The following is a 57671-nucleotide window of genomic DNA, read 5'->3' on the forward strand; positions in this document are numbered from 1 at the left end:
TACAGGTAACTTTTCGGATGTTTTTACCCAACCAACTTTCTCAATCAAAACTTGTTTTTCTTTTACTTTTAACTTGACATTATCATTGTAAAAAGAGAGGTTTGCTTTCCTTCTGCTTTTGAATCGTGGTTTATCAGCCAGTCCCTTGAAAAATCGCTTATATGCTTCACAAGCATCTTTAATCGCTTGTTTGGCTATATTATTTGAAACATCGTACAACCAAGCATATTCTTCAGTCTGCTTTAATACAGTTAATTCTTTCCGTAAAAAACCGTCTGATATGAACTTTCCGCCATTCTTGTAATTCTCTTCTTGCTTCGCCAGTGTCCAATTATAAGCCCATCTTGCCGTACCAACAGATTTCCAAAGTTGCAATTCTTGTTCTTTATTCGGCTTGATTCTCACTTTCTTCGCAAGCATCATTTTCCAGCAACCCCTTAACCATCTTCTTAGCTTATTTCCCCTTGAAGATGGCAATTAGTTTGTTCTATCCTACCTGCCTTTTTTGCAAAATCACCAATTGAATATACTTTCATATTTTTCATCCCATGAAACTACTTTACCCCGGCGACAATTTTTCATCTACAAATATTTTATCACTAATTATATATTTTTGTAGATATACACTAACTGTTTCTTCCCTTCTTTCACTTCTGCTACCTTGCATACATTTAATCATAATACAGTGAAATCAAAAATAAAATAAAAACAGTGAATCTTTTACTGAAAGGAGCAAGCATATGATTCAAATTGTAACTGTTCGTAGCGGTGATAGCGTATATAGCTTGGCATCAAAGTATGGATCAACACCTGATGAAATAGTAAAGGACAATGGATTAAATCCAGCTGAAACACTCGTTGTTGGTCAGGCACTTATCGTTAATACGAAAGGGAATAATTATTATGTACAGCCTGGTGACAGCCTATATCGAATTTCTCAAACATATAATGTCCCCCTCGCTAGTTTAGCTAAAGTTAATAATTTATCTTTAAAATCTATTCTCCATGTCGGACAACAATTATACGTACCAAAAGGTACAAAACGAGCTGTAGAATCCATCGCTTATTTACAGCCTTCCACTATACCGATTAAAGAGAGTTTAGTTAATGCTACACGTGCCATCAATCCATTCTTAACATACTTAGCTTATTTTAGTTTTGAGGCAAAAAGAGATGGCACATTAAAAGAACCTACTGAAACAGCTAAAATCGCTAATATTGCAACGCAAGGTAAAACAATCCCTATGCTCGTTATTACAAATATTGAAAATGGTAATTTCAGTGCCGATCTAACATCGGTTATTTTACGCGACGCAACGATTCAAAACAAATTTATTACTAACATTTTGCAAACAGCTGAGAAATATGGCATGCGAGACATTCATTTCGATTTCGAGAGTGTAGCACCTGAAGACCGCGAAGCGTATAATCGTTTTTTACGAAATGTAAAAACACGCTTACCTAGCGGGTACACATTGAGCACAACTCTCGTACCGAAAACAAGTTCAAATCAAAAGGGAAAATTTTTCGAAGCTCACGATTATAAAGCGCAAGGGCAGATTGTTGATTTCGTCGTCATTATGACATATGACTGGGGATGGCAGGGCGGGCCACCGATGGCGATTTCTCCTATCGGTCCGGTGAAAGAAGTACTTCAATATGCAAAATCTCAAATGCCTCCCCAAAAAATTATGATGGGGCAAAATTTATACGGGTTTGATTGGAAGCTTCCATTTAAACAAGGAAATCCACCCGCAAAAGCAATTAGCTCTGTCGCAGCTGTTGCACTAGCTCGTAAATATAATGTTCCTATTCGTTATGATTTCACAGCCCAAGCTCCTCATTTTAATTATTTTGATGAAAATGGTGTTCAACACGAAGTTTGGTTTGAAGATTCACGGTCTGTTCAAAGCAAATTCAATTTAATGAAAGAACAAGGTATAGGCGGTATTAGTTACTGGAAGATTGGCTTACCATTCCCGCAAAATTGGCGTTTACTCGTTGAAAATTTTACGATTACGAAAAAGGGCTGACATAAGTCAGCCCTTTTTGACTATTAAAAATCCGTCACAAAAAGAAGAATGACAACATTCTCCCTTTTTTAACCGTTATCAACAATCGGTTGTTTGCCTGTTTGGTCTTGCATTTGCTTTCCTTTATTGCCACCAGCTTTTTTTGATTGTGTTCCAATATGATTCGGTGCAAAGTCTTTTGAATTCTTTTTCGGATTACCCATTACTATCGCCTCCTTAACACTAGTATCGTACTAGTGTTAAGAATTATTCAGCTTGCTTAAAAAGTTTCATTTCATAACGTTTTTCAATGCGCTCTTCAATGCGATCAATTGCATCACGATCACTTAATAATTGTTGTTTATTTTCTTTCACAAGTTCGTCAAATGATTTACGGCGACTTCTTCTCATGCTGTTCACCCTCTCTCCTTCGCATTCTTACTATACATAGTATGAGCAAATGAAAAACTCTTTAATCAGATTTGTAAGAAAATTTTATGTTTTAGTACTCCTAAAAAAACTCCGTGTACAACTTCTTGTACACGGAGTTTTTTATACCATTATATTTAAATATTCTTTTAGCTTTTCATCTGCATTCATTTCACTTTGTTTATACTCACTTAGCGCTTGCAGTACGAAATCATACTGTCCTAAAATATAACTTTCTAATTTCAGGACATCCTCTAAGCTATTAAGCATAATTCTCGTATTACCAACTTCACTTTTTAACGCGGGTTCACAATTTAAACTCGTACATATTTCTTTCACATCATCTTCTAATATCTCTGTTAATACATATTTCTTTCTCCCTCTTACTTTTATTCTCATAACTGGGTAAAAAGCTTTTATGTCTACATAGCTTCCTACATTCATACAACGAATCCATTCGATATCACGTTTATTTCGTACAAGTATCTTTTTTACTGCTTCATATACTGCTGTTTCATCAAGTACTTCCGTATTCGATTTCCTGTTTGTTTCTTCTTCAATAGATGCACATTTTTGATAAACAACTGCACACGTAATACAATCATCAAATGCATTATGAGAACTTAAACGAATTCCAAGCATTCGCTTTAACGTTTCAAGTTTATGATTTGGCGCGTGCTTCATATATTTCTTTGCTAAAAACACAGTATCAATCACTTTATTTTTAGGTTCCGGTAACCCAAGCATATTTACATTACTTTTCAAAAAGCGCATATCAAAAGATGCATTATGAGCGACAATTACATTTGTATGTAAAAATGCTAAAAATAAAGGTAATACTTCTTCAATCGTCGGTGCATCTGAAACACGATAATTTGTAATACCTGTTAAACTCGTTATTCGGTCCGGAATTGAACGCTCTGGATTCACATAGGAAACAAATTGATCTACTAGTTCATGATTACGATATTTCACCGCTGCAACTTGAATAATTTTATCATTATAAGGGTTAAATCCTGTTGTTTCAAAATCAATTACAACATAATCTAACGGTAAGGATACATTCCCCACTCCATACACTCCTTTATCTCTAAACGTTTATATTTCTTACATCATATCATGAAGTTATTACTACTTGAAAAAGAAAAGGCAGAAATGGGAACTCTCCACCTCTACCTTTTCACCATTATTTTAATTTAGCAACCCTTTTCTCCATCTCTTTTTGCGTCATCGGTCCAATGAACTTATCTTGAATGACACCTTTCGTATCTATAAAATACGAAGTTGGAATCGTAATTACTTTATACGCTGTTGTCACATCAATGTTCTTGTCCAATAAAATAGGAAAAGTAATTCCTTTTTCCTTAGCAAAATTGCTTACCTTTTCTACTCCCCCACCCTTTTCTGAAGGCGTATAATTTATTGCTAAAATTTCTACGTTTTCTTTATGTTCTTTATAGAAAGCTTCCATATCAGGCATTTCTTGCTGGCAAGGTCCACACCACGTTGCCCAAAAGTTTAAAATTACTTTCTTTCCTTTTAAATCCGATAACTTTACATTCGTTCCATCTAACTTCGTTAATGCAAAGTCTGGTGCACTCTTCCCTATTTCAATACCATTACTTGCAATCATCTCTTTCATAGCAGCTTCACTTTTTTCTTGCTCCCCTTGTACCGCCTGGTCTTTTTTACCAAACTGTTCATAAGCTGCATATCCCGCTAAACAAAGTAACACTACAATAATCGTAAGCTTCCGCCACATTTTATATCACCCTAACGTATTTATCTTCTTATTAACCTAATTACCCAAATACTATATACCTTATTTTAGCTTATACGGACAAGCTTGGAAATATTCACAGTCAAAATAATTAGAATATTCTTATTTAAAGTGCAATTTTTTCCTTTTTATCATATAATTAGAAAAACAAATGAAGTGCCGCTTATCTTCTTATCGACCCATTCACCTTTTTACTTTCTTATATAATCTTTAACAAAAGGGGGATCGTTTATGAATTCATTCGAAAAAATAACATTATATATTCTTAGTTTTCTTTTATACCCAATCGGTATTATTACATGGATCATTTCACTCTTTAGTAAAGATCTTGAAAAAAAGAAAATAGGGCGTATTTGTCTCTACGTCTCTCTAATCTCATTCGTCCTTTTTGTAATCCTCGGAATTGCCACTTTCCTTATGACCGCTACTTTTAACGTTGATCTGAATCACTCGGAATCTATCGAGTATCAAATAGATGACGCTGAATAAAGATAAGAGCGGTACTCTTATCTTTATTCACATCACTTGCAAAACGAATGACTATTTATTAATTTTTCAGGACTTCCACATGCAACAATACTTCCTTCTCTCATTATGACAACACGATCTGCTAGTATCGCTTTCTCTACATCATGTGTTGCCACAATTCGTGTTACATCTCTTCCTAATCCTTCTATCATATTCCAAACAGTTTCTTGATTGCTCGAATCTAATCCCGCAGTCGGTTCATCTAAAATAATAAGATTCGGATTTGAAACAATGGCACGTAATAATGCAAGACGTTTCCTTTCCCCTCCCGAAAACTCTTCTCCGCTTTTATGTAGTACAGTTTCAATCCCTTCTGATAAATCTCTAATAATCGATTTCACATTTACAAGTTCAATATTTTTTTCTAATTGATTTTCTAAATACTCTTCTCCGAAATGCACATTCTCTTTTACTGTGGTCCGAAAGAAACGAGGTTCTTGCCACACTGTAGCCATACGAGCCTCATTACCATAATAAACAATGCTACCGTTAGATGGTTTATACAAACCTGTCATTAATTTTAAAATCGTCGTCTTTCCTGCACCACTTTCTCCCACAATCATAACGAGTTCACCAGGATTAATTTGCAAATCAATGTTTTTTATCCTACATTTCTCTTCATCACTCTCCTGAAATGAAACATTCGTTACCGTCATCCCCATCGCTCTTTCTACATGACTATTTGCCACTCGTTTATCTAAAAAGAAGAAAACTCTACTTGCCGAAGCAACTGCAACTTGTGTCATCATTAATAAATCTCCCACATAGCGGACAGGGAAAAAGAGCATCTCTATTGTAGCTAACACTGCAACAAGTGAACCAACTTCCATTTCGCCCTGCATTATTTTTTGCGCACCTATAATGAGAACAACGATATATGCTCCTGTTTCAATCACTGTTCCAACTACTCCAATGCAATGTTGCATCATCGTCTTCTTTACTTCTGCTTTATAAGATTTTACTGTCACTCCTTTAAATAAGCCAATTGCCCAGCTCTCTTTTTGCAAACTACGTAAATCTTGTGCTCCTTTTACAAACTGTGACACCATCTCTACAACACTTGATTGATTCTTTTGAGCAATGCTTGCAATGTTTCTTACCTTTTTTCCCGCCAACATCGGAACCGTTGCACTTAAAAATAAAAACGGAGTTACCCACAATATGAACTGCATATCTATATGTTGTAGTGCTATGAGTGCACCAATAAATTGGGCAATAGCGTGTATATATTCTATTAATATGGATCCATATAATCTGACCCAGTTCGGAATATCAGACACGACTAATGTCTCTAACTCTCCTCCCTTAATCTTCTCACTCTCTTCAAACGGTAATGAGAAGAAATGACGCAATACCTCTATACGCTTCTCTCGTAATATTTGCTGACTCGCTTTTGAACTTACATAATCAAATGAAAGATTGTTCACCCACATCAACAAGCGGCTAGCTGCAAACAAAGTAATGTAAAGATACGCCTCCTTTAACTCTCGTTGAATAAGGTTATCTACAATTAATCCCATGAATAGTGGACGAGATAAATTTAAAATAGCAGCAAAGCATCCACTACATACAGCTGCTATTACTAATAATTTTTCTTTCTGTAACGGTAACAATATTCTTTTATATTCTTTCATGATGTTCCCTCCATTTTTATAGTAAAAAGAAAGGGATGAAACCAAATGGTTTCATCCCTTTCCATAAAATAAGGAAGCTAACAGTTGTTAGCTTCCTTATCGTTCATTTCAATTATTTAGTTCGACACTTTTGACTCTTCGATTTTCTCACGAAGAACCATTTGTAGGATACCACCGTGACGGTAGTAGTCAATTTCAACTTCACTATCGAAACGAGCTACTACTTCAAATTGTTTTTCGTTGCCATCTGCATCAGTTGCAACTACTTTTACAAGATCACGTGGTCTAACTGTTTTGTCAATTTGAATTTCAAATGACTCGTTACCAACAAGACCTAACGTTTCAGCGCTATCGCCATCTTTAAATTGAAGTGGTAATACACCCATTAATACTAGGTTACTACGGTGAATACGTTCGAAGCTTTCTGCGATTACTGCTTTAATACCTAATAAGTTTGTACCTTTCGCAGCCCAGTCACGAGAACTTCCCATACCGTAATCTTTACCAGCAACAACTAGAAGACCTGTGCCATCTTCTTTATATTTCATAGCAGCATCATAGATTGATGTTACTTCACCAGTTGGCCAATATGTTGTGTATCCGCCTTCTGTTCCTGGTGCGATTTGGTTTTTAATACGGATGTTCGCGAATGTACCACGCATCATAACTTCGTGGTTACCACGACGAGAACCGTAAGAGTTAAAGTCAACAGGTTGTACGCCGTTTTCTAATAAGTAGCGTCCTGCTGGTGTATGCTTACCAATTGAACCTGCTGGTGAAATATGGTCTGTCGTTACAGAGTCTCCAAATTTACCAACTATGCGTAAATCTGATAACGTTTCAACTTCACCTGGCTCTTTAGATAATCCTTCAAAGAACGGTGGGTTTTGAATATAAGTTGAATCATTATCCCAAGTATATAAAGCTTCATTTGAAGTTTGGATTTCATTCCAGCGCTCATTGCTGTTAAATACTTGTGCATATTCTTTCTTGAACAGTTCAGATGTAACAACGTTTTGAACTACATCTTCAATTTCTTTAGCTGATGGCCAAATGTCCTTGAAGTAAACAGCATTGCCATTTGCATCTTTACCGATTGCATCATTTTTCAGGTCAATATCAACAGTACCTGCAAGTGCATATGCCACAACAAGTGGTGGTGATGCTAAGTAGTTTGCTTTTACAAGTGGATGAATACGACCTTCAAAGTTACGGTTACCAGATAAAACAGATGTTACTAATAAATCGTTTGCTGCGATTGCTTCTTCTAATTCCTCTGCTAACGGACCAGAGTTACCGATACAAGTCGTACAACCGTAACCAACTGTTTGGAAACCTAATTGATCTAAATATGTCGTTAAACCTGATTTATCTAAGTACTCAGTAACAACTTTAGATCCTGGTGCTAATGATGTTTTTACGTACTCAGGTACTACAAGCCCTTTTTCAATTGCTTTCTTCGCAACTAAACCTGCCCCAATTAATACGTATGGGTTTGATGTATTTGTACAGCTTGTAATTGCAGCGATTGCAATTGCACCTGTTTTCATCGTTACTTCTTTATCTTCTAATGTAACCTTCACTTCTTTATCGAACTCTTGCTCATTAAATCCAAGTCCTTGTGTTCCAACTGGTGCTACAACAGCTTTATGGAACGCATCTTTCATATCTGAAAGTGGAATTAAATCTTGTGGGCGTTTCGGTCCAGAAAGGTTAGATTCGATTGTATTTAAATCAATTTCAACAAGATCAGTGTAAATTGGATCTTTGCTGTCTGCTGTATAGAATAAACCATTTGCTTTACAGTATTCTTCAACAATGCGAATTTGCTCTTCATCTCTACCTGTTAAACGTAAGTATTCTAATGAAATATCGTCAATTGGGAAGAATCCACAAGTTGCACCGTATTCTGGTGCCATGTTTGAAATTGTTGCACGGTCAGCTAAAGGCATGCTCTTTAGTCCATTACCGAAGAACTCAACGAATTTACCAACTACACCTTTTTGACGTAATACTTGTGTTACTTTTAATGCAACGTCAGTTGCTGTAGTACCACTTGGAAGTGTACCAGTTAATTTCACACCGATTACTTCAGGTACTGGGAAGTATGAAGGCTGTCCAAGCATTCCTGCTTCCGCTTCAATACCACCAACGCCCCATCCAAGAACGCCGATACCGTTAATCATTGTTGTATGTGAGTCTGTTCCAACTAATGAATCTGGGTATGCAACTAAGTCACCTTCAGCATTTTTCACAGCATGAACAACTGGTGCTAAATATTCAAGGTTTACTTGGTGTACAATACCTGTAGCTGGTGGCACTGCGCGATAGTTATCAAATGATTTTTGTGCCCAGCTTAAAAATTTATAACGTTCTTCATTACGTTTAAACTCTAAGTCCATGTTGAATGCAAGCGCGTCTGCCGTACCCGCTCTATCAACCTGTACAGAGTGGTCAATTACAAGGTCTACAGTAATTTCTGGATTAATTTTATCAGGATCCCCGCCCATATCTGCCATTGCTTTACGAAGCGAAGCCAAATCTACAACAGCTGGAACACCAGTGAAATCTTGTAAAATTACACGAGATGGTTTAAATGGAACATCGATATCTTGCACATCTTTCGTTCCCCATTTCGCTAAATTTGTAACATGTTCTTCTGTAATTACACGTCCGTCTACTTGACGAAGTACTGATTCAAGTAAAACTTTCACGGAATATGGTAATTGAGATACGTTGCCAACCCCTGTATTTTCAAGCGCTTTCAAATCATAATAATGATACGTTTTTCCATCTACTTCAAAAGTTGCACGTGATTGAAATGGATTATGTTTGACCATTATGTTTCCCCCCTGTTAAACGTGGCTAAGTTGTCTGAATATAAAATGTAGACAAACTTTTCAATACCTTACGATAATATCTTATTACAACTTTCTAAATAAGTAAATAATAAGAAACTTATAGATTATCATAAGTTTTCTTTATGTTTCTAAATTTGAATAGTGTTCACGCTCCTTATGAATACTATTACCATAAAGTAAAGTGCTCTATTAGTGCTTTACTTACAGTTCATACATACTATGAACTGCTCATCATTCAACATACAAAAAATATTATAGAGGTGAAATAAAATGGGTAAAAGAAAAGCAAATCATACTATTTCAGGAATGAATGCAGCATCTGCACAAGGACAAGCAACTGGTTACAATGAAGAATTTGCAAACGAACCTTTAACTCCAGCAGAGCGACAAAATAATAAAAAACGTAAAAAGAACCAGTAACGAAAAATCCCAAAAGGCATATTTTCCTTTTGGGATTTTTTCTAATGTTTATAACGTAGTAATTCCGAAACCGTTACAAATCGATATCCTTGTTTTTTCAGCTCAGGTAAAATTTTTGCTAGCGCTGCTACTGTTTGACTACGATCATTTCCTCCATCATGTAATAATACAATATCTCCACTTTTAGCATTTTTCACTACATGATTTACAATGGATTCAACCCCTGGATTCGCCCAATCACGTGGATCTTGATGCCACGACCATAGAACAGTTTGATAACCAGCTTCTTTCGCTGTTTTAAATACAGCATCGTTAATATATCCGCCAGGCGGACGGAATAGTAAAGGTTCTTTCACCCATTTTTTAAAAAATTTCTTTCCATCTAAAATATCATTTTCTAATTTTTCATCTGATGAATTACTCGCATACAAATGGTTCATCGTATGATTTCCAATTTCATGTCCCTCTTTTAACACTTGTTTCACTAAATATGGATTACGCTGAACTCGAAATCCAATCATAAAAAAAGTCGCTTCTGCTTTATATTGACGTAATAAATGTAAAATTTGTGTTGTATAAGTCGGATCTGGTCCATCATCAAATGTAATGGCAATAATCTTTTCATTATTAGGTACTTCCCATGTTACATAGCCAGTTGGTTCTAGCTCTTTTCTGAGCAACATTTTCGCTTCCACTTTTTCCACTTGAAATATATGTACTGCGCATAATAAAGAAAAAACCACTAAAAAAATTTTCTGTTTTAGCATAATGTTCATTAAAGTAGGAGGTTGTCGAATACACAACAACCTCATTTACTTTTCTAATTGATCTACATTTCGCATAATGTTTTGGAGATTATTTTCGTATTGCTCAAGTTGTGGACGTTGTGTTTCTGAAGCTACTTCTAACGCATTTTGAATCTGTTCATACGCTTCCTGAACCTCTTGGCGTAATTCTTTTAGATCATGACCGTAGTTTGGATCATTTTTCACAATGTTGTTAAATGCATGTTCTGCTTGTGTAACTCCTTGCTGCGCTGCTTGAAAAGCTTGTTGTTTATCTTTATGATATGGCATTATATAATCCCCTTTCCATAATAGTTAGTCCCATTTATCTTTACCTTTTTTTCTAAAAACATTCTCGTATAAATTTGCAAACTTCTCTCATTCTAAAGATAAAGAGGAGGTGTCACATACAATGGGAAAAAACAATCGTGAAGCGAAAGAAAAAAAGGGACAACCTGAACCATTAAGCGGATCTCATAAAGTAAAAAACCGTAACCATTCACGCCAAAAAAATCATGCACATCATGATATGTAAAACAAAAGGCTCACACTAGCTACCTTTGCCACATACAATGTTTATATTTTTCCATTTATTCTTCACCCCTACTTCATTCATGCATAACATAGTATGAATTGAGATTTTACGGAGGGTGTCTTACATGGGCAAGAAAAAGAAGGATTGTCTTTTTCATGTTGATGGTTTCGAAGAATGGATGGATCAATTTTGTTCTGATTCTTGTAGTAACTTTAGTTTCCCAAATCAAATTCATATTGATCTTTGCGAAACTGAACAAGAGTACATTTTGGAAACAGATGTACCAAATGTATCCGAACAAAATGTAGTTATTAAAAAGATGGAGACAGGCCTAAATATTTGCATACTTCATAATAATAGTTCTTTGCAACGGATCATTCCTTTACCCGCTACTATTATTTATAAGAAGATGCTAGCCTGCTTAGAGAATGGATATTTAGCCATTCATATTTCCAAAAATGAAGTTGCTAATAAACATGAAAAAAAAGTTCTTTTTCAAATTGAGAATTAAAATAAAGTAAAGCTTTAATCAATGGGAGTTTTACTGCCCGCAAATGCGGGATAAATACAAAAATAAGCCCCAGTCATCTGCTGGGGCTTATTTTATTTCGCATGTAATTCTAAATTACAATTTCTATCATATCTTTTTTTCAATAAACCTTTTGTAACTACAAGTACAGGAAATGCTACAGTTGAAAATATAGCTAGTGCTGAAAATACTACAAACCCATTTTGATACCCGTAGTAATCGAGAAGCACTCCCCCAAACCATGGACCAATTACTGCTCCAATCCCTGAAAATCCCATTGCTCCAAAATATGTTCCTTTTAAATGTGAAACAGCTATATCATCAATAAATACATCTGTCATGGAAAACATTAAAACTTCTCCAATTGTAAAAATAATTGTGCAGACAGCAGCACCTAGCGTAGATTCTACTATTCCAAATCCAAACAATCCTCCGCTCACAAATAAAGTTCCCACCATAATTGATGTTAACGGTGTATACTTTTTACATATTTGAATAACAGGGTATTGAATTACGACTACAACAATCGCATTTAAAGCTAATATATACGAAAACAATGTCACTCCATCCTGAAATATATGTGCATTTGCAAAATATTGAGATACTGTTGTCGTTAAGTGTGAAAAGCCACAATTACTCAAAATAATACCGACTAAAGCAACTAAAAATACGACATCCTTTCGCAATATACGAACTGCATTTAACATTGTGACAGGCTTTTCTGTATTTACTTTCTTTTTTTCAATTGGATACTTTTTAAATTGGAACGCTAATATAGCTGTATATAGAATGTATACTCCAGCTGCTACTAAAAAAGGAATTGTAGATTTTGCACTTCCAATCTGTAACCCGACAAGTGGGCCAATCGCTACTCCAACATTTATTGCACCGTAACGCAAATTATATACGAGTAAACGATACTCTGGTTTCGTTAAATCTGATAATAATGCTCTTGACGTCGGCTCAAAAAAAGATCGACATAATCCATTTAAAGCATTTAATAAAAAGAAACTTAAAACATGATTTGCAAATGAAAAACCTATAAATACAAACACCCAAACGATCATGGACCATATTATAATCATGTTTCGGCCGAATCGATCCGATAAATTCCCTCCGATAAAACTAGCAAACACTCCAACAAGTGCACTCGTTCCGATAATAGCACCCGTCATTCCAGCCGATACGCCTTTAACAGTCGTTAAATAAATTGCTAAAAAAGGAATACTCATTGACGTGGCGAACCTCGCAAATAAAGTACCTATTATAATTGTCATTCCAAGCGGATGAATCTGTTGTAACTTCCCCTTCATCTCTAACCTACTCTCCCTTTTCCTACAAAAAAAAGAAAGCAAAGGATCTGCTTTCTTTTCCCTTTTTATACTTGAGATGTTTGTACCCGAGCTGTTCTCGTTATGTCCATATCAATTCCATATGTAAACTGTAATTCCTTACAAACATCTTTAATTAAAATCGCGACATTATACGTTTCATTAAATTGTAAAACTATGCTTTCTACTTCTTCGTATGTATACTTATATTCTCCTGTAATGACACTTTTTAAATCAAAGCATTCATTTATACAAAGTTGTACAAGCAGCTGGTCATATTTCTCTATTACATCTTCTTTCTTCCACAGTAACTCTTTTACATATAACCGATCAAACTTTACACTTTCTCGATTACAATCCGTTAAAATCCGGGTCATTTCATTTAATTCTCGATACAATTCAGAAATATTTTTGCTTAAACTAAGAAGTTTATCTACGCCGTTTTCATATAACATATTCATTCCACCCCCGCATTTTCTTTTTCTTATTATAGCAAGAAAATTCTAAAAATAGTTTCTTTCTTCTGAAATATTAGGAAACTAATTTCAATTGCTTTACAATGAAACTAGTGAACGCGAAAGGGGAAAGAAAATTGGAGCAAAAATTATATTACACTGACGCTTATAAGCAAGACTTTACTACAAAAGTTATAAAGCAAGATTATGATAAAGACGGTAACTTATACGTCGTTTTAAACGAGACCGCATTTTATCCGACAGGTGGCGGACAACCGCATGATACTGGCACATTAAATGATATCGATGTAATCAATGTAGAAGAGGTACATGGAGAAATTCTTCACTTCATTGTAGAAAAATTACATACAGAAGAAGTAGAAGGTAAAATCAATTGGGAGCGCCGTTTTGATCATATGCAGCAACATGCGGCTCAGCACATTTTATCTGCTGCTTTTTGGGACCATTTTAACATACCTACGATTGGATTCCATCTCGGAAAAGAAACGGTAACAATTGATTTAGAAACAGAAAATCTTCATGCGGAAACGGTTGAAAAAGCAGTACACATTGCAAACAAAATTGTATTTGAAAACCATCCAATCCGCCCCCTGTGGATGAACTTAGAAGAAGCAAAAGCATTACCCCTTCGTAAAGAACCGACTTTATCAGAAAATATACGTGTTGTAATTATCGAAAATTACGACTACAACGGCTGTGGCGGAACGCATCCGAAACGTACAGGTGAAGTAGGGCCTATACAAGTGCTTAGCTGGGAACGCAATAAAGGTGGCATACGATTAACGTTTATCGCTGGCTGGCGCACACTAAAGTTAATGGGGCATCAGCAACAAATTATAAAGGATGTTTCTAAACAATTAAACAGTAGCGAGAGTGATATTCCAGAAAAAGTAGCACAACTTCTTACTTCTCAAAAAGAAAATGAAAAAGCAATACAAACAATGAATGAAAAATTATTATTTGCAGAGGCAAATGAACTACTTCAACAGCCTACGGAAATACATGCCGGCATACTTATTTCTAAAGTATTTACAAATCGTTCTATGCAAGAAATCGCAAAGCTTTCTGCCATTATTACAGAACAACAAGAGCATGCCATTACATATTTCGTTATTGAAAATGAGGACAAACTACAATGCATCCTCGCTTGTGGAAAAACAGTCACGCTCGATATGAATGCTCTTTTAAAAGAGGCACTTCCTACAATTGAGGGAAAAGGTGGCGGAAATAAAAAGAGTGCGCGCGGCGGCGGAAAAGCGCTTATGACTGGGGACAAGTTTTTAAATCAGCTTGTTTCTTCTTTACAGTCGGCAGTATAAAACATGTTTATGAAGGATAGCTAACTGCTATCCTTCAACTATATTTACAAGCCTATATTTTGTTTCAAGCCTTGATAACTCCCTGCACTTGCAAAACCTTCACTTATAAGAGTTATAAAAGTTTCCGAAAAACCATATTGACTTAAATCTTTAATCGGTACCATTTGCACATCTTGAATTGGATTATGATCAAACTCATTAGAAGGTAGCGTAATTTCACCTTCAATCCTTTCAAGCAGAAACGTAATATGTAATAAAGATGGACTAGCATCTGGTTTATCACAAACATAGAGTAGCTTCTTAATTTTAACTTCTAATCCTGTTTCTTCTCTCATTTCTCGAATCATCGCTTCTTCTAACGTTTCACCATTCTCTACCCTTCCCCCAGGTAAAGACCAATTACGATTAGCAACTTTTTGCTTTACTAGCAATACTCTTTCATCTTCAATTAAAATTCCCGTAACACGAACTTGCATTACACTTTCCATATGTAATCTCCTCTTCCCGTTATATTTACAAATTAATCCTTCCACAAAAAGAACATATGTTTTATAATTAAAGAAAATTATGGAAGAAAGAAGTTGTTACATCTATGCGTCCACCTTTAACAAAGTCTATATCACTTGAAGATTTCCAAAACTTTTATTGGTTAAAAGCAGAACTCCAAACATTTTGTCGTGAGCATGGTTTGCCAGCTAGTGGCTCTAAGATTGAAATAACCGAGCGTATCTCACATTATTTACATACTGGTAAAATATTAAAAAACAGCTCTCGTCAAAAGGTGAGTAAAGCTTCCCTCTCTTATAAAGAACTTTCTCTTCAAACAATTATTACTAACAATCACCGCTGCAGCGAAGAAGTTCGTGCTTTTTTCAAAGAAAAAATCGGAACAAACTTCCGCTTTACAGTAGCTCTTCAAAAGTTTTTTAAAGAGAATGTCGGAAAAACATATGAAGACGCGCTAACGTTTTGGTATGAAGAAAGCGAACGAAAAAAAGATCCTACATACAAAACAACTATTAGCGCGCAGTTTGAATACAATCGTTTCACTCGCGATTTTTTCGAAGATCCAAATAATAAAGGAAAATCAAAAGCTGATGCTATCGCTGCTTGGAATGAAATCAAAGCAAAGCCTGGTAGTAATGCTTATGTTCCTCAAAAAGTAGAAAACTAGTTCCTTGCTAGTCTTCTACTTTCTCAAATATTAGCGCAAGCCCTATTCCACCACCAATTCCTAACGTCGCAATTCCATACTTCATATGCTCTCTTTTCGCTTGATAAAACAAACGTGTCACAAGCATAGCTCCAGATGCACCGTACGGATGACCGAGCGCAATTGCACCACCATTTACATTTAATTTTTCGAAAGGAATTTGTAACTCCTTTGCACAAGCAACAACCTTTGAAGCAAATGCTTCATTTATTTCAAAATAATCAATGTCCTCTACTTTCATATTCATTTCGTTTAATAATTTGTTCACCGCAAATATCGGACCCGTCCCGGGAAGATTTGGATCCACTCCAACTACAGCACTACGAACGAAACGAAGAACAGGCTTGTATCCTAATTTTCGGGCTTGCCCCTCTTCCATTACAAGAACGGCACATGCCCCATCATTTACACCGCACGAATTGCCTGCCGTTACTGTACCATTTTGTAAAAATGCAGGCTTTGTTCTTTTAATCATTCTTTCATACTTCATTTCTCGTTTTATAGCTTCGTCTAAGGATCCATTAAACGAAAATATTTCATCTTGTAAATATCCATTTTCTAATGCTTGCAGTGTCCGTTTATAACTAAGACAAGCATACTCGTCCTGCATTTCTCGCGTTATATTATAACGCTCTGCAACATATTCAGCCGCTACTCCCATATTAGGATCTCCAATTGTTTCTGGTGAAAATCGCGCTCTATTTTGAAAAGGTGATGTACTTGTACTCTCTACTCCTCCTGCAATATAACAATTACCTGCCCCGCCTTGAATGAAATGACACGCGGTGCGAATCGCTTCCAATCCGGCACCACATTGCCGGTCAATCGTTACACCAGGAATATGATAGCCAAGTCCTGCTTCTAAAGCAGATAATCTCGCAACATTCCCTCCCGGCCCAACAACATTCCCTAATATAACATCGTCTATTTCTCTCTCAATTCCTTTACTTAAAAACGTAAGAAGCGGCGTTACTAATTGCTGAACTTCATAATCTTTAAACATCCCATTCTTCTTACCAATAGGTGTCCTTTTTGCTTCTACAATAACCGCTCTATTCATATATCTTCTCCCGGTGTTTAATCATATTTTTTGCTGCAATACGAGCGATTTTCCCGCTATCTGTATACGGTATTTCATCTACAAAATGCCATTCTTTCGGTATTTTAAACGAGGATAATCGTTGTAAGCAAAAACTTTTTAATTGTTGCCTCGTAGCACTTCCTTTTACGATGGCGACAGGTTTTTCACCCCAGTAACTATCTTTCACACCAATTACAACTATTTCATCAACAGCTGGGTGTTCATGTAATACACTTTCTATTTCTTCTGGAAAAATATTAATTCCTCCAAATAAAATCATGTTCTTCTCTCTACCCACTATGTATATAAAGCCTTCTTCATCTTCATAACCTACATCTCGCACTGTCATCCAGCCATCCGTAGTCAACTCTGGAACTAAAACCTTATCCAATATGTAGCCCATAAAAAACTGATCACTTTTCACATAAACAGTTCCTATCTCGCCTTTCTGTACTCCTTCTCCTGCTTCGTTACGTATTCGAACTTGAACATTGTGACAAGGTTTTCCTACTGAATTTGGCCTTCTATCGCTCTCTTCATCAACAAGTGCTGTTACAAAACTTAGTTCCGATGCACCGTAAAATTCATATTTTTGCGCATAAGGAAATATACTCTTTATTTTTTCTTTCGCTTCAGCTTCCCATTTCGCTCCTGACGAAATAATTTTCATCCCATTTTCTATTACTCTCTTTTCTTTATATAAAGATTCTAGCATTGTCGGAACTGTATACATGACCGAAATATTTTCTGTTTCTAACTTTTCCAGTACTTGATCTGGAATAAACTTTCTCATAATATGCACCGTTTGCCCTACATATAATGCACTTATTGCGCCGTATAAAAAAAGAGAATGAACGAGCGTCCCAGCTATGAAAATAGAATCTTCTTTTTTCATATGAAAGTCATGTATATTGCAATCAAAACTATGAACCCACGATTGTTGTGCACGTAAAAATGCTTTTGCCTTTCCAGTCGATCCTGATGTAAATCCCATATAAAACGGAGCATGTTGTACATCTTTTACAGGGGCATATGCAGGCAGAGAGTTCTCTATCATTCTTTTCCACTCATCAATTTCAATTACTCTTCCTTCTTTATCCGGTAAATCCTTTACCTTATATCGCTCTGTCACAATCATAGCCGGATTACTGATCGCAATTCTTTCTTTGAGCTCATCCTGTTTCCACTTTATATCTAACGGCACACAAACCCATCCGGCCATAGCAGCACCAGCAAATAGTTGTAAAAACTCCATACTATTTTCTAATACAATTGCTATCGTTTTATTCTGCGATTCTTTTTCATTCAACCAGTTTGCTACTTTACATACTGACTCAAACCATTCTTTAAATGTTAATACTCGATCATTTTCCTTTATTGCTATTTTATTTGTTTGTAAAGAGGCATACTTTTTATATTTTTTTGTAATCCCCATTTGAGACGTCCTTTCTTTACAAAATAATAAAAAGAAACACGCAATGAACGTGTTTCTTCTCTTTCTTATCCCGCATTTGTATATTTCCCACTCTTGAGAGCAGGCGTAATAATATGTTTCAATGAACGATGTAATTTTGTTACAAGAATTGCTGATATAATCGCTTTTATGCAATCACCTGGTAAAAATACGGCACTTACTTTCATCGTCTGCCATATAGAAACATCCATAAAGAAAGCTTGTACAATAATACCAAATACATAAACTACGAAAATACCACCAATTATATTAATACATAATACCTTTATTATAGAAACTTCACGTAAACGCTCAATTAAATAACCAATGACAAACGCTCCAACGATATAACCAAGTAAATATCCTGCACTTGGCCCAACAAATACGCCTGGACCACCGCGTCCACCAGCAAGTAATGGTGCTCCAACTCCAACTATAAGTAAGAAAATAAGCTGACTTAACGCACCAAGACGTGATCCTAACAATCCACCAGCAAGCATAACACCGAGTGATTGTAATGTAATCGGAACTGGTGTAATAGCAAGAGCAATTGGGGGTATTAATCCTAACACTCCCATAATAGAACTAAATAAAGCGACGAAAACTAAGTTTTTTGTATTCATATTTGCTTCTCCTATTTGTAAACTTAAAATGATTTTTAGGTAACATATTATAGGAGTTATATTATCTTTCTATTTAGTCTTTGTCAACTTATTTCAAATATAGGTTTACAAATATTTTTTCAATTATTTCTCTTTATGCAAATGCTCAAGTTCTTTCCGAAGCGCCTGTTTTAAAAACTTCCCAACAGATGTTTTCGGAATTTCCTGCATAAATACAATATCGTCTGGTAACCACCACTTCGCAAACTGTGGTTTTAAAAATTCATATAGTTCTTCTTTTGTAACAGTGCTATTTGCCTTTTGTACAACGCAGGCAACCGGACGCTCTTGCCATTGCGGGTGTGGAACTGCAACAACGGCCGCTTCAAATATAGCATCATGTGCCATTAAAGCATTTTCAAGGTCAACAGAGGAAATCCACTCGCCTCCGCTTTTAATAACATCTTTCGTACGGTCAACAATCTTTACGCAGCCTTCCTCATCGACTGTGACAACATCTCCTGTATATAACCAACCATCACGAAAACCTTCGACCGTACGCTCATCGTTATAATAGCTTTCAGCGATCCATGGCGCTCGTAAACATAATTCTCCCATCTCCGTACCATCCCACTTCACTTCACCATTTGTACCGACTACTTTCATCTCTACACCAGGGACAAGATATCCTTGTTTTGATCGGATTTCTAATTGCTCTTCATACGATAATTCTGTTTCATAACTTTTTAAGCGTGCCAATGTTACTACTGGACTTGTTTCAGTCATACCGTATGCATGCACGAAAGGAACATTATATTTTTGTTCAAATGCTTTAATAATACTTTTCGGTGCAGCTGCACCTCCACATACTATTCGACTCATACTAGATAAATCATAACTATTATTTTCTAACTCTTGTAAAACACCGAGCCAAATTGTCGGCACACCCGCAGCTATCGTTACTTTTTCAGATTGAATCATTTCTAATAAAATTTTCGGAGTAAACATCGGCCCCGGAAGAACTTGTTTTGCCCCAAACCAAGTAGCAGCAAAAGGAAGTCCCCAAGCGTTCACATGAAACATTGGCACAATCGCCATTGCTACATCACTTTCCGATAAAGCTGTCGTATCCGCTAACCCGAGTGCCATACAGTGCAACACCGTACTACGATGCGTATATACAACACCTTTTGGGTTTCCTGTAGTCGCTGACGTATAACACATACCAGCAGGTGTATTTTCATCAATATCTTTTACAAATTGGAAAGTTGGATCGCCTTCTTCTAATAGCTTTTCATAATGATATACAGGTTCTAGCGTAGTATTGGGAAGTTCATCTTTATCAGTCATAATAATGTAGGCTTGTACAGTTGATAATTGTGATTGAATATTTTCAACAAGTGGTACGAGATCTTCATCTATAAGTAGAATTCGATCTTCTGCGTGCTGAATAATATATGAAATATGTTGAGGAGATAAACGAATATTAATTGTGTGTAACACGGAAGCAATACCAGGAATAGCAAAATACGCTTCCACATGTCGATGATGATTCCACGCTAACGTTCCTATACGCTCGCCTTCTTTAATTCCTAATTTTTTTAGCGCACTTGAAAGTCTTCTCGTCCTTTCACCTAACTGCTTATACGTTAACGTCGTAACTGTATCATGTGTCCGTGAAACAATTTCTTTCTTCGAAAACAGTTTCTCTGCTCTTTCCATCATAGAACTAATTGTTAGCGGTACATTCATCATCATATTGGTTACATCCCCCTTTAAAACGTTTTCATTTTTTGTTTATTATAACAGACTTCTACAAATGATTACGACATTTTTCTGTATTTTCTGAATTATTTCTTTGGAAATAATTCAGAAAATACTAAGAGAAAATATATTAAAATTCCTTCTTACGATATATAAATACCGAAATGAAATAAGAGAAGATATATATGATAACGCCAAATATTGTATATAGAATTGAAACGTATACAGATGAATTTAAATTTGATATTGGAAATTGTTCTATTAGATATCCAATTACACTTTGTAATCCAAAATAAGTAACAAGTCCCCCACATGCGCCTCCAATTGTAATAGCATCAGATTTTTCTGCTCCAAAAACATAGAGAAGCGGATAAGCTATTGCTCCGGCATTAAGAATGATGAACGTCCCTAAAGAAACACTCTTAAATATACCATCATCAATTGGTGTATCTGAAACTAAACCATGTACATAAAATATGCCATACGATAATAAAGTACCAATAATTACAACTAAAAAATAGAAAAGATAGTGACTTTGTACAATATTATTTCTAGTAACCGGTAAAGTAAGTACATATTTTTCATACCCCGACTTACTCTCATATTTAATAACCTCAAGTGCAGGAATCGCAGCAAATAAGATAATGAACGTAGCAATTAAACGGTACATTGAAGCATTACCAAAATAAAAAACAAATCCCGCTCCTAATATCGCTATTCCCATGAACATAAAGAAAGTTCGATACACTAGATAATAGTTTGTCAATAATAAACCTTTCATTTATTTTTCACTCCTCGTTAATAAAACACTTATTTCTTCTATCGAAATGGTTCTATGAGCAATCCCACTTGGTAATTTATGCACATCTGATACAAGTACATTGAAATAAGAACCATTATTCCTTTTCACCACAACTATATCTTTGTTGATTAAAGTTAGTTGTTCCTCATTAACATCTACAATGGCATAATTGTCCAAAACCTTATCCTTTTCTTCATTCAATAAAATTTCTCCATCTTTTATAACGATAAGGTGGCTAGCGATTTTTTCTACATCACTCATAATATGAGAAGAAAGTAATATACCACCATTACTTTTACTCACAAAACTTTTTAATTCCTCTAACACCTCCTCCCTAGATGAAGGATCAAGACCTCCTGTAGCTTCATCTAGAATTAATAATTTTGCATTATGCGACAATGCAACAACTATAGATAGTTTCATCGACATTCCACGGGAAAATCTACCTACTTTTTCATTAGTAGGTAAAGAGAAAGAATGAACTAATCGGTAAAAATTTTCTCTATCCCAAGATTCAAACATCTTTTCAAAAACCTTATTTAGTTGTTTTATTGTAAGATGAGCCGGTAGATTCATAGCATCAAATACGACTCCAATCTTCCCCTTATTCTTGGCATCTTTATTTATATTTTCTTCACCAAATATTTTTACTGTACCGCTATCTTTAAAAATTAATTCTAGTACTGTTTTAAATGTTGTTGATTTACCTGCCCCATTGTCACCAATGAATCCAACAATTGCCCCTGATGGCACATTGAATGTAACATCTTTTAAAACAACTTTGCTTCCAAATGATTTACTTAAATTTTTAATTTCTAGAATGTTTGACATCATTTTACTCCCATCTTAACTTTTAATAAAATTGATTTTCTCCTATTAAAAATTATCCACTTTATCTCTCACTTTCTTTTTTAATTTAAAAATAATACGATTGCTATATTCTTTATTTTCTACTAAAATTCGATACATCTCCCACACTCCTACAACACGAACAAAAAGATAGACTCCAATCGCAATAAGTACAACACAGTACGGATAATACTGCACTAATTCTCCTGAAGTGATATGCTTTTTCTCAAACAAAAACGGGATTGCGCCTGCTGCTATAAAACAAAATCCAACAATCATCACTGCCGCATACTTCTTCTTAATAGTCGCATATCTTTTTGTCAATTCTTTTAGAAAGTTTTGATCAAATAATAGTTCTTGCTTTGTCAATACATTGTATCGACTCTCTTCTATCGTTACAGGTACCATCATCGCTCCAATTCCAAGGACAGCAATGATAATAACAAGAAATGTCGACATTGTTGCACTTTCCTTAAATAGTAAATACGGTATTGTCGATAAAATGAGCAAGCTAAATCCTAACGCGATATATTTAGAAATTTTTTGTCCATACACTATATACCCTTCTGCCATTTCCTTACTTACGTAATAGCCATCCACATTTTCATTACTTTGCCCAGCTGTTTCTTTTAATAAATAGTCGAGTGATACTTCAAATACATTTCCAATCATTATTAACTTTTCAGTTTCAGGAAAACCTTGACCATTTTCCCATTTACTAACCGCTTGCCTTGTCGTGTTTAATTTCTCAGCTAACGCTTCTTGAGAAAGGCCCTTTTCCTTTCTTAATTTAAAAAGCTTTTCACCAAATCCCATATGTGTGCCCCCCTTTGTTTTCTTAACTAAATTGTATATAAACATTGCCCTTATCTCTATCTTTCTGCGGTTGCACTTTGTCAACTTACGGTTGCGATTGTGTTATTTAGCGGTTTTGTATACGATTTAGCTATTTTTCTTCTAAGATTATGGCGTTACTAAACCACCCTCTCCTAATAACCAATTATAACAATTAAAGGTAATTGTTGTTATAAAAAACTAAAAACTCCCTTATTTATTTAAAGGAGTTTTTAATATGAAATATTCCAAGAGGGGCTGTTTCTCCTTCCTCCTATTCTCTCACAATTTCTTCTATATATTTTTATGTGTCATATAACGAACTATGTACAGTATATGTTTTCATCTCTTTATCTGAGGCATACTCATATATATGTAAAATATTACTCTTATTAACTTCCCTAATAAAACCACTGCTCAAGAATCATAACGGCTTCTGCTTAAACTTTTCGTAATGTCGCACTTTTAATAAAAGGATATTCCCGCAATCTGTACAAATATAAGCATCTACTGGTGAAGATGTGAACATCGTCTCCTTTTTCCGTATTTGTGCATAACCGACAAACTCACCTTCTCCTATATTTTGAGAACCACAATTAGAGCATGTCTGCACGTCTTTCTGTTTCATGAGAGCACCACCTTTAATCTGTTTCTACTCCCTTCGACAGTTCACTTCCATTTCCCTTCCAAAAAACCTCTTATTCTCTTACATTTCAACAGGAATCTCCAAACAAACATCGTATATGTACTATGAAATATATTTATTGACGGGGGAATCTCATGAGTACAATTATGACAATCAATACCGCACAAGAAATTGAAAACGCAGAAATACATATGCTTTCTTCTAGATTAGCACTACTACAAGCAATGGACGGAAATCCAATGCAAGTACAAATAAAAAAGTTCGAGAGTGCCACTGCCTTTTCATCAAAAGTAATTGCTGGTCCTGCTTTTAACACAGTCAAAGGCGTTACCTTTATAAATACAGATGAGATAGATGCGATTATCTCTTATTATCAATCACTACAAATTCCTTGCCGTTTTGAAATTACACCAGCACAAGGTACAGCTGAATTATTTCAATACTTATCTGAAAAAGGATTTTACCAATCTAGCTTCCATACCGCTTTATATAGTAAACCAAAAGAAGATCCATCTCTTCTTCCTTCTAACATTTCAGTACGCAAACTAAAAGAAAATGAGTTTGATATTTTTGCTGACATATATGTACGTGGTTTTAACATGCCATCCTTTACAAAAGATGGCGTGCGCCAAAATAACGAAATTCTTTATAATAAACCAGGATGGCATTTTTTCATAGCTGAAATTCAAAACACTCCTGCTAGTATAGGAGTTCTCTTTATAAATAATGGTGTTGCTTCATTAGCTGCTTCTGCTACTTTGCCAGAATTTCAGCTTAAAGGCTGTCATACTGCATTAATTCAAAAAAGAATTGAGACAGCTATTGAATCCAATTGTCATTTAATAGTTGGGCAAGCAAGGTTTGGTAGCAGCAGTCAAAATAATATGGAACGTGCCCATATGAAAATTGCTTATACAAAATCCATATGGACTGCAAAAGACATGTAATTTACATTCTTTCTCCTTCCATTACAATCTTATACATTCTATGACAATTCCTTTTCTACCCTATTAATCATTTGAATATTCAAACTAAATTTGTTACGCTATTACTAGATACATCATTCAACTTGCAATATGAAAAGAGAATTCTAATCAAACTACAAGGAGGAGAAATGTATGACTAAACATGATCATGGTTTAAAAGAAAAATTAGAAGGTGCCATTGATAAAGTAAAAGGCGAAGTAAAGGAAGTTGTTGGGAAAGTAACTGACAATAAAAAATTACAAGCTGAAGGAAAATGGGATAAAGTAAAAGGCACTGCTAAAGATACAGTTGGTAATGTAAAAGAAAAAGTCCATGAATATCAAGAACACAAGAAAGAAAAATAAAAAAGAGCCCATCGGCTCTTTTTTATTTCCCTTCACTCTTCTCTAACACATACAAATCTTCTTCAATATTAGATAGTTTCTCTGTTACAAGCTTTCTAGCATCTCCAATTGCTTGATTGTATGCAAATGGTCCTACTAATTTAATCATTTCTTCTATTAATCGCTCTGCTTGGAAACGTCCAATTTCATCTAAATCTTCTTCAACGAAAAATTGCTGAATTTGTGCCACAAGCTCTTCTTTTTTATCATTTGGTATTTTTATATTCATCATCATTTGTTACTCCTCTATATTTAAGTTAGTCCGTTTCTTAACTCTACCATAGAAAAACGCTTTCCAGGACAACTTTTTGTAACGCCTTCTAGCTCCCTATGACCGAGTATATTTTCTTTCTTTATAGCAAACTGCTTCATAAACATTTTACATAAAGAATACAATGCATTCATTTGTGCAGAAGTTGGATCATATTTATCAAAATTACCCGTCATACATATTCCAATTGTATCTCTATTATTTTCTTTCGCATGTGCTCCAATATGTAAACCTCGCCCTTCAACTACAGTTCCATCTTCTTCAATAAAATAATTGTAACCGATCCCGCTCCACCCTCTTACTTTTTGATGAAATTCATGTGTTTTATACACATCCCATCCATCTTCGGATGTATGGTGGATAATCAGTTTATTAACTTTCTCTAAAGGAACTAATTCATCTTGAAATGTTAAATTAATACATTTAATTTCCATTCGAACATCCTCCCCTTACAAATCAATGATCATAATTGTTTTATCATCTGGTCTTATTCTCTTTTCCCCTTCTAGCTGTTCAATAATTGCTACATATTCACTTATACTATTCTTTCTTATATATGCAACAGTTTGTTCAAGTGGCCAATCTGGGTGGTATACTCCGTCTGAACAAATAAAAATCCCGCTCACTTCATCTATATGTAGTTCACCATGTTGTAAATAATGTATCGCTTCTTTCATTCCATTTGCAACGGAATATCCGCCCTGCATATTTGCAAGATAACGATTGTATTTTAACTGTTCTTGCACATCTTGAAAAACATGTTCTTCTGGTACAGATAACCCTTTTTTACGATCTTCTTCTCTCTTCTTTTTTGCTCGTTTACTAATTCCTTCAACCGTGTCTTGCGTTAATACTTGCATCGTTCCATTTTGAAGTATTGCAACAATCATACAGTCTCCTAACTGTGCGTATTCAATTTTCTCACCATTTATTTGAACTGCCGCAATACATGTACACCACAAATGCTCTTTCTTTCTCGTGTCTACTTCATATTCTAACATTTTGCTTTGCAATGCTTCATTTGCTTTTGCAACGGCAACTTGTAAACTATGAGTTTCTCGTAATGAAGTAAAATAACTTGCAAATAAATGTGAAGCGATGTATGCTCCATTATGTCCCTTTTCATCACGAAACGGGACGAGCGGTGTTGCACCATCACATACACCATACATCTTTTTTTCTTCATTACAAAAATAAGAATCCTCACATTCTTGCTTCAACGGGCTTTTCTGTTGATACGTTTTTATCCTCATATCTGTATCCCCTTTCAAATGATAAAATACTCGAATTCTTTTGATTAATCTAATTTTCCGAAATAAACTGTTTTTACCCAAAACTTTCAATATCATATATAATCTTGAAATAATATGAATTTTTTAGTGAAGGACGGGAAAGAGATGGTCAGATTTCTTGGTGTTATTATCGGTTCTATTATTATTGCGATTGCATTTAATCTTTTCCTTATCCCCCACAAAATATTAAGTAGTGGAATTGGCGGAATTGCTATTATTTTAGGGATTGTAACTCCTGTAAACACGGGTATTATTAACTTTGTATTAAACTTACCTATCCTTATTTTAGGATACATAGGTCTTGGAAAAAAAGTAATTTTTAACACTGTTATCTCTGTTATTGTATTATCTGTTGCATTATACTATGTTCCAGTGAAAGTCGTAGCAACAGACCCACTTTTATCATCTATCTTTGGTGGTGTCATTGCCGGAGCTGGTATCGGTCTTGTTTTTAACTGTAATGGCTCAACTGGTGGATTTGATATTATCGGTATGTTGTTATCTCGCAAAAGAGACATTAAACTTGGCGGATTCCTTATTGTTTTAAATGCAGTTGTTGTAATAATTGCAGGATTCTTCTTCACTTGGGATGTTGCTCTTACAAGCTTACTTTCCATTTATGTAACTGGTAAAGTCATCGATGCTATTCATACGAAACATCGAAAGGTTACACTTATGATTGTAACAAATGAAGCAGAAAAAATGAAAAAACAACTTCTTTCAACTGTTGTACGTGGAATTACATTACTTGATGGCGAAGGTGCTTATTCCAGCGAAAAAAAACGTGTACTTATGACCGTCGTTTCTCGTGAAGAATTAGCAAGTATGAAATTAACAATTTCCGAAATTGACCCTCATGCATTCGTTAACATTACCGAAACGGTTGAAGTATTAGGATTGTTTCGAAAAGGTTAAAAAACTAGGTGGATTTCCACCTAGTTTTTATTTTCCATAAATTCAATTCGATTTCCGAACGGATCTGACACATAAAATCTAATTACATCTGGCCGTGCATGATCATCTATTACTTCAATACCTTGCTTTATTAACTCTTGTTTAAATTCATCAATTTTTAAAACATAAAAAGCTGGATGCGCCTTTTTAGCTGGATTGAAGTTTTTCTCAACTCCGATATGAATCTCTTGATTTCCACACTTAAACCAGCACCCACCACGCTTCTTTAATTCCTCTGGCTTCGGTATTTCCTCCATACCAATTTTATTACCGTAAAACTCTCGTGCTTCTTCTTCACACCCTACAGGCGCAGCTACTTGCACATGATCGATACCTTGAATATAATTTCTCATTTTCTCTCCCCCTCTTCTACCCTAATGTTATAAAGAAAACCTACTCCTGTAACTTACAAAAGATTTATAAAACAATATAAGCTCCCCTTATTACGACCTTACACTCACTTTTCCAAAATAAAGAAAACAAAATTTATTATATAACTTCCATTTTTTATAGAAATACACATTACATCTATATTATAGTTATGGATAGACAAATCTTTTTAGATGCTATTTGTACGGAGGAACTATTATGAGTCGTAAAAAATATTCATCAACTCAAAGAAAACGTCATCCGAACATTTCTAGACGTTTGCGAAACCATATACAAGATCGTTCATTAACAGAAATGTACGCATCTCTGTTCGAACACAATCCTGATAGTATTATTTCATTAAATTTAGAGGGAGTTATTCTACATATAAATCCTTCTGCCGAAAGAATATTAGGTTACAATTCTTTAGAATTAGAACAGAAAAATATTACCTCTATTTTAGAAGCTCATATTTCTGAGCAAGTATTACAAAATATAAAGAATACTGAAGCGGATAATCAACAAGAGTATATTTTATCTATTTATCATAAAAATGGATTCTTATTAGACGTCGTGACAAAACTAGTTCCTATTTTTGTCCAAAATCGTCTAACTGGCGTATATACTATTATGAAGCCTCTTGAAAAATCAGAAAGAATTGAGAATATGCTAAAAGAAAGTGAGAAGAGGTTACGTACATTAGTGAACTCGATGCCTGCGTTTGTTATATTTAAGGATCATGAGGGGCGCTGGCTTGAGGCAAATGACTACGCACTTTCTTGTTTCAATTTCCATCATGTACCTTACCATGGGAAAAAAGATAGTGAACTCATTCAATATAACGAAGCGTACCGAGAGGCTTTTTTACATTGTGAAGAAGTCGACGAACTAGCATGGCAACAAAGACAAATTCTTCATGGCGAGGAATTTATTATTCATAGAGATGATTTTGACCTAATCTTAAGTATATCGAAAGTTCCACTTTATCATCCTGACGGCTCGCGAAAAGGTCTTATCGTAATGGGAAGAGACGTTACCGAGCTAAAAGAAACGGAAAAGTTATTACGAAAATCAGAAAAACTCGCAGTAGTCGGACAACTGACAGCTGGAATCGCCCATGAAATTCGAAATCCACTCACTTCTCTAAAAGGTTTTCTAACATTGCTACTCCCTGAAATAAATGAAGAGCAAAAATGGTATATCGATGTTATGTTAAGTGAGATTTCACAAATGGAATCTATCACAAGTCAATTTATGGCGATGTCTAAACCACAAGTATTATCAATCAAAACTTGTAACATACAAGCTTTAATTGAAGAGGTAGTCACATTTATTTTACCAACTGCTATTATGCATAGCGTTCATATCATTATGGATCATTTTGATTACGCACATGATATTCAATGTGACGGTAACCAATTAAAACAAGTTTTTATAAACATATTAAAAAATGCGATAGAAGCAATGCCAAATGGCGGAAATATTTTCATCCAAACAAAACCATTAGAGGATACTTTCATCTTAATACGTATTATCGATGAAGGTTGCGGTATCCCAGAAGATCGTATCTCTCGTTTAGGCGAACCATTTTATAGTTTAAAAGAAAAGGGAACAGGACTAGGATTAATGATGTGTTACAAAATAATTGAAGAACATCATGGTAAATTACACATTTCAAGCGAGTTAGATAAAGGTACGATCGTTGATATTCAACTTCCGCTTTCTTCATCTCATCTTGCAATTCAGTCGTAAAAAAAGAAGCATTTGCTAATTGTTAGCAGATGCTTCTTTTTTTACTTTTATAATACTGTATTGACATACCATTCTTTTGCTTTTTCTACTTCACCCATCGTTAATTGATGTCCTCTATTTTCCCAATGCATTGTAACAGTAGCATTTACATTCTCTAATAGTACCTTCAATTCCTCTGACTCCGCTGAGGAACAAATCGGGTCATTTGTCCCAGCAGCGATAAATACGGATTTCCCTGCTAAATTAGGCAATTGTGTTCCTCTTCTAGGTACCATTGGGTGATGAAGGACAGCACCTTTTAATGCATTTTCGTAATGGAATAATAAGCTTGCAGCAATGTTTGCTCCATTTGAATAACCGATAGCTACAATATTATTTCTATCAAATTCATATGTTTTTGCAGCTTCATCTAAAAACTCATTTAATTCCTTCGTACGGAAAATCAAATCCTCTTCATCAAAAATACCTTCTGCTAATCGGCGGAAGAAACGTGGCATGCCTTGTTCTAATACATTTCCCCTAACACTTAATACAGATGCTTCTGGATCAATTATTTCTGCAAGTGGTAATAAATCTAATTCATTACCTCCTGTACCATGAAGTAATAACAACACTGGTTTTGACGTATCTTTTCCTTTTTGAAAAACATGTTTCATCATAATCCTTTTCCCCTTTCAATCACTTTAATCTAAATTTCTCACTTCAAATGGTAAAAGTGTTTGTTCAATTTGTTTTCTATGTGGTTCATATTGCTCTGGTAACTTTAATTCCTCACCCATCGTCTCTAACGATTCGTCATGAGCGAAACCAGGAGGGTCTGTTGCAATTTCAAATAAAATTTCCCCATGTTCTCTAAAATAAATTGCGTTAAAATAATTTCGATCTTGTACAGGAGTTACGTGGTATCCAAAACGAGACACATGCTCTTTCCAGTCGAGTTGATCATCATCGTTAGTCGCTCTCCAAGCAATATGGTGGACTGTACCAACACCCATTTGGCCACGCCCGATTGTCGATAGCCTCAAGTCGATAATATTCCCAATATCAGCAGAAGAACGGAATCGAACGAATTCACCTTCTTCTCCAAGTTTCTCAAGACCCATAACATGCTCTAACAATTCAGCTGTTTTTTGAGGTTGTGCAGATAAAAGAACAGCACCGCCAAATCCTTTAATTGCTACTTCTGGCGTAACTTCTCCAAAAGTCCAATTATTTAATTCGCCTTCTTCTCTTTCTACTAATTCTATATGCAAACCATGTGGATCATCAAATTCTAAATACTGCTCTTCAAATCGAGTCATTTTTGTATACGAAATATCGAATTTTTCTAATCTATTTTCCCAAAACTCCATTGCGCCCTTTGGTACAACATAAGACGTAATGCCTACTTGACCGTCACCAATAATTCCTTCACGAGCACCTGCCCATGGGAAAAACGTAATAATTGTTCCAGGCTTTCCTCCTTCATTACCAAAATAAAGATGGTACGTGCCTGGATCATCAAAATTCACTGTTTGTTTCACTAAACGTAAACCTAACACACAAGCATAAAAATCTACATTTTCTTGTGGGTGTCCTACGATTGCTGTAATGTGATGAATTCCCATTGTTTTCTTTTCCATTTTCTCCGCCCCTTTTTATTTCATTTTAAAAACTTTTATACATTAAAATTCATTATTCATTTTGTCCATACTGCAAAGTAAAATCCATCGTTATGATTTTATCTTCAATTCGAGATATAAGTTGTGAAATTACGCATTATTTTCTATATCACTGAATTAATCTCGAATTCGAGATAATTTCCAAAAAATATTTACTCCATCTGAAATCTTTATTCAGAAATAAATTATCTTGAACTCAAGAATTATTATAAGTTACTTACTTTTAGTTGTCAATAATCACTTATTTTCATTTTAAATCAAAAGAGAGTAAATGCTAGTTAGCATTTACTCTCTTCGCTAATTATTTCGTTTCCTCTTCCAACACTGCTTCCATCTCATTAAATTCACGATGAATTGCTTTCACTGGTTCTTTCGTCAATAAACTTAGAACTATAACAGCTAATAAACTACAGAAGAATCCAGGTACCATTTCATACATAGTCGCTTTTAAACTTGGAATTTGTACCCAAGTAATAACAACTACTGCACCTACAATCATACCAGCAAGAACGCCCCATTTGTTCGTTCTCTTCCAATATAAACTTAATAAAATGGCGGGTCCGAATGCTGAACCAAATCCTGCCCAAGCATAACCGACAAGTGTTAAAATTGTATCACTTGGATGATACGCTAAAACAACTGCGATCATAGCTACTACTAATACTGACAGTCTACCGATAAATACAAGTTCTTTATCACTTGCGTTACGACGGAAAAATGTTTTATAGAAATCTTCCGTTACAGCACTTGAAATAACGAGTAATTGCGAGGAAATACTACTCATAATCGAAGCCAAAATAGCTGACAGTAAAAATCCAGTAATATACGGATGGAATAAAATGTTTGAGAATGTTACAAAGACCATTTCTGGGTCTTGTAATTTCTCATTATTTTTAGCGTAATAAGCAATACCAATTAGACCAGTAAGCATTGCACCTATAATTGAAATCGTCATCCAACCGATACCGATTCTACGAGAAGTTTTTAAATCTTTAACAGAGGTAATTGCCATAAAGCGAACAATAATATGCGGTTGACCAAAATACCCAAGACCCCATGCTAAAAATGAAATAATACCAAGAATTGTAGTACCTTTAAACATATCTAAATGCGATGCATCAACTTGCTTAATCGTATTGAATGTTTCTGTTACACCACCGACATCTGTAAAAGCTACAATCGGCACTAACACAAGAGCAATAAACATAATACAACCTTGCACAAAGTCGGTCCAACTTACTGCTAAAAAGCCACCGAATAATGTATAAGCAACAACGACACCGACAGTTACAAATAAACCAATTTTATAATCAAGATTAAAAGAATTCTCAAACAAACGTCCACCTGAAACTAAACCAGCTGACGCATAAAATGTGAAAAATACTAAAATGACGATAGCGGAGACAAAACGAAGTATTTTCGTACGATCTTTAAACCGATTTTCTAAAAAATCTGGAATCGTAATTGAATCATTTGCCACTTCTGTATACGTTCGCAAACGCGGGGCAAGAATTAAATAGTTTGCATAAGCACCTATTAATAAACCTATCGCAATCCATACACTTGATAATCCTGTTGCATACATCGCACCAGGTAATCCCATTAGCATCCAACCACTCATGTCAGAAGCACCAGCTGATAAAGCTGTAACTGCTGGACCGAGTCCCCTTCCGCCTAACATATAATCTGATAAATCGGATGTCTTCTTATAAGACCAATAACCGATATACAACATACCTGCCATATAAATAGCAAGCGAAACCATAATCTCGATCTTCACCAAATCTCTCCCTTAGTTACATAAGCCATTCAAAATTTCGAAAAATGACTTTTTCTATTTTCTTGTTTTCGCTTATGGTTCCCTACCTTAACAAACATTTTTTGTCCTTTCAAGTGAACAAGCCCTTTTCACTACATGTGAAAACCTTTATAAACGCCTTTATCCCAGTGGATTACCCCGGTTTTAAAATAAATTAAAGTAAAAATATTCAAAAAATAAAATGCCATTTTTTCACACCTTATTTTCATTCACTTATCAGACAAATTTCAAAAGAAAAAAGCCATACGAATGTATGACTTTTAATCTATTAAACATAGCTTATCTTCTATTTACTAGTAGGAAACAATTCCGAAAGAGGAACTACTCTCCCCATCTCATCTTTAAACACAATATGCTCTCTCGTTAAATGACGCGGACTCTTTACTCCCGCTGCTGCCGCAAGTGAGAACAAACTATATCTCATACTAACAACATAATTCATTACTCGCCATTTCTTCTCATACGGATCTAGCGCTTTTTGATAGTGCGGATTCGTCGTGGCAACTCCAGATGGACATTGTCCGGAATTACATTGAAGTGCCATTATACAGCCACTTGCCATCATAAATCCACGGGCTGAATTTACAGCATCTGCACCAATGGCTAAAGCAATTGCCACTTTATCTGGTGTAATTAATTTCCCTGAGGCAAACACTTTGAATTTGTCCCGAACACCATAATGATTCGCTGTATCAATACATGTCAATAACGCTGGAATAAGCGGCATCCCCATACTATCTGCCATCGATTTATACGTTGCACCTGATCCACCTTCTGAACCATCAACTGTAATGAAATCTGGATAAATGTTTAACTCTTTCATCGATTTGAATAAATCTTCCAATGGCTCCTGCTGTCCAATTACAATCTTCATCCCGACTGGTTTACCGCCGTTTTCTTGCAAACGTTGAATAAAATAAAGTGTATCTGCTGCATTCTTTAAAAATGGAAATCGATTCGGTGAATTAATCGTTTCTCCTTTTCGCACATTCCGAACAGAAGCAATTTTCTCATTTACTTTTTGTCCCTCTAGATGACCACCACGTATTTTCGCACCTTGCCCAAATTTCAATTCGAATGCTTTAATATTGCTTTCTTTTGCTTTCTCCATAAATTTCTCCATTGAAAAATTACCATCCTCATCACGGTACCCAAATAAACCCGGACCAATTTGCGCAACGATATTCGCACCTGTATGTAAATGTTCTGGAATAACGCCACCTTCGCCAGTATTAATCCACGATCCGCCAGCCATCTTCGCACCAAACCCGCTCGCTAAAATATAATTTTCGCCAATCGCACCGTAAGAAGTCGCAGATGCCCCAAACATGCCATGTAGTTTCCACGGATATTTGCGGTTTTCACCGACGATAATTGCATCGTCTTCTTCATATAACCAAAGATTCGTTGTATCCGCTGTCAATTTTTCTCTTCGTGAAAATAACCCTTCTTTATGAATCACATACTTTTTCCCTTCACGTTCTTGCGTTTCATTCACACTTAATTCATCTGTTAATATTGGAAATAATGTATTAGCAATATAATATCCAGATGCATCAAAATCTCGTTTTGATCCAAAACCGAGTATTTCTGAACGGTATTTTGCTAGAAACATTACACTTTGAAAATCATAACGTGAAAAGGGCTTTCCATCCGTATCATGATCAAACCAATATTGCCTAAATTCCGGTCCTATCTTTTCAAGTAAATAACGCATCCTTCCTAAGTATGGATGTAACTTTAATATAGAATGATGCGTCCGTTTTTTTATAAAAAATGTAATAATAAAAAAAATGATTAATAGTAACATCAATAAGAGCAATATACTAATAATAACGAGTAGCGTTTCACTCATACCGCTTCCTCCTATGAAAATCCATAATAAAAGGAGAACACCTGATGTGTTCTCCTTTTATCTTTATTCAAATTAATGTAGCAAGATGCTCTTTCGCATCATATTCAACTAAACTTTCAGCATTTTTAATTCGATGAACAAAATCTGGATTAGCTATTAAAGGTCTTCCGAATGCCACTACATCAATTGTTCCTTCTTGCAACGCTTCTTCAGCCTCTTTCGGATTTAAATTCCCTACTCCTACAATCGTACCCTCCCAATATTTTCTTACTAATTGATGAAAATTCTTTCCGTCAGCAATAACTGCCGTATAATTCATCGTTGAAGGGTGAATCATCGTTAATCCAACTTCGTTGAACATATTTACAAACATTTCAATTGCAAACTCAGGGTTTTCCCACATATAAGTTGGATTATCACCTTTGAAAGCAGAGAAACGAAGAAGTGTTTTATCAGCCCCAACAGCTTCTATTACAGCCTCCGTTACTTCTTTCATAAACGTTAGCCTTTGCTTTAAATCTCCGCCGTATTTATCAGTACGCTTATTTGCGAACTCATAAGTAAATTGATCGATTAAATATCCGTGTGCACCGTGTATTTCTACTCCATCAAATCCAGCTTCGATCGCGTTTTTCGCAGCTTGTGCGTATTGACCAATCACCTCTTGTATTTCTTCTAACGTCATTGCTTCTGGCGTGTCGAACGGTTTACGAAAACGCGGAACATTTCCCTCTGCAGCGATAGCAGACGGTGCTTGCGGCATTTGCCCACCAATTATCTCGTGATGACTCATACGGCCAACATGCCATATTTGAGCAATAATCGTTCCACCTTCTTTATGTACTGCCTCTGTAACAGGCTTCCACGAATCGATTTGTTCTTGTGTATAAATCCCCGGTACTCCTGGATTTCCTTTTGCTCTTGGGCTAATGACGATTCCCTCTGTAATAATTAAGCCAACTCCATCAGCTGCACGTTTTCTATAGTACTCGACTACATCAGTACCAACGATTCCTGTTTCATGATTCGCGAAACATCTCGTCATCGGTGCCATTGCTATGCGATTACGAAGAGACCAAGATCCAATTTGAATCGAGTCAAATAACTTCGTTTCTTCAATATTTTCAAAAGAACCCCAATCATTTATATTTGTTCCTTCATAAATACTTGCTGCTTTATTATTTGAACTTGTCATTTTTCTTCCCCCTAAAAAATTCTTACTATAATCGCATCATACTTACTTTTAGATAGTAACGTCAATTTATACGCTCTTATGTAGAAATATTCGCATAATAAAACGAACCGTTTTATTACTATAAGGGTTCTAGAATTCAAATCTCTACTGTCTATTCTTATATTCAGTAAGTGGATGAGGAAAATACTTGTTAAATGGATGTTTTCTTTTCTTCTAGTTTTATTACTATAGAATATATTGGTAATTGTTTTTCAAACTATTTACTAAAAAAACGATTTCCATTGTACTATATTCAAACTTACAGTAACGAGGCTTCAATCATTCATTTTGATTAAGCCGATTATCGTAATGGGGTAACATTTGTTTGCTTTCTCTTCATAACTAACATAAAAAAAGCCGTGCAAAAGCACGTTTTTTTTCCATATACGCACATCCGTCTCACCATTTATATCCTTTCGTGATCGATTTCTTAGTCCACATCGCCTAGTCTCCATCTCTGTCATTGCTCTAAAGAAGATAGGGAACAAATTCGTTTCCAATATGCAAACAACAAGCATTACGATAATAATTGCATATCTAACACGTTGTTTTTTCTATTTATCCGTTCCTAATCCCCATGAAAAAAAGAGCTGTCACATAGTCGAATTATCGACTATATGACACTCCTTTTTAGTTGACCGTATATGGCTAAAAATTCATTTATCTCTTTAATATAAAGAATATAAACAATTATTATCTCTTCACATATAAAAAATTACTTAGCAGTAGAAGTGAGAATGGTTCAGTATTCTTCTAAAAATAATAACTTATAAACCTAAAACAATGAAAGCCCTACCTCTCTTTCATCCTTACGGCTCCTCGTCCGTGCCAGTGTGAATCAGGATTGCAAAAATCAAGTAACTATTCTATCCAAGTGTTTAATTAAACTTCGAATATTCGTAAAGAACTTAAAAAATAAAAATGGATTTGATTGTAGTAATAACAAAAGAGGTTAATGCTCTAAAAGTGGTTTGAAAGAATTGAATGTCTTTGAAATGATTAATTCTCTATAATTATGTTCCCAAAAAATTCAAAACCTTTTTTGGGATCTAATACATTATTTGTAATGAATCTTAACAAAAGCTTTTTATTTGACTTTCTGTGATACCTTCAATTAATCCCAGTTCACTAATCAAAAATTCGTGTGCGTTATCTAACATTTTCTTTTCGCTTGCATTAAGTGCTTTTTCTTTCTGCATACGTAATAAATCACGTACAACTTCAGCACCTTCTTGTATTTTACCCGTCTTTATTTTATCAGTGTTCAATTTATACCTTTGTTTCCACGTAAGTAATCTATCAGATTCTCCATGTTGAAAAATATCCAATATGTGTGCTATTGCCGTTATATCCGTGACTGGTCGTATATTTGAGCTCAATATTCTCCCTGCCGGAATCATTACTTCCATATTACTACCCGACATTTTTATAACATAATATTGTTGTTTTTCTCCTGTGATTTCCTTCTCTTCTATGGCTTTAATTATACCTGCTCCCTGCATTGGATAAACTATGTTATCGCCAATTTGAAACAAATAATCCACCTCCATATATGGTAACCTTCTCAATCTTAACACACAATCAATTTTTTAGCAAAATTTTAATTTTATCATAAAAATATTTTTAATGTCAATCCTTTCGAACTAAGAAAATAATTTCGTAAAATATCATTAAAAACCCGCAATCTTATTAACTTTTCCACACATATATACATTCTAATTTCACCTTCTCTTTTTACATAAAAACACATTACTACTTATAAGTAGTAATGTGTTTTTCATACGGAATCGTTAAACATTCCCTATTAATTTCACGCCTATATACTAACCTGCTTACGGACTGTCTCTCTCGCTAAAAGAAAACTCATAATCACTTGCGCAGCTACTCGACTCGTCATATCTCTGAAATCAAGGGTTGGATCAATTTCTACTATATCCATCGCTTGAACGAGCGGTTCTTTACCAAGAAATTCAATCGCATCAAGTAAAGTCGTACTATCCATACCGCCAGGACCAATTGCTGGACAACCTGGTGCAAATGCTTGATCTAGTACATCCATATCAAGAGAAATGTAAATAGAAGTCACGCCTTGCTTTCTTAATACTTCAATACTTTCTGTGATAATATCTTTGATTTGTCGCTCTCGTACATCTTTCATTGTATATACTGTCACGCCATGTTCTTTTGCATATTCATGGTACGCTCGTGCATTTGAAAAATTACGAATTCCGATTTGAACGAGTTGTTTTCCTGTAATGACATCATTTTCTAGTAGACTACGGAACGGTGTACCATTTGATGGGCCACCATCATCTAAATTACGTAAATCATGATGGGCATCAAATTGAATAATACCGACCTTCCCTTTACTATTTGCAAATCCTGTTATACTCGGAAAGCTAATCGAGTGATCCCCGCCAAGAACGATTGGTATCATGTTTGGATTTACTTTCGTTACATGACCAACTGTTTTCGCAATTCGCTTATGACTTTCTTTTATATCCGTCACATGCATCGTAATATCGCCGCAATCATATAAGACACTTTCTTTCATATCATGTTCTTCTGTAATTGCGTACGTGCTATATGCATCTAACATTGCACGAATTGTTTTTGGTGCAAAACTTGCTCCTGAATGACTAATAGATGGTTTAGAAAGGGGTGCTCCAATTAAGGCAGCACCGAATATTTCCAAGCCTTCCTCCCAATCTTTAATCATCTCACTCCATTTCGTCACTTCACGATCGATAAACTTTGCATTTTTCTTTAAATAGTGGCCGTGCTCCACGATTGTTCACCTCTTGTATATGCGATATTACCATTCTTCCATACTGTATTTACATGACTTACGCCGTAATGATACGGTACGTAAGCATAATTGTAAGCATCCCATAGAACTAAATCTGCCTTGCGACCAACTCTAATTTTTCCAGCTACATCACCACGATTAATTGCGTAAGAAGAGTTAACTGTTACTGCATTCCAAACTTCTTCTGGTGTCATTTTCAGCTTGAGCATTGCAATGCTCATAATAAGCTGAATGTTCTCAGTTGGACAACTACCTGGGTTAAAGTCTGTAGCCAAAGCAACTGCAACACCTTCATCAATCATTTTACGTCCACGAGCAAAGCTTTCTTTATTTAAATAGAAAGTTGTTCCTGGTAATAAAGTCGCTACTGTATTAGAGTTTGCAAGCATTTCAATTCCTTTATCAGAAGCGCCAACTAAATGGTCCGCTGATGCCGCACCAATTTCAGCCGCTGCTTCCGTGCCACCAAGAGGGTCAATTTCATCTGCATGAATTTTCACATCAAACCCAAGCTCTTTCGCTTTTAATAAAAACTCTTTTGACTCTTCAACAGAGAACACACCTGTTTCACAGAAAATATCAACGAATTCAGCTAATTGCTTCTCTTTCATTTCTGGTAGTAGGTCTAACATCCATTGTAAAAATTCTTTCGATCTACCTTTATACTCTTTCGGAACTGCATGAGCACCTAAAAATGTGGAAACTAAATCAATCGAGTGCTCTTTTTGTAATTGTGCAGTTGCCTCTAATTGTTTCCATTCCGTCTCATCATCTAATCCGTAACCACTCTTCGCTTCTACAGTTGTAACTCCGAAAGATAGCATACGGTCTAAATGGAATTTCGCTTTTTGAACAAGTTCTTCTTTCGACGCCTTTTTCGTTGCATTTACAGTTGAAAGAATACCTCCGCCTTTTTCTAAAATTTCTAAGTACGGAACTCCTTGTAATTTTAGTGCGATTTCATTTTCACGAGATCCACCAAATACAAGGTGAGTATGCGGATCAACAAGACCAGGAGAAACCATTTTCCCGCCGCAATCAATAACTTCTTTCGCTTGTAATCCTTTAGCTTCTTCCACTGTTCCAACGAAAGTAATTACGCCGTTTTCAATTCCAACCACACCATTTTCGATAACAGGAAGCGTGTTCATCGCTTCCCGTCTTAACAAGCCATCTTCTTGATCCATTGTTAGTAATTGACCGATATTTATTAGTAAAGTGTCCAGCATGTTTTCTCCTCCTTATTTCATCATCGGAATGTTAACGCCTTTTTCTTTCGCAGTTTCTACAGCTAAGTCATATCCTGCATCAACGTGACGAACAACACCCATACCAGGGTCAGAAGTTAATACGCGCTCAATACGTTTTGCTGCTGCTTCTGTTCCATCTGCAACGATAACCATTCCAGCGTGAAGTGAATAACCCATACCAACGCCACCACCGTGGTGAACAGATACCCAGCTCGCACCGTTTACACTATTAATTAATGCATTTAAAATTGGCCAGTCTGCTACTGCATCACTACCGTCTTTCATCGCTTCTGTTTCACGATTTGGAGATGCTACTGATCCGCAATCTAAATGGTCACGACCGATAACGATTGGTGCTGATAATTCACCATTTGCCACCATTTCATTAATAATGCGACCAAATTTCGCGCGCTCACCGTAACCTAACCAACAAATACGAGATGGAAGACCTTGGAACTCAACTTGCTGACGAGCCATACGAATCCAGTTACATAAATGCTCATTATCCGCAAACTCACGTAATATTACTTCGTCTGTTTTATAAATATCTTCTGGATCACCAGAAAGTGCTACCCAGCGGAATGGTCCTTTTCCTTCGCAGAATAATGGACGGATAAATGCTGGAACGAATCCTGGGAAATCGAATGCATTTTTCAAACCTTCATCGAAAGCAACTTGGCGAATATTATTTCCATAATCAAATGTAATTGCGCCTTTTTCTTGCATAGCAAGCATTGCTTCTACATGTTTTGTCATGCTTTCTTTTGATAATTGTACGTAACGTTCTGGATCTTCTTCACGAAGTTTCGCTGCTTCTTCTAATGTGAAACCTACTGGAATATAACCGTTTAATGGATCATGAGCAGATGTTTGATCCGTAACTAAATCTGGCGTAATATTGCGCTTCACTAGTTCTGGTAAAATCTCTGCCGCATTTCCTAATAAACCAATTGAAATTGGTTCTTTCTTCTCTTTATACTCGTTCGCAACCGTTAATGCTTCTTCTAATGATTCTGTATACATATCACAGTATCTCTTTTCAATACGACGATCGATGCTGCGCTTATCAACATCAATAGCAATGACAACACCGCCGTTCATCGTTACAGCAAGAGGTTGTGCACCACCCATACCACCTAAGCCAGCAGTAAGTGTTAATGTACCTTTTAATGAACCATCGAAATGTTGACGTGCCGCTTCGCCAAACGTTTCATATGTTCCTTGTAAAATACCTTGTGTTCCAATATAAATCCAGCTACCTGCGGTCATTTGTCCGTACATCATAAGACCTTTTTTCTCTAGTTCACGGAAGTGATCCCAGTTCGCCCATTTTGGTACTAAGTTTGAGTTCGCTAAAAGAACGCGAGGTGCATCTTCATGCGATTTAAAGATTGCAACTGGTTTTCCTGATTGAACAAGTAATGTTTCATCGCTTTCTAACGTTTTTAATGAATCTACAATCGCATGGTAGCTTTCCCAGTTACGAGCTGCACGGCCAATTCCGCCATATACAACTAATTCTTCTGGTTTTTCAGCAACTTCAGGATCTAAATTGTTCATTAACATACGAAGTGCAGCTTCTTGAACCCACCCTTTCGTTTGTAATTCAGTACCTCTTGGCGCGCGAATTGTTTGTTTAACTTTTTCCATTTCAATCTCTCCCTTTTCTCATTTTATAGTGCCGCGTTTACATCTAATCTTTCTTTTATCGAATAATTCGTTTTTAACCAGTGCGTAATATTTTCAATATCCGTTGAGAATATGCGATCATTTGTAATAGAAGGTACTTGTTGACGGCCTTGATGGTAGAAGCTCTTCGTCACTGTACTCATGTTTTCAATACCGTGATATTCTGCTGCTTGCATCGCACAAATCATCTCAATTGAAAGAACACGTCTTACATTTTGAATAATTTGATGTGCATGGCGTGAAGCGATTGTTCCCATACTTACGTGATCTTCTTGGTTAGCTGATGACGGGATTGAATCAACACTCGCTGGATGTGCTAACGTTTTATTTTCAGAAACAAGTGACGCTGCAGCGTATTGCATAATCATTGCACCAGACTGAAGTCCTGGTTCTGGACTTAAAAATGGAGGTAAATCATTTAATTGCGGATTTACTAAACGCTCGATACGACGCTCTGAAATATTTGCAAGTTCCGCCATTCCTACTTTTAAGAAGTCCATCGCAAACGCAATCGGTTGACCATGGAAATTCCCACCCGAAATTACTTTTTCTCCGCCATCAAAGATTAGCGGATTATCTGTTGCTGCATTCATTTCAATTTCTAATTTTTCTTTCACATAATTTAAAACTTGCCAAGAAGCACCGTGTACTTGCGGGATACAACGAAGTGAATATGCATCCTGCACTCGTAGTTCTCCTTGTTTTGTTGTTAATTTACTATCATGAAGGATGTCACGAATTCTGCTCGCTACTTCCACTTGCTCTTTATAACCACGTGCTTTATGAACATTTTCATCAAATGCATCAATAATGCCTTGTAATCCTTCAATTGTCATCGAAGCAATGAATTCAGCTTGATACGCCATTGCTTCTGCTTCTATATAAGAAAGAACTCCTTGCGCTGTCATCGCCTGCGTACCATTGATTAATGCAAGCCCTTCTTTCGCTTCAAGTTCAATCGGTTCAAGCCCTTCTTCTGTAAGAGCAACCATCGCATGAACGCGTTTCCCCTTATAGAACACTTCACCTTCGCCTAATAATACAAGCGCAAGATGAGATAAAGGTGCTAAATCGCCACTCGCACCAAGTGACCCTTGTTGCGGAACGACCGGGTGAATTTTACGATTTACAAACTCAAGAAGCATATTTACAACAAGTGGTCTAACACCAGATACTCCTTTAAGCATCGTGTTCGCTCGTAAAATTAACATACCGCGTGATACCTCTTCAGGGAATGGATCACCTATACCGCATGCATGTGACTGAATTAAATTGTGTTGAAGTGCCTTTACATCATCTTTTTGAATAAGCACATCACTGAACTTTCCAAATCCAGTTGTAATACCGTAAACGACTTTTCCGTCCTCTACAATTTTCTCAACAACTTCGCGGCACTCCGCCACCTTTTGCATACTATTTGGACAAGCTGTTACACCTTCCCCTTCAAGTAACAACCTCTTCATTTCTTCAATTGTCAATGTGTGTCCTGTTAACGTAATCATTCTTTTTCCTCCTTAAAAAGGCAAAAGGGGACCTTATCTTTTTAAGACAGACTTCTGTCCTAAAAAAGTAAGGCCCCCTTCTAACTAATAGACTATGGGCAAATCATATGTGATTAATCCCTAAACCAATCGCCTCATGCTCAGATCCTTTTACAGGTGCACCAATCGTTCCATATAATGCAACAGCAACCCATTCGCCTTCTTTTTTTCCGTCGTATGGTCTACCGCGCACAATCGCAAAGCGAAGTCCTACTGTACGAAGAACGTCTGCTAACTGAATTTGACCTCTCGTCACTCCGTACAAAGCTTCCATAATTGCATGATAAAGTGCATGTGTTTCTCTGTAAACATCTGTTTCAATAACTTGGGTGCTCTTAGCCGCTGTTTCCATTGCTGCTACAACTTTTTGCGAATTCATCGAACCCACTTTCCCCGTACAATACTTCCAACCTTTTGGAATAGATAATACAGGGCTTTCATTCTCATCCGCAAGTGCCAACAACATGGCCATACGACCAATTCGATGTGTTCCTTGAAGAAGCATGTGACTCTCTCATTTCTTTTAATTATTTGAATATTTCTTAATTTAAGAATATATGAAAACGGTTAAATCGTCAATAGTTTAAACTCACATTCGAACAATTTTTTCATCCCCTCCATTTGTGTACACAAATTATTTACACGAATTTTTCAGGCGTGCTATAGTCTCACTAACAGATGCAAAGGGGCGATATTTCAATGACGAAGCGAAAAGATATTCATTTTCGAATTGAAGAAAAATTACTTGAAAGGTTTGAATCTGCACTCCATTACGAAGGTTTAAAGAAAACCGACGTATTAACACACGCGATTCAGCAATTTTGCACGAAGGTGGAATGTGAAAAAATGAATGATGTAAAACGCCAATATAACGTAAGCAACCATTTACAAACACGTATCGATACGCATAAACATTACGAAGAAAAACAAGTAAATTTAGATGAACTCGTCATGGAACATTTACAATTTCAAGGAGAAGAAAAAATATTAGAGGTTGGGTGTGCTAATGGAAATTTTCTTTCCCTTTTACAAACTAACGGTCATAAAGGCGAACTAACCGGTTTTGATCAATCAAAAACGATGCTTTCTGAAGCTGCAATAAAGAATAGCATAATTGAATGGAAACTAGGTGATGCTGGTAAACTTCCTTTTGAAGCTAATCGCTATGACTGGGTCATCGCAAGACATATGTTATATCACATGAAAGATGTCGAAAAAACAGTTCAAGGATTCCATAAAGTAATGCGTCCCGGAGGCTCACTTTTAGCTACAACAAATTCTGACGTTACATTACCTCATATAGTTGAAATGTGTAACCGCATGTTAGACGCATTTGATTTACCGAAAACAACATCATCAGTCACTCCATTTTGTTTAGAAAATGGTAAAGAGATATTACAGTCTGTTTTTCCAACTGTTGAAGAAACAGTTATTCATAATGCTCTCGTTTTTCATCATGCTACTCCGATTGTAAGCTATATTTCTAGCATGTTTCCATCGCTAAATATACCTGATAGTACATATCTTCACGCCGAAATGAAGGAATGGCTAAAAAAAGAAGTAGAAAATGAATTGTCACTTCATAACGGTATATGGCGCGACCCGAAAACGTTAGCCATTTATCGATGTCAAAAAGAAAAAAGCTATCCAATGCTAGCTTTTATACATTCTCATGTAAAAGTTTGTCCATCATCATATTGCCCTTTCCGCCATAAAAATTTATACTATGTTCGTTCGCTACTCCAAAATAAGTAGCAACTGCTATTCCGAATGGTACGAAAGCATGTCCTTGTGCAGTAATAATATTTGAGTGTTGTACAACTTCTTTATATACAAAATTTTCTACTGGAAAACAATCTAACTTTTGATAATCTATAGTCGCTGTATAAGAAATCCCTTTAAATAAACCTGCTCTTGCTAACGCATACGGTCCAGCACAAATCGCAGCTACTAATTTTTCTTTTTCAGAAAATTGGCGAATGACTGAAAAGAGAATATCTGCGTCTTTAATATGTACTTCGTCTCCCCCTGGAATGATAATCCCCTCATATTCATCTACACGCACTTCACTTAATTCTATATGCGGTTGTACTTGCAAGCCTGTTTCACTTATAATCAACCCTTTTGTTAAGCCCGCAGTAATGATTTCATATTTCTTTTTCAGTAATGCTGTTGCTACTGTAATTTCAAACTCCGCAAATGTTGGGTATACGAATAATAATATTTTTTTCATAGTCCTTTCTCCTTTAACCAGCCCATAAAATATGCTTCTAACTCATCCACTGTTAATGTATTCGTGTCCACATAAGTTACAGGAAATTGTTTATACCATTCTTTTTCAGTTTCTACTAATTTAAATTGTTCTTCGAATGTACTTCGATTTCTTGCCCCGTCATTATTTTTTCTATCATATAAATTTTCTTTCGAAACATCTAAATAAAAAATTGCATCCGAACGGCATTCTCTTAATTTATATAATTCATCTTTCAATTCAATTTCTATATCCCACTTTTCCCCTATAATCGTTGGATAAAAAATTGTATAAAACTCAATATCTTCTGGTCCACGATCAAAAATCACGACTGAATCTTTCACATTTTGAAACTCCTTTATTTTTGCTTCCATAAACATTTTTTGATTTATGATAAACCCTTCTTTTGAATTCATATCCAAATTTAATTGTTTTCGCTTTTTTACAATTGGATATGGATTTTCATATATAACTGAAAGCCCACATCTCTCTAACCTTTTAGCCAATGTTGTTTTTCCGCTTGCCATCGATCCTTGGAGTGAAATTACATATGCCATTCCTCTCATTCCCTTGCATTTTAGTATATCTATAATATACAGAATTTTAAAAACCATCAACAGAATATATATCATCTTGTTTCTTATTCTTATCTAACTTATAATAAAAATAGAGATTATGACGGACGCATCAATAATGTAAGCTTGGAAATCCAAGCTTACATTATTTTTTGCTTTCCCTTTTCTAATAAAAAGAGTATACTAGTTTAGAACGTATGTTCTTAATGATTACATACAGTAAGGAGATAGAACAATGGTATACGACACAAAAGCAATTTCTTGGAATGAGTCTTTAAAAAAACTTCAACGCCGCTATACAAACAAACAAGTTGATCGAAAAGAATTTGAAGATATTGAACTGATGGAATTCTTCCGCGATAACGACTACATTTCTTTACCTACACATATAAGCGGCTTATCAACAGTACGTTTTACTTCTTACTCTATTTTCACAACTAAAGATAAAGATCGTAAAGTTGGCACATTAATCATTGAATATGTAGAAGATGATAATAATAATTTATGTGTTGAACAACTATACTTTGTTTAAATGATAACGCTTGGTCAAAATGACCAAGCGTTCTTGCTTTCTATGAATCTCACTGTTTATAATATGAATAAAAGAAAACCGCAATCATTAAGGGGGGATAAGCTTGCTCGAAGGATGGTTCAGTTGGTTCATAGTGCTATGGACTGTTATTTTATTAGGACTTATGTCTATCGGTGGATACTTTATGTTCAGAAAATTCCTAAAACGATTACCTAAAGAAGATGGTATGTCCATTTTAGATTGGGAAGAGCACTATATTAATAAAACTAGACATTTATGGGATGAAGAACAAAAACAATTGTTAGAAGAGCTCGTAAGTCCTGTTCCAGAACTATTTCGCGATGTCGCTAAATCAAAAATTGCTGGCAAAATTGGAGAACTGGCATTACAAGAAAAAGCCTCTCAAATTACACAAGATTTAATTATTAAAGGATATATTATTGCTACACCAAAACGCGACCATAAATTTTTAGTTAAAAAACTACAAGAAAAAGAGATTGATTATTCTAACTATAAATCTTTACTCGCAAAGTAACTTCACATTATTTTCAATAAAAAGGACAGCGCCTTTGACGCTGTCCTTTTTATTTTATACATATAACGTTTTCAAGTTAGCTTCATATCTTTTTCATTATAAAAACCATCTTCTTTTTCCATTTCCTTCTGTAATTTCGTAAAGGAACGATACATAGCAATTCTCCATGACACAATCATCGCGAACGCCAGTAAGAAGAACATGCCACTAAGTTGTCCTAAATCAAGAGATTGACTTAAGTATGTTTTAAAAACAATCCGCACGACAAGTAATCCAATTAATATAAAAACAAATGCTTTTGAACGCTTCAAATAAATCTCTTGTCCTCTAATTTCAAATTTAGATGTTTTAATAAGAAAAATAGAGAAAAACAAACCGACGCCAATTGCTTCTAACATTTCTGCTGGAGTTAATCGAAATTCTGGAAAAACAAACATCAATGCTCCCGTACTCATAAAAAATGGTGGAAGTATAATTTTTTTCAATGTTGCCGGTTTCTTAGCTGCTTTTAAACGAATAAACATCGCACCAACAGCCATACAAACAGCAACGATACTGGATAAAACAACTATGTTCATATTTTCTCATCCTTTTTTGTGGCTATATGCAAAATATACTTTCATTATATGCTTTTCCGTTAGTATTTCCAACATTTTCACAGAATAATACTAAAAACCGGTAAAACCACCAAATAAACTTGAGAAATATACGATAATTTTCGTCATCCAGTTGAAATATAGGAAGATACCCATGACAATCATAACATATCCTCCAATCTTCATGAATTTCATACTATTTCTTTTAATCCAAGACATTTTCGTAATAAAGAATGATAGTACGAAAAATGGGATAGCAAACCCAAGTATGTATGCTATCATATAAATCATTGCTGATTCTGGATTTGTTGCTGCTAATCCAATGACAGACACTAAAATAGGTCCAGTACAAGGCGTCCACCCTGCAGCAAAGGCCAACCCAATTAGAACGGATCCCAAATAGCCACTCGGACGATTTTTAAACGTAAATTTACGGTCTTGCATTAAAAACTTTGGCTTAAACACACCGACAATAATAAGACCGAACACGATGATAAATATACCACCTAACTGTCTAATTAAATCTTTATAATTTGTAAAGATGCCTCCAATAAAACTTGTACCAAATCCAATTGCAATAAATATAATTGAAAATCCAAGTAAGAAAAACGCTGTATGTATCATACTTCTTTTGCGAAGCATTGCATTTTCTTCTTTCAACTCAGAAACCGACATACCTGTTATGTACGATAAAAATGCCGGATAAAGCGGTAAGCAACATGGGGAAATAAATGATAAAAATCCAGCGCCAAACGCTAAAAAAATACTAATATCTTGCATGATTCCACTCCTCTCCTTACATATTGTAGCAAAAACACATAAAAATACTATGAACAATTCGTGAACTCACTTTAACAACGTGATAATAAGAAAAACTACCCTTACAAACAGTTTCTAATAAAACGTTTTTATTCCCTTCTATTATATAGAACAATATCAATTGGACTATGAAACTTCTCTAATTGTTATTAACATAACAAAGGTAATATAGTTTCTCAAATGATTAGCACACTATAATGGACTACCCTTCTATCTCCCTAAAAAATATTTTTTTCAAATGCTGTCTTTATACAATACGAAGCTGATTTTACAATACTTTTATTATTACTAATTTCAAGATTATGCATAAATATCATACTTTTATTATTATTCTATAAAATGTCACACTTTTCTTTTATTTGACCCTTTATTTTTAATTTTGTATACTTCCCTCTAGTTATATATGTCCGTTAGGAACAATTTCATATAGATGGGAGGAATTTTTCATGCTTCGTTATTCTCTTTTAGTTTTATTAGGAGCGTGTAGTTATGGGATTTTAGCTATTTTCGTTAAACTTGCCTATGCAGAAGGATTTTCACTTGGAGAGGTAATTGGCAGCCAATATTTGTTCGGTTGGATTATTTTGCTTGCTATTACTCTTCTATTTTCTAGACATCGTGTTCCATTAAAACAAGCGTTAATTTTATTCGTGGCAGGTACATCTGCAAGTTTTACTGGAATTTTTTATTATGCTTCATTAAAAACTGTACCAGCATCTATTGCAATTATACTTTTATTCCAATTCGTTTGGGTCGGAATTATTATTGAAGCAGTCACAACAAAAACATTACCTTCAAGAGAAAAGGTTATTTCCGTTATTTTCTTACTTGCAGGTACATTTTTATCAAGTGGTTTACTAGAGAAATCAGCAGGTGATTTCGATATGACTGGAATCATACTAGGTTTATTATCTGCTGTTACATTCGCAACATACATTTTCGTGAGCGGAAAAGTTGCTGTTGAAGTGCCTTCATTACCGCGCGGTGTTCTCTTAATGACTGGCGCTTTAACTTTAGTAATGATCGTATTCCCACCAACATTTATTTTTAGCGGTGCAATTTCTGAAGGACTTTGGAAATACGGTTTAGGATTAGGAACATTTAGTATCGTTATTCCTTCTATCGCCTTTACAATCGGTATTCCAAAGATCGGTTCTGGCTTAGCGACTATTCTTGGTGCAGCAGAACTACCGGTTACAACAATTATGTCTGTATTCGTTTTAAAAGAAGCGGTGCTATCTTCACAATGGATCGGTGTATCACTTATTTTAATCGGTATTGCAATCCCGCAAATTGCCTATGCAATGCGTGGATGTTATCGTAAACATCATACACACAAAAAATTGGCAGCATAAAACAAGAGAGGATTTTCATTTGAGAATCCTCTCTTTTCTTATTGTATAATTAATGTAAATACATTAATTAAGAAAGAAGGCATTATACGTGGCAGCAAATCTAGAGCAATTAACTGAGATGCTAATTTCTATTCGTCGAAATTTACATGAGCATCCAGAATTATCATACGAAGAATTTGAAACGACGAAGACTATAAAAAATTGGTTAGAAAAGAAAAACATTACGATTATAAATTCTAGTTTAGAAACAGGCGTTATTGCTGAAATTTCAGGGAATAATAGCGGACCAATTATAGCACTCCGCGCTGATATTGATGCCCTTCCTATTCAAGAAGAAACAAATTTACCGTATGCTTCAAAAATTCCCGGTAAAATGCATGCTTGTGGGCATGATTTTCATACAGCTGCTATTATAGGTGCCGCTTATTTATTAAAAGAAAAAGAATCTTCTCTTGGTGGAACTGTACGCTTTATATTCCAGCCAGCTGAAGAAAGTAGCAATGGTGCTTGCAAAGTAATTGAAGCCGGGCATTTACATGGCGTGCAAGCTATTTTCGGTATGCATAATAAACCCGATTTACCAGTAGGTACAATCGGTATTAAAGATGGTCCACTGATGGCCGGGGTCGATCGATTTGAAATTGAAATTCACGGAGTTGGTACACATGCAGCTGTACCAGATGCTGGGGTAGACCCTATTGTCGCGTCCTCTCAAATCGTGATGGCGCTCCAAACAATTGTAAGCCGAAATATAAGCTCTTCACATAATGCGGTCGTCAGTGTCACAAACATCCATTCAGGAAATACGTGGAACGTAATTCCTGAAAAAGCAACGCTGGAAGGAACTGTACGTACATTCCAAACTGAAACACGTGAAAAGATTCCCGCACTAATGAAACGTATTATTCAAGGGGTTTCTGATGCATTAGGTGTAAAAACAGAATTTCGTTTTTATGCAGGTCCTCCTGCTGTTCATAACGATACATCTTTAACAAACTTATCCTCTCAAGTTGCTGAAAAAATGAATTTAAATATCATCTCTCCTACCCCGTCAATGGCCGGAGAAGATTTTTCTTTTTATCAACAAGAAATACCTGGTTCATTCGTTTTTATGGGAACGAGTGGTACACATGAATGGCATCATCCAGCTTTTACAGTAGATGAGCAAGCATTACCTATAAGTGCAGAATACTTCGCTTTGTTAGCTGAAAAAGCACTTAAACAATTTGCATAAAAAAGGAGCCGTTAAGAAATACTTAACGGCTCCTTTTTTTATGTTAAATCACGTTTTAAAAATACTATATAGGAAATGCTTAAAAATACAAATAAATATAGTAATAACATACATGAAGCAAACGGGAATGTTACTCCATCAATAAAACTTCCATTCTTTGAAATACTGTATAAATCTGTGTTTGCTGGCAATAAATATTTCGCCCAATCATATCTAGTCGCTGCTAATAATGCAATGTTTCCTGATAAAGCAAGAAATAGTGAAATACCAATCGCGCCTCCACTAGATCTTGTTAATACAGAAATCATAAATGCAAACGCTGCGTACACAATCGTCGGCAACCACGATAAAATATAATACTTACTAGCTTCCACAAAAATATTTTGTTTTATAATATTTCCATCTTGGAAAATAAGCTCGCTCCATGCAGGCTGTTGGAATTTATAAATAACAAGTCCACATAAAGTGGAGAAAATCATATTAAATATAAACAATAACGCTGCAAATATCACAATTGCTAAAAATTTAGCTGTCAAAATTTTAAATCGACTCGCTGGTCGTATCGTTAAAAATTTATATGTTCCCCAGCTATATTCATTCGCAAAAATTGTACTTGCATACACGAGGATAAATGGGAGCAATATTGGAAATACGATAAAACCTGTATCTCTCATGAAAGAAAGCGGAGAACTGCTTGTCGGTGCTGTATCTGTATCTAAATGCTTCATCTTAAGCTGATATTCCTTTACAAGCTCGTCCCCAGATCGTTCTGCTAATATAGATTCTTTTTTCATACCTAGCTTTTTCTCTATTTCTACAGTTCGTTCTGTATAATCGGCTTTCCATCCTTTTGTTTCCGGTTCTAAATACTTTACCGTAACCCACCCTAATCCAATTATTAATACTGCAATAACTGCAAAGGGAATAATCGTTCGCTTTCGCTTAAATATTTTATACAGTTCGTTATACACTAAATTAAACAATATCTTTTCCCCCTGTTAATTCTAAAAATTGCTCTTCTAACGTTTTTCTTTCTTCATATACACGATACACTTGAATATTTTTCTCAAGCAATATACGAATAACATTTGGGATTTCTTCATCTTTTACATGAATAAGTAGATCATTACCTTTTATTAAAACATCTTGGTCTAACATTTCTGCTGCTTTATTCGCATCATCTACACGTATACGGATTGTCTCCATCTCTTCTCTTTGATTATGCTGAATATTTTGCGTCGCCACATATTCTCCATGCTGAATAATGATAACTCTATCACACATTAATTCAACTTCTGAAAGTAAGTGACTAGATACAAGTACCGCTTTTCCTTGTTCATGTGCAATTTTCTTTATGTACATTCTCATTTCATGTATTCCACTAGGATCTAATCCATTCGTTGGTTCATCTAATATCAATACATCTGGATCGTGAATAAGCGCTTGAGCAATTCCTAAACGTTGTCTCATGCCGAGTGAATATGCTTTTACTTTTCGGTCAATTACTTGTCCCATCCCTAACAATTTCACTACTTCATCGATACGTTCTTCCGTCACGTTACCATTCATTCGTCCGAAATATGTTAAATTTTCATAGCCGCTCAAAAAAGGATAAAATTCCGGTGTCTCAATTACTGCTCCAATTTTCGCAGCAGTACTTTCAAATTGCTGTTTTACAGATTGACCGTCAATCCAAACTTCACCCTCTGTCATACGAATCATGCCGACCATCATTCTCATTAAAGTCGTTTTTCCAGCACCATTTGGTCCGAGCAAGCCAACTACTTCACCCTTTTTAACTTCGAAACTAATATTTTCTACAAGTGTCTTTGAACCGATTCGCTTCGTTAACCGCTCAACCTTTACAATTGATTGTTCATTTGTCATACTATACAACCTTTCCTTCCCATTCTTTGTCAGGTCTTTACACTGTAACATGATTATTTTTATGTGTAAAATAAGAAAAGGCATGATTTCTCATGCCTTTTCCTTGAATTAAAACGAATTTTCATCTTGTAAACTTTGAACAAATCGAAAACATTGCATCATCGATAATAGGACGATCACAATCATAATTATACTAACAACTACTATTGCATATACTGTAATCGGTGCACTATTTATCCCTTGTATTCCTGCTATTTTCATAAAGATAATCGTAAATAATTTCAAAAATAACATCCCATTCACTAATCCAAAAACAAACGCTGCCCCATAAATAAATAATTGCTCCTGACATAATAAACATAGTACGTCATTTCTCTTCCTACTCTCTGCTACATAAGATTTAATTTCCTCTTTTCTCACTTGCAGAAGAGAAAACGTTATTTTATATGTAGTAAAAATACAAATAAAAATGAATACAATAAACAGCATGTAAAAGCTCATTTGAAATAAAAGTGTAGTCTCTAATTTCCCAATCGCTCCTTCATTAAATTGGAGCGATATCATAAAAAATAAAATCATAGTACTCATAGCAACCCACATGAATTGCTTCATCCTTTTGGCAGCAAATGTTCTTATATTTTTTCTCACTAACTGACATAAAGACATATGTTCTTCCCCTACCTTACTTCATACCATACTCATTCTATACTACTAGTGTATAAAAATATGACATTTTAAACATCGCACTACAATCTGAATTTGTTCTAAGTCTTTAGTCCTAGAAAATAAAATGGTAAATAAATCATATTAAGAATATATTTGTAAAAAGGAGGGGGTTGTATGCGCATAAAATTACTATCAATCTTATTTTTATTATTTCTCACAAGTTGTAGCTCACTTAAAAACAATGAAATCGCCATTGTTGAGCCATACAAATTAACAGAAGAGCAATCTTCTATTTTACAAATGACTCCTTTTCAAGAAGGAGACAGCATGTTTTATAACGTTACCCTAAAAAATAAAAAAGATGAAATACATGCTACAATTGATTATTATCAAGATGGTAAAAAAACAAACGTAATTGCGAATATAGCTACCTCCCATTTTCAAAAAAAGAAAGTAAAGCTTTCTTTTTTACCACCTCAATCCCAACTCGATAAAGATGTACAAGTGCAAAAACATTGGTATGTTAATATTGAAGGTAGTTCCATGCTCGCTCCTGAAGAAGCACCTCCAATCATAAATAGCTCTACCTCTACCACTCTTCAATCTGCTATAAACTTAACATACAATCAAAAGACGACTTTAGCAGCTATAATAAAAACGAATAAAGAAACCGTAAGAATTCCAATGCTTGAGGAAAAAACTGCTATTGACCAACTATTACAAGAAAACGAACATGTTTATCTCTTTAGTATAGAACTAAAAAAAGAACACTAAAGCGGAAATGCAATTATATTGCATTTCCGCTTTAGTGTTTAACGAGGTGTACTTTTTAACAAATTAATTAATCTCATCCTCAACTTCTATTCTTTTCTTCTCTCTTGCAATTTTCAAAAACTCTAAAAGTTCTGGATTAGTATTCATTTTTTTGTACGCTACTGACATTTCTGCAACAAAATTCGAATCACATAACTCTTTATATACGACTTCGGTTTTATACAATTTATTCGCCGATACAGGTATTACCGTAATTCCGATTCCTGCCGCTACAAGTCCCATAACTGTTTGATATTCCGTTGCTTCTTGTACAATGTGTGGACTAAATCCTACGTCGCGGCAAAGTGATAAAATTGTATCGTATAACGCTGGCCATACCGGTCTCGTAATAAATACGAACGGTTCGTCTCTTAAATCTTCAATATGTATTTCATCCTTTTCAGCAAGTGGATGTGCCTTCGGTAAACATAACGTACAAGAAAGTTTTTGAATTGGTTCTAACTCTAGTAATTGCGTTGGAATTGGCGGACGCAAAAAGCCAATATCAATACGGTTATCGTGAAGTGCATGCACCTGATCCGGTGTTGACAGTTCATGTAATGCAACAGACACTCTCGGAAATTTCTTTCTATACTCCCTTACGATAGATGGTAAAATATCATATATCGCCGCACCTACAAAACCAATTGAAAGTGAGCCCACTTCTCCCCTTTGGGCACTTTGTGCAACTTCTACTGCTTTATCAATTTGTTCGAACGCTTTTTTTACTTCTTTTAAAAACATTTCTCCAGCTTCTGTTAATTCAACTTTTCTCTTCGTTCTTGAAAATAACATAACTCCCATTTCTTTTTCTAATTGCTGAATTTGTTGACTAAGCGGTGGTTGTGTCATTTGTAAACGAGCAGCTGCTCGTCCAAAGTGTAACTCCTCTGCCACTACAACAAAATATTGCAAATGCCGTAATTCCATTTTGGACACCCTTTTCACTTTCAATTAATACATCTAATATATTAATAACATATAATTTATATATTAGACAAATTTTTCGAATGAACGTATAGTAGAAATTGTTAATTCTTTTTTACAATTTTTATGTAAAAAAAGAAAGAGGTGGGTACTGTATGAAATGGTGGAAATTAAGCGGACAAATTTTATTATTATTTTGTTTCGCTTGGACAGGTGAATGGATTGCAAAACAGGCACACCTCCCAGTTCCAGGAAGTATAATCGGTATTTTTTTATTGTTAATTTCATTAAAATTTAACCTAGTGAAAAAAGAGTGGATACAGGACGGAGCAGACTTTTTATTAAAAGAACTTATTTTATTTTTCATTCCTTCTGCAGTCGCTGTCATACGCTACAAAGATACACTATCACAATATGGAATCGATCTCATTTTAATTATTATGATTAGTACACTTTGTGTCACTCTCGCTACAGGACTCCTAACAGAATTGCTACTAAAGCGGAAAGGATCAACACAATGATCGGCTTTCTTTGTTTACTATTAACACTATTCACATATTGGATATCGAAGAAAATGTATCAACGCTGGAATTGGAGCTTACTTTCTCCTCTTCTCGTCTGCCCTATTATTTTAATTGCTTTATTACTCGGACTAGACACACCTTATGAAACATATGAAACAGGTGGTCAATGGTTAACAGAATTATTAAAGCCTGCAACAGTTGCTTTCGCATGGCCAATCTATAAATACTTTGATTTACTCAAGAAACATGGAATAGCTATTTTACTTAATGTCATTGTCGGTTCATTTTTATCAGTTATTACTTCAGCACTACTAGCTAATTATTTTCAAATTGATTCATCGTTAGAACATAGTTTAGCGCCTCATATTGTAACGACACCAATTGCAATGGCCATTTCAGAAATGATCGGTGGTATGTCACAATTAACAGCTGTATTTGTTGTTTTAACTGCGTTAACAGGAGCATTGCTCGGACCTTCTCTCATACGTATATGCCGTATTAAAACAGCGCTCGCAAAAGGCATTATGTTAGGCACGAGCGCAAATGGAACCGGTACATCAAAAGCATTCGAAATCGGCCCTGTAGAAGGAACCATTGCAAGTTTATCTATGCTTTTAACAGCAGGAGCTAGTTTAGTTATCGTTCCGCTTTTCTTATCGTGGATACATTGAAAAAGCAAGTGTTTAAACACTCGCTTTTTTATTTATATATTTATTTAAAATCTCATAATCCTCCGGGAAAGATAGCGTTAATTCCTTCACTTCATCTATCCTTTTCCAAGCAATTTCATGTATTAACTCATCAGGATCTTGGATTTTCATACTACCGCCTATTTTTTTAACGACATAATAATGAACGTATACAGGAACCCCGTATGTAATACCCTCTTTTTCGTATATTTTATTTACAACTTCCACATTGTAACCTGTTTCTTCCCAAACTTCTCGAATACAACATTCTTCTAGTGTCTCTCCCTTTTCAAGCCCTCCACTTGGAACAGACCACCTTTTTTCTTCACCCTTTTGCCCTTGCAACACCATTAAAACTTCATTTTTTTCATTTATACATACTGCTGCACAACCTATCCATCTTTCCATATACATCCCTCCCCTACAAAAATTCACCTTCTTTATCATTTTCTCCTTGAAAAAAGAGGAAAAAAGTAAACTAATGACGAAAAATCACATTAACTTCATAGACAATCCCTT

Annotated in this window: 64 protein-coding genes; 19 read left to right on the top strand and 45 right to left on the bottom strand. The window is 35.3% G+C overall.

Going from position 1 to position 57671, the window contains the following annotated elements; all coding sequences use genetic code 11:
- The coding region (locus JDS82_RS24795) for an RNA-guided endonuclease InsQ/TnpB family protein (protein WP_199714130.1) at positions 1-423 on the bottom strand (423 nt) is incomplete at its 3' end.
- A gap of 317 nt (positions 424-740) precedes the next feature.
- On the opposite strand from JDS82_RS24795, the gene JDS82_RS24800 reads away from it, so the two are divergent.
- Positions 741-2033 carry a glycoside hydrolase family 18 protein gene (locus JDS82_RS24800; RefSeq protein ID WP_000614855.1) on the top strand — a complete coding sequence of 431 codons (1293 nt, stop codon included), beginning with the start codon at positions 741-743 and terminating at the stop codon, positions 2031-2033.
- A 68-nt stretch (positions 2034-2101) separates the two neighbouring features.
- Here JDS82_RS24800 and sspN read toward each other — a convergent pair whose 3' ends face one another.
- The 4 genes from sspN to JDS82_RS24820 form a co-directional block, all read right to left on the bottom strand.
- Positions 2102-2236 carry an acid-soluble spore protein SspN gene (sspN, locus tag JDS82_RS24805; protein ID WP_000527987.1) on the bottom strand — a complete coding sequence of 45 codons (135 nt, stop codon included), beginning with the start codon at positions 2234-2236 and terminating at the stop codon, positions 2102-2104.
- 43 nt (positions 2237-2279) lie between these two features.
- Positions 2280-2423, bottom strand: coding sequence for an FbpB family small basic protein (locus JDS82_RS24810; protein ID WP_001254697.1), 144 nt, complete (start codon positions 2421-2423; stop codon positions 2280-2282).
- A 141-nt stretch (positions 2424-2564) separates the two neighbouring features.
- Complete coding sequence (locus JDS82_RS24815; protein WP_048565893.1) at positions 2565-3512, bottom strand: 3'-5' exonuclease; 948 nt, start codon at positions 3510-3512, stop codon at positions 2565-2567.
- Positions 3513-3627: 115 nt separating this feature from the next.
- Positions 3628-4203 (bottom strand): redoxin domain-containing protein, encoded by a 576-nt coding sequence (locus tag JDS82_RS24820; RefSeq protein ID WP_000269058.1) that lies wholly within the window; start codon positions 4201-4203, stop codon positions 3628-3630.
- 249 nt (positions 4204-4452) lie between these two features.
- Here JDS82_RS24820 and JDS82_RS24825 point away from each other — a divergent pair, with 249 nt between their 5' ends.
- On the top strand, positions 4453-4710 hold the full coding sequence (locus JDS82_RS24825; RefSeq protein WP_001083870.1) for a hypothetical protein: 258 nt from the start codon (positions 4453-4455) through the stop codon (positions 4708-4710).
- A gap of 32 nt (positions 4711-4742) precedes the next feature.
- Here JDS82_RS24825 and JDS82_RS24830 read toward each other — a convergent pair whose 3' ends face one another.
- Complete coding sequence (locus JDS82_RS24830; RefSeq protein ID WP_064469923.1) at positions 4743-6383, bottom strand: ABC transporter ATP-binding protein; 1641 nt, start codon at positions 6381-6383, stop codon at positions 4743-4745.
- Between the two features lie 116 nt (positions 6384-6499).
- Positions 6500-9223 carry an aconitate hydratase AcnA gene (gene acnA / locus JDS82_RS24835; RefSeq protein WP_064057576.1) on the bottom strand — a complete coding sequence of 908 codons (2724 nt, stop codon included), beginning with the start codon at positions 9221-9223 and terminating at the stop codon, positions 6500-6502.
- Positions 9224-9514: 291 nt separating this feature from the next.
- Here acnA and sspO point away from each other — a divergent pair, with 291 nt between their 5' ends.
- Entirely contained in the window at positions 9515-9664 is a 150-nt protein-coding gene (gene sspO / locus JDS82_RS24840) for a small acid-soluble spore protein O (RefSeq protein WP_000518050.1), read from the top strand.
- A gap of 41 nt (positions 9665-9705) precedes the next feature.
- Here the strand turns inward: sspO and pdaB are convergent, their stop codons facing one another.
- Together pdaB and JDS82_RS24850 are read right to left on the bottom strand one after the other, a co-directional pair.
- The gene (gene pdaB, locus JDS82_RS24845; RefSeq protein WP_096001630.1) at positions 9706-10431 is read right to left on the bottom strand and encodes a polysaccharide deacetylase family sporulation protein PdaB; all 726 of its coding nucleotides are present in this window, start codon (positions 10429-10431) and stop codon (positions 9706-9708) included.
- Between the two features lie 45 nt (positions 10432-10476).
- The gene (locus tag JDS82_RS24850) at positions 10477-10740 is read right to left on the bottom strand and encodes a hypothetical protein (RefSeq protein ID WP_001146292.1); all 264 of its coding nucleotides are present in this window, start codon (positions 10738-10740) and stop codon (positions 10477-10479) included.
- Between the two features lie 121 nt (positions 10741-10861).
- Here JDS82_RS24850 and JDS82_RS24855 point away from each other — a divergent pair, with 121 nt between their 5' ends.
- Positions 10862-10984, top strand: coding sequence for a small acid-soluble spore protein P (locus tag JDS82_RS24855; RefSeq protein WP_000517650.1), 123 nt, complete (start codon positions 10862-10864; stop codon positions 10982-10984).
- A gap of 124 nt (positions 10985-11108) precedes the next feature.
- Positions 11109-11495 carry an Hsp20/alpha crystallin family protein gene (locus tag JDS82_RS24860; protein ID WP_000516738.1) on the top strand — a complete coding sequence of 129 codons (387 nt, stop codon included), beginning with the start codon at positions 11109-11111 and terminating at the stop codon, positions 11493-11495.
- Positions 11496-11587: 92 nt separating this feature from the next.
- Here the strand turns inward: JDS82_RS24860 and JDS82_RS24865 are convergent, their stop codons facing one another.
- Together JDS82_RS24865 and JDS82_RS24870 are read right to left on the bottom strand one after the other, a co-directional pair.
- On the bottom strand, positions 11588-12826 hold the full coding sequence (locus tag JDS82_RS24865) for an MDR family MFS transporter (protein ID WP_000676841.1): 1239 nt from the start codon (positions 12824-12826) through the stop codon (positions 11588-11590).
- Between the two features lie 65 nt (positions 12827-12891).
- A complete protein-coding gene (locus tag JDS82_RS24870; RefSeq protein WP_048565890.1) occupies positions 12892-13299 on the bottom strand; it encodes a hypothetical protein in 408 nt (135 codons plus the stop codon).
- A gap of 137 nt (positions 13300-13436) precedes the next feature.
- Between JDS82_RS24870 and JDS82_RS24875 the strand changes: the two genes are divergently transcribed.
- The gene (locus tag JDS82_RS24875) at positions 13437-14639 is read left to right on the top strand and encodes a serine-tRNA(Ala) deacylase AlaX (RefSeq protein ID WP_000435904.1); all 1203 of its coding nucleotides are present in this window, start codon (positions 13437-13439) and stop codon (positions 14637-14639) included.
- Positions 14640-14683: 44 nt separating this feature from the next.
- Here JDS82_RS24875 and JDS82_RS24880 read toward each other — a convergent pair whose 3' ends face one another.
- The gene (locus JDS82_RS24880; RefSeq protein ID WP_048565889.1) at positions 14684-15127 is read right to left on the bottom strand and encodes an NUDIX hydrolase; all 444 of its coding nucleotides are present in this window, start codon (positions 15125-15127) and stop codon (positions 14684-14686) included.
- 104 nt (positions 15128-15231) lie between these two features.
- On the opposite strand from JDS82_RS24880, the gene JDS82_RS24885 reads away from it, so the two are divergent.
- Positions 15232-15813 (top strand): DUF6434 domain-containing protein, encoded by a 582-nt coding sequence (locus JDS82_RS24885; protein WP_199714131.1) that lies wholly within the window; start codon positions 15232-15234, stop codon positions 15811-15813.
- Between the two features lie 7 nt (positions 15814-15820).
- On the opposite strand, the gene JDS82_RS24890 is transcribed toward JDS82_RS24885, so the two are convergent.
- From JDS82_RS24890 to JDS82_RS24925, 8 genes are all read right to left on the bottom strand, one after another.
- Positions 15821-16912, bottom strand: a complete 1092-nt coding sequence (locus JDS82_RS24890; protein WP_001077975.1) for an acetyl-CoA C-acyltransferase — start codon at positions 16910-16912, stop codon at positions 15821-15823.
- Positions 16905-18368, bottom strand: a complete 1464-nt coding sequence (locus JDS82_RS24895) for an acyl-CoA synthetase (protein ID WP_048565887.1) — start codon at positions 18366-18368, stop codon at positions 16905-16907. Before JDS82_RS24895 ends, JDS82_RS24890 begins: the two co-directional genes overlap by 8 nt.
- A gap of 65 nt (positions 18369-18433) precedes the next feature.
- Positions 18434-19009, bottom strand: a complete 576-nt coding sequence (locus tag JDS82_RS24900) for a biotin transporter BioY (RefSeq protein ID WP_001093322.1) — start codon at positions 19007-19009, stop codon at positions 18434-18436.
- A 123-nt stretch (positions 19010-19132) separates the two neighbouring features.
- On the bottom strand, positions 19133-20746 hold the full coding sequence (locus JDS82_RS24905; RefSeq protein WP_064449861.1) for a long-chain fatty acid--CoA ligase: 1614 nt from the start codon (positions 20744-20746) through the stop codon (positions 19133-19135).
- Positions 20747-20882: 136 nt separating this feature from the next.
- Entirely contained in the window at positions 20883-21533 is a 651-nt protein-coding gene (locus JDS82_RS24910) for an ABC-2 transporter permease (RefSeq protein WP_048562571.1), read from the bottom strand.
- Positions 21534-22385 (bottom strand): ABC transporter ATP-binding protein, encoded by an 852-nt coding sequence (locus tag JDS82_RS24915; RefSeq protein WP_064449860.1) that lies wholly within the window; start codon positions 22383-22385, stop codon positions 21534-21536.
- A 45-nt stretch (positions 22386-22430) separates the two neighbouring features.
- A complete protein-coding gene (locus JDS82_RS24920; RefSeq protein ID WP_000505630.1) occupies positions 22431-23219 on the bottom strand; it encodes a helix-turn-helix domain-containing protein in 789 nt (262 codons plus the stop codon).
- Between the two features lie 442 nt (positions 23220-23661).
- Positions 23662-23865: a hypothetical protein gene (locus JDS82_RS24925; protein WP_000810209.1), complete on the bottom strand. Its 204-nt coding sequence runs from the start codon at positions 23863-23865 to the stop codon at positions 23662-23664.
- A 152-nt stretch (positions 23866-24017) separates the two neighbouring features.
- On the opposite strand from JDS82_RS24925, the gene JDS82_RS24930 reads away from it, so the two are divergent.
- Positions 24018-24830 carry a GNAT family N-acetyltransferase gene (locus JDS82_RS24930; RefSeq protein WP_000104263.1) on the top strand — a complete coding sequence of 271 codons (813 nt, stop codon included), beginning with the start codon at positions 24018-24020 and terminating at the stop codon, positions 24828-24830.
- Positions 24831-25001: 171 nt separating this feature from the next.
- The gene (locus JDS82_RS24935) at positions 25002-25214 is read left to right on the top strand and encodes a CsbD family protein (protein ID WP_199714132.1); all 213 of its coding nucleotides are present in this window, start codon (positions 25002-25004) and stop codon (positions 25212-25214) included.
- Between the two features lie 22 nt (positions 25215-25236).
- Here JDS82_RS24935 and JDS82_RS24940 read toward each other — a convergent pair whose 3' ends face one another.
- Genes JDS82_RS24940 through JDS82_RS24950 form a run of 3 tightly spaced genes read right to left on the bottom strand, consistent with a single transcriptional unit; the run spans position 25237 to position 26777 of the window.
- A complete protein-coding gene (locus JDS82_RS24940; protein ID WP_001983516.1) occupies positions 25237-25488 on the bottom strand; it encodes a DUF2164 domain-containing protein in 252 nt (83 codons plus the stop codon).
- Between the two features lie 17 nt (positions 25489-25505).
- Positions 25506-25958: a peptidoglycan recognition protein family protein gene (locus JDS82_RS24945; RefSeq protein ID WP_048565882.1), complete on the bottom strand. Its 453-nt coding sequence runs from the start codon at positions 25956-25958 to the stop codon at positions 25506-25508.
- Between the two features lie 15 nt (positions 25959-25973).
- Positions 25974-26777 carry a protein phosphatase 2C domain-containing protein gene (locus JDS82_RS24950; RefSeq protein ID WP_064057583.1) on the bottom strand — a complete coding sequence of 268 codons (804 nt, stop codon included), beginning with the start codon at positions 26775-26777 and terminating at the stop codon, positions 25974-25976.
- Positions 26778-26921: 144 nt separating this feature from the next.
- Here JDS82_RS24950 and JDS82_RS24955 point away from each other — a divergent pair, with 144 nt between their 5' ends.
- Positions 26922-27731 carry a YitT family protein gene (locus tag JDS82_RS24955; RefSeq protein WP_000251343.1) on the top strand — a complete coding sequence of 270 codons (810 nt, stop codon included), beginning with the start codon at positions 26922-26924 and terminating at the stop codon, positions 27729-27731.
- Positions 27732-27751: 20 nt separating this feature from the next.
- Here JDS82_RS24955 and JDS82_RS24960 read toward each other — a convergent pair whose 3' ends face one another.
- Positions 27752-28123 carry a VOC family protein gene (locus tag JDS82_RS24960; protein WP_001246939.1) on the bottom strand — a complete coding sequence of 124 codons (372 nt, stop codon included), beginning with the start codon at positions 28121-28123 and terminating at the stop codon, positions 27752-27754.
- Between the two features lie 235 nt (positions 28124-28358).
- On the opposite strand from JDS82_RS24960, the gene JDS82_RS24965 reads away from it, so the two are divergent.
- The gene (locus JDS82_RS24965; protein ID WP_048565880.1) at positions 28359-29891 is read left to right on the top strand and encodes a BA3702 family sensor histidine kinase; all 1533 of its coding nucleotides are present in this window, start codon (positions 28359-28361) and stop codon (positions 29889-29891) included.
- Between the two features lie 47 nt (positions 29892-29938).
- Here JDS82_RS24965 and JDS82_RS24970 read toward each other — a convergent pair whose 3' ends face one another.
- The 11 genes from JDS82_RS24970 to hutP all read right to left on the bottom strand — a co-directional run bounded on the left by JDS82_RS24970 (position 29939) and on the right by hutP (position 44254).
- Complete coding sequence (locus JDS82_RS24970; protein ID WP_061672862.1) at positions 29939-30550, bottom strand: alpha/beta hydrolase; 612 nt, start codon at positions 30548-30550, stop codon at positions 29939-29941.
- Positions 30551-30574: 24 nt separating this feature from the next.
- Positions 30575-31513, bottom strand: coding sequence for a ring-cleaving dioxygenase (locus JDS82_RS24975; protein ID WP_199714133.1), 939 nt, complete (start codon positions 31511-31513; stop codon positions 30575-30577).
- Positions 31514-31853: 340 nt separating this feature from the next.
- A complete protein-coding gene (putP, locus tag JDS82_RS24980) occupies positions 31854-33332 on the bottom strand; it encodes a sodium/proline symporter PutP (RefSeq protein WP_000687609.1) in 1479 nt (492 codons plus the stop codon).
- 325 nt (positions 33333-33657) lie between these two features.
- Positions 33658-35226, bottom strand: a complete 1569-nt coding sequence (locus JDS82_RS24985) for an FMN-binding glutamate synthase family protein (protein WP_061672864.1) — start codon at positions 35224-35226, stop codon at positions 33658-33660.
- Positions 35227-35293: 67 nt separating this feature from the next.
- On the bottom strand, positions 35294-36421 hold the full coding sequence (locus JDS82_RS24990; RefSeq protein ID WP_000204417.1) for an alkene reductase: 1128 nt from the start codon (positions 36419-36421) through the stop codon (positions 35294-35296).
- Positions 36422-37533: 1112 nt separating this feature from the next.
- A complete protein-coding gene (locus tag JDS82_RS24995; protein ID WP_170771247.1) occupies positions 37534-37995 on the bottom strand; it encodes a CarD family transcriptional regulator in 462 nt (153 codons plus the stop codon).
- 281 nt (positions 37996-38276) lie between these two features.
- A complete protein-coding gene (gene hutG / locus JDS82_RS25000) occupies positions 38277-39248 on the bottom strand; it encodes a formimidoylglutamase (RefSeq protein WP_048565879.1) in 972 nt (323 codons plus the stop codon).
- Positions 39227-40498 (bottom strand): imidazolonepropionase, encoded by a 1272-nt coding sequence (gene hutI / locus JDS82_RS25005; RefSeq protein WP_048565878.1) that lies wholly within the window; start codon positions 40496-40498, stop codon positions 39227-39229. Before hutI ends, hutG begins: the two co-directional genes overlap by 22 nt.
- Before the next feature lie 12 nt (positions 40499-40510).
- Entirely contained in the window at positions 40511-42169 is a 1659-nt protein-coding gene (gene hutU, locus JDS82_RS25010) for a urocanate hydratase (protein ID WP_000416700.1), read from the bottom strand.
- A gap of 23 nt (positions 42170-42192) precedes the next feature.
- Positions 42193-43710, bottom strand: coding sequence for a histidine ammonia-lyase (gene hutH, locus JDS82_RS25015; RefSeq protein ID WP_098111143.1), 1518 nt, complete (start codon positions 43708-43710; stop codon positions 42193-42195).
- A gap of 103 nt (positions 43711-43813) precedes the next feature.
- A complete protein-coding gene (gene hutP / locus JDS82_RS25020) occupies positions 43814-44254 on the bottom strand; it encodes a hut operon transcriptional regulator HutP (protein WP_000926520.1) in 441 nt (146 codons plus the stop codon).
- Positions 44255-44448: 194 nt separating this feature from the next.
- Between hutP and JDS82_RS25025 the strand changes: the two genes are divergently transcribed.
- Positions 44449-45504, top strand: a complete 1056-nt coding sequence (locus JDS82_RS25025) for a class I SAM-dependent methyltransferase (RefSeq protein ID WP_048565877.1) — start codon at positions 44449-44451, stop codon at positions 45502-45504.
- Here the strand turns inward: JDS82_RS25025 and JDS82_RS25030 are convergent.
- Entirely contained in the window at positions 45410-45982 is a 573-nt protein-coding gene (locus tag JDS82_RS25030; RefSeq protein WP_000722195.1) for a DJ-1/PfpI family protein, read from the bottom strand. The genes JDS82_RS25025 and JDS82_RS25030 overlap by 95 nt on opposite strands.
- A complete protein-coding gene (locus JDS82_RS25035) occupies positions 45979-46566 on the bottom strand; it encodes an AAA family ATPase (protein WP_061672865.1) in 588 nt (195 codons plus the stop codon). Before JDS82_RS25035 ends, JDS82_RS25030 begins: the two co-directional genes overlap by 4 nt.
- Before the next feature lie 244 nt (positions 46567-46810).
- On the opposite strand from JDS82_RS25035, the gene JDS82_RS25040 reads away from it, so the two are divergent.
- Both JDS82_RS25040 and JDS82_RS25045 read left to right on the top strand, forming a co-directional pair.
- Positions 46811-47107, top strand: a complete 297-nt coding sequence (locus tag JDS82_RS25040; protein WP_000262395.1) for a hypothetical protein — start codon at positions 46811-46813, stop codon at positions 47105-47107.
- A gap of 103 nt (positions 47108-47210) precedes the next feature.
- On the top strand, positions 47211-47642 hold the full coding sequence (locus JDS82_RS25045; RefSeq protein ID WP_000889390.1) for a DUF2621 domain-containing protein: 432 nt from the start codon (positions 47211-47213) through the stop codon (positions 47640-47642).
- Positions 47643-47713: 71 nt separating this feature from the next.
- Here the strand turns inward: JDS82_RS25045 and JDS82_RS25050 are convergent, their stop codons facing one another.
- From JDS82_RS25050 to JDS82_RS30260, 3 genes are all read right to left on the bottom strand, one after another.
- Positions 47714-48220 (bottom strand): CcdC family protein, encoded by a 507-nt coding sequence (locus JDS82_RS25050; protein WP_001028637.1) that lies wholly within the window; start codon positions 48218-48220, stop codon positions 47714-47716.
- Between the two features lie 90 nt (positions 48221-48310).
- Positions 48311-49018, bottom strand: a complete 708-nt coding sequence (ccdA, locus tag JDS82_RS25055; protein WP_001152685.1) for a cytochrome c-type biogenesis protein CcdA — start codon at positions 49016-49018, stop codon at positions 48311-48313.
- Between the two features lie 16 nt (positions 49019-49034).
- Positions 49035-49178 (bottom strand): peptidase T, encoded by a 144-nt coding sequence (locus JDS82_RS30260; RefSeq protein WP_087947101.1) that lies wholly within the window; start codon positions 49176-49178, stop codon positions 49035-49037.
- 325 nt (positions 49179-49503) lie between these two features.
- On the opposite strand from JDS82_RS30260, the gene JDS82_RS25060 reads away from it, so the two are divergent.
- Both JDS82_RS25060 and JDS82_RS25065 read left to right on the top strand, forming a co-directional pair.
- Positions 49504-50412 (top strand): EamA family transporter, encoded by a 909-nt coding sequence (locus JDS82_RS25060; RefSeq protein ID WP_064057588.1) that lies wholly within the window; start codon positions 49504-49506, stop codon positions 50410-50412.
- An 88-nt stretch (positions 50413-50500) separates the two neighbouring features.
- Positions 50501-51646, top strand: a complete 1146-nt coding sequence (locus JDS82_RS25065) for a M20 peptidase aminoacylase family protein (RefSeq protein ID WP_000729787.1) — start codon at positions 50501-50503, stop codon at positions 51644-51646.
- A gap of 38 nt (positions 51647-51684) precedes the next feature.
- Here the strand turns inward: JDS82_RS25065 and JDS82_RS25070 are convergent, their stop codons facing one another.
- The 3 genes from JDS82_RS25070 to JDS82_RS25080 all read right to left on the bottom strand — a co-directional run bounded on the left by JDS82_RS25070 (position 51685) and on the right by JDS82_RS25080 (position 54199).
- Positions 51685-52629 carry an ABC transporter permease gene (locus JDS82_RS25070; protein ID WP_064057589.1) on the bottom strand — a complete coding sequence of 315 codons (945 nt, stop codon included), beginning with the start codon at positions 52627-52629 and terminating at the stop codon, positions 51685-51687.
- Complete coding sequence (locus JDS82_RS25075; protein WP_000180637.1) at positions 52622-53533, bottom strand: ABC transporter ATP-binding protein; 912 nt, start codon at positions 53531-53533, stop codon at positions 52622-52624. Before JDS82_RS25075 ends, JDS82_RS25070 begins: the two co-directional genes overlap by 8 nt.
- Positions 53534-53641: 108 nt before the next feature.
- Entirely contained in the window at positions 53642-54199 is a 558-nt protein-coding gene (locus JDS82_RS25080) for a hypothetical protein (protein ID WP_000050589.1), read from the bottom strand.
- A 174-nt stretch (positions 54200-54373) separates the two neighbouring features.
- On the opposite strand from JDS82_RS25080, the gene JDS82_RS25085 reads away from it, so the two are divergent.
- Positions 54374-54973, top strand: a complete 600-nt coding sequence (locus JDS82_RS25085; protein ID WP_064057590.1) for a hypothetical protein — start codon at positions 54374-54376, stop codon at positions 54971-54973.
- Between the two features lie 63 nt (positions 54974-55036).
- Here JDS82_RS25085 and alsR read toward each other — a convergent pair whose 3' ends face one another.
- A complete protein-coding gene (gene alsR / locus JDS82_RS25090; protein WP_000423221.1) occupies positions 55037-55942 on the bottom strand; it encodes an acetoin biosynthesis transcriptional regulator AlsR in 906 nt (301 codons plus the stop codon).
- A gap of 152 nt (positions 55943-56094) precedes the next feature.
- Between alsR and JDS82_RS25095 the strand changes: the two genes are divergently transcribed.
- Entirely contained in the window at positions 56095-56460 is a 366-nt protein-coding gene (locus tag JDS82_RS25095) for a CidA/LrgA family holin-like protein (protein ID WP_000872362.1), read from the top strand.
- A complete protein-coding gene (locus tag JDS82_RS25100; protein ID WP_000578956.1) occupies positions 56457-57134 on the top strand; it encodes an LrgB family protein in 678 nt (225 codons plus the stop codon). Before JDS82_RS25095 ends, JDS82_RS25100 begins: the two co-directional genes overlap by 4 nt.
- Before the next feature lie 12 nt (positions 57135-57146).
- Here JDS82_RS25100 and JDS82_RS25105 read toward each other — a convergent pair whose 3' ends face one another.
- On the bottom strand, positions 57147-57560 hold the full coding sequence (locus tag JDS82_RS25105; RefSeq protein WP_000442960.1) for an NUDIX hydrolase: 414 nt from the start codon (positions 57558-57560) through the stop codon (positions 57147-57149).
- Positions 57561-57671: the final 111 nt, after the last annotated feature.

Source organism: Bacillus cereus group sp. N14 (assembly GCF_016483555.1).
In the GTDB taxonomy this organism is placed as follows: domain Bacteria; phylum Bacillota; class Bacilli; order Bacillales; family Bacillaceae_G; genus Bacillus_A; species Bacillus_A wiedmannii.

Coding starts and splice junctions, on each gene's coding strand:
- JDS82_RS24975 (WP_199714133.1), bottom strand. CDS start 31,513: ATGGAAAAGAAAACAATGGGAATTCATCACATTACAGCAATCGTAGGA.
- JDS82_RS25100 (WP_000578956.1), top strand. CDS start 56,457: ATGATCGGCTTTCTTTGTTTACTATTAACACTATTCACATATTGGATA.
- JDS82_RS24935 (WP_199714132.1), top strand. CDS start 25,002: ATGACTAAACATGATCATGGTTTAAAAGAAAAATTAGAAGGTGCCATT.
- JDS82_RS24930 (WP_000104263.1), top strand. CDS start 24,018: ATGAGTACAATTATGACAATCAATACCGCACAAGAAATTGAAAACGCA.
- JDS82_RS24945 (WP_048565882.1), bottom strand. CDS start 25,958: ATGGAAATTAAATGTATTAATTTAACATTTCAAGATGAATTAGTTCCT.
- JDS82_RS25025 (WP_048565877.1), top strand. CDS start 44,449: ATGACGAAGCGAAAAGATATTCATTTTCGAATTGAAGAAAAATTACTT.
- alsR (WP_000423221.1), bottom strand. CDS start 55,942: ATGGAATTACGGCATTTGCAATATTTTGTTGTAGTGGCAGAGGAGTTA.
- JDS82_RS24925 (WP_000810209.1), bottom strand. CDS start 23,865: ATGAAACAGAAAGACGTGCAGACATGCTCTAATTGTGGTTCTCAAAAT.
- JDS82_RS24955 (WP_000251343.1), top strand. CDS start 26,922: ATGGTCAGATTTCTTGGTGTTATTATCGGTTCTATTATTATTGCGATT.
- JDS82_RS24830 (WP_064469923.1), bottom strand. CDS start 6,383: ATGAAAGAATATAAAAGAATATTGTTACCGTTACAGAAAGAAAAATTA.
- pdaB (WP_096001630.1), bottom strand. CDS start 10,431: ATGCTAAAACAGAAAATTTTTTTAGTGGTTTTTTCTTTATTATGCGCA.
- JDS82_RS24940 (WP_001983516.1), bottom strand. CDS start 25,488: ATGATGATGAATATAAAAATACCAAATGATAAAAAAGAAGAGCTTGTG.
- JDS82_RS24850 (WP_001146292.1), bottom strand. CDS start 10,740: ATGCCATATCATAAAGATAAACAACAAGCTTTTCAAGCAGCGCAGCAA.
- JDS82_RS24800 (WP_000614855.1), top strand. CDS start 741: ATGATTCAAATTGTAACTGTTCGTAGCGGTGATAGCGTATATAGCTTG.
- JDS82_RS24905 (WP_064449861.1), bottom strand. CDS start 20,746: ATGATGATGAATGTACCGCTAACAATTAGTTCTATGATGGAAAGAGCA.
- JDS82_RS25105 (WP_000442960.1), bottom strand. CDS start 57,560: ATGGAAAGATGGATAGGTTGTGCAGCAGTATGTATAAATGAAAAAAAT.
- JDS82_RS24860 (WP_000516738.1), top strand. CDS start 11,109: ATGGGCAAGAAAAAGAAGGATTGTCTTTTTCATGTTGATGGTTTCGAA.
- JDS82_RS24950 (WP_064057583.1), bottom strand. CDS start 26,777: ATGAGGATAAAAACGTATCAACAGAAAAGCCCGTTGAAGCAAGAATGT.
- JDS82_RS24915 (WP_064449860.1), bottom strand. CDS start 22,385: ATGTCAAACATTCTAGAAATTAAAAATTTAAGTAAATCATTTGGAAGC.
- JDS82_RS24810 (WP_001254697.1), bottom strand. CDS start 2,423: ATGAGAAGAAGTCGCCGTAAATCATTTGACGAACTTGTGAAAGAAAAT.
- ccdA (WP_001152685.1), bottom strand. CDS start 49,018: ATGCAAGATATTAGTATTTTTTTAGCGTTTGGCGCTGGATTTTTATCA.
- JDS82_RS25085 (WP_064057590.1), top strand. CDS start 54,374: ATGCGCATAAAATTACTATCAATCTTATTTTTATTATTTCTCACAAGT.
- hutU (WP_000416700.1), bottom strand. CDS start 42,169: ATGGAAAAAGTTAAACAAACAATTCGCGCGCCAAGAGGTACTGAATTA.
- sspN (WP_000527987.1), bottom strand. CDS start 2,236: ATGGGTAATCCGAAAAAGAATTCAAAAGACTTTGCACCGAATCATATT.
- JDS82_RS25095 (WP_000872362.1), top strand. CDS start 56,095: ATGAAATGGTGGAAATTAAGCGGACAAATTTTATTATTATTTTGTTTC.
- JDS82_RS24880 (WP_048565889.1), bottom strand. CDS start 15,127: ATGGAAAGTGTAATGCAAGTTCGTGTTACGGGAATTTTAATTGAAGAT.
- sspO (WP_000518050.1), top strand. CDS start 9,515: ATGGGTAAAAGAAAAGCAAATCATACTATTTCAGGAATGAATGCAGCA.
- JDS82_RS24920 (WP_000505630.1), bottom strand. CDS start 23,219: ATGGGATTTGGTGAAAAGCTTTTTAAATTAAGAAAGGAAAAGGGCCTT.
- JDS82_RS24965 (WP_048565880.1), top strand. CDS start 28,359: ATGAGTCGTAAAAAATATTCATCAACTCAAAGAAAACGTCATCCGAAC.
- JDS82_RS24885 (WP_199714131.1), top strand. CDS start 15,232: ATGCGTCCACCTTTAACAAAGTCTATATCACTTGAAGATTTCCAAAAC.
- hutH (WP_098111143.1), bottom strand. CDS start 43,710: ATGATTACGTTAACAGGACACACATTGACAATTGAAGAAATGAAGAGG.
- JDS82_RS25080 (WP_000050589.1), bottom strand. CDS start 54,199: ATGTCTTTATGTCAGTTAGTGAGAAAAAATATAAGAACATTTGCTGCC.
- JDS82_RS24890 (WP_001077975.1), bottom strand. CDS start 16,912: ATGAATAGAGCGGTTATTGTAGAAGCAAAAAGGACACCTATTGGTAAG.
- JDS82_RS24960 (WP_001246939.1), bottom strand. CDS start 28,123: ATGAGAAATTATATTCAAGGTATCGATCATGTGCAAGTAGCTGCGCCT.
- hutP (WP_000926520.1), bottom strand. CDS start 44,254: ATGCTTCTTCAAGGAACACATCGAATTGGTCGTATGGCCATGTTGTTG.
- JDS82_RS24865 (WP_000676841.1), bottom strand. CDS start 12,826: ATGAAGGGGAAGTTACAACAGATTCATCCGCTTGGAATGACAATTATA.
- JDS82_RS25050 (WP_001028637.1), bottom strand. CDS start 48,220: ATGAACATAGTTGTTTTATCCAGTATCGTTGCTGTTTGTATGGCTGTT.
- JDS82_RS24970 (WP_061672862.1), bottom strand. CDS start 30,550: ATGATGAAACATGTTTTTCAAAAAGGAAAAGATACGTCAAAACCAGTG.
- JDS82_RS24985 (WP_061672864.1), bottom strand. CDS start 35,226: ATGAGTGAAACGCTACTCGTTATTATTAGTATATTGCTCTTATTGATG.
- JDS82_RS24855 (WP_000517650.1), top strand. CDS start 10,862: ATGGGAAAAAACAATCGTGAAGCGAAAGAAAAAAAGGGACAACCTGAA.
- JDS82_RS25075 (WP_000180637.1), bottom strand. CDS start 53,533: ATGACAAATGAACAATCAATTGTAAAGGTTGAGCGGTTAACGAAGCGA.
- JDS82_RS24895 (WP_048565887.1), bottom strand. CDS start 18,368: ATGGGGATTACAAAAAAATATAAAAAGTATGCCTCTTTACAAACAAAT.
- hutI (WP_048565878.1), bottom strand. CDS start 40,498: ATGCTGGACACTTTACTAATAAATATCGGTCAATTACTAACAATGGAT.
- JDS82_RS24910 (WP_048562571.1), bottom strand. CDS start 21,533: ATGAAAGGTTTATTATTGACAAACTATTATCTAGTGTATCGAACTTTC.
- acnA (WP_064057576.1), bottom strand. CDS start 9,223: ATGGTCAAACATAATCCATTTCAATCACGTGCAACTTTTGAAGTAGAT.
- JDS82_RS25040 (WP_000262395.1), top strand. CDS start 46,811: ATGGTATACGACACAAAAGCAATTTCTTGGAATGAGTCTTTAAAAAAA.
- JDS82_RS24820 (WP_000269058.1), bottom strand. CDS start 4,203: ATGTGGCGGAAGCTTACGATTATTGTAGTGTTACTTTGTTTAGCGGGA.
- JDS82_RS24870 (WP_048565890.1), bottom strand. CDS start 13,299: ATGTTATATGAAAACGGCGTAGATAAACTTCTTAGTTTAAGCAAAAAT.
- JDS82_RS24825 (WP_001083870.1), top strand. CDS start 4,453: ATGAATTCATTCGAAAAAATAACATTATATATTCTTAGTTTTCTTTTA.
- JDS82_RS24900 (WP_001093322.1), bottom strand. CDS start 19,009: ATGAATACAAAAAACTTAGTTTTCGTCGCTTTATTTAGTTCTATTATG.
- JDS82_RS25060 (WP_064057588.1), top strand. CDS start 49,504: ATGCTTCGTTATTCTCTTTTAGTTTTATTAGGAGCGTGTAGTTATGGG.
- JDS82_RS25030 (WP_000722195.1), bottom strand. CDS start 45,982: ATGAAAAAAATATTATTATTCGTATACCCAACATTTGCGGAGTTTGAA.
- JDS82_RS24990 (WP_000204417.1), bottom strand. CDS start 36,421: ATGACAAGTTCAAATAATAAAGCAGCAAGTATTTATGAAGGAACAAAT.
- JDS82_RS25035 (WP_061672865.1), bottom strand. CDS start 46,566: ATGAGAGGAATGGCATATGTAATTTCACTCCAAGGATCGATGGCAAGC.